Source organism: Ramlibacter agri (genome assembly GCF_012927085.1).
In the GTDB taxonomy this organism is placed as follows: domain Bacteria; phylum Pseudomonadota; class Gammaproteobacteria; order Burkholderiales; family Burkholderiaceae_C; genus Ramlibacter; species Ramlibacter agri.
Genome location: NZ_JABBFX010000001.1, coordinates 1 through 55,132, shown reverse-complemented (window position 1 = coordinate 55,132; position 55,132 = coordinate 1). Strand labels below are relative to the sequence as shown.

The following is a 55,132-nucleotide window of genomic DNA, read 5'->3' as shown; positions in this document are numbered from 1 at the left end:
CCCCGAAGCCAGGTCCATCCTGCAAGTCGTGCCCGGCGCGGACCTGAAGGACGCCACCGAGCAGGACTGGTCCGAGGAATACCTCGCGCCCATCATCAGCGTGAAGGTGGTGGCCGGCGTGGACGAAGCCATCGCCCACATCAACCGCTATTCCTCGCACCACACTGACGCCATCCTGACTCGCGACCACGTGCACGCGCAGCGCTTCCTGCGCGAAGTGGATTCGGCCAGCGTGATGGTGAATGCGAGCACGCGCTTCGCCGACGGCTTCGAGTACGGCCTGGGCGCGGAGATCGGCATCAGCACCGACAAGTTCCATGCGCGCGGCCCGGTGGGCCTCGAGGGCCTCACCTCGCTGAAGTGGATCGTGTTGGGCAACGGAGAAGTCCGCAGCTGAGCTGGACTTGTTCTGACCTTCACCGGCCCCATCTAGAATCCCGCGGGTTGACCCGCGATCGCCAAAAAACTAGAAGGGCCGCATGGTTCCGCATCTCATCACGGCCCTGACGGGCCCGATCAACGAGCTCGAGCAGCGCATCCTCGATTCCATGCCGGCCATCGAGCGCTGGTTCCGGCTGGAGTGGATGGAGCACACGCCGCCGCTGTACAGCTCGGTGGACATCCGCAACGCCGGCTTCAAGCTGGCGCCGGTCGACACCAACCTCTATCCGCACGGCTGGAACAACCTCACGCAGGAAATGCTGCCGCTCGGCGTGCAGGCGGCCATGGCGGCGATCGAGAAGATCTGCCCGGAAGCCAAGAACCTGCTGATCATCCCCGAGAACCAGACGCGCAACACCTTCTACCTGAGCAACATCGCCCAGCTGCAGCGCATCTTCCACGGCGCCGGGCTGAACGTGCGCATCGGGTCCATCGACCCGGCCATCAAGAAGCCGACGCCGGTCGAACTTCCCACGGGCGAGACGGTGACCCTGGAGCCGGTGGTGCGCAGCAAGCGACGCCTGGGGCTGAAGAACTTCGACCCCTGCACGATCCTGCTGAACAACGACCTCTCGGCCGGCGCGCCCGGCATCCTGGAAGACCTGCACGAGCAGTACCTGCTGCCGCCGCTGCACGCGGGCTGGTCGGTGCGGCGCAAGAGCCGCCACTTCCAGAGCTACGAGGAAGTGGCCAAGCGCTTCGGCAAGATGCTGGGCATCGACCCGTGGCTGATCAACCCGATGTTCAACAAGTGCGGCGAGGTCGACTTCCAGTCCGATGAAGGCCTGGAGACGCTGCGCACGAACGTCGACGCCCTGCTGGCCAAGATCCGCAAGAAGTACAAGGAATACGGCATCAACGAGAAGGCCTTCGTGGTGGTCAAGGCCGACGCCTCCTACGGCTTCGGCGTGATGCCGGTGCGCGAGGCCAAGGACCTGGACCATCTGCTCAAGCGCGGCAAGGGCAAGGGCGCGCCGGAAGTCCACGACGTGATCATCCAGGAAGGTGTGCTGACCGCCGAGCGGATGAACGAGGCGGTGGCCGAACCGGTGGTCTACATGATGGACCGCTACGTGGTCGGCGGCTTCTACCGCGTGCACGCCGAGCGTGGCGACGACGAGGCCCTGAACGCCCCGGGCGCCCACTACGTGCCGCTGGCTTTCACGGAAAGCACCCGCATGCCGCAACCGGGCCACAAGCCGGGCGCCAGCGCCCCGAACCGGTTCTACATGTACGGTGTGATCGGCCGCCTGGCCATGCTGGCGGCCAGCTACGAGCTGGAAGCCACCGACCCCGAAGCCGAGGTCTACGCGTAAAGCCTGGGTTGCTGCGCTGCAACAAAATGTCAGCGGCGGCAGCCCGGCGGGCGCACAATAGCGGTCCCAAAGTTCAAGACCCCGCCGGTTGAGTCCATCCGGGACGGGGCTGCTCGTGCAGAACTCGAAATCCTCGCTTCCGGCGCTGACCATAGGCGCCATCGGTGTCGTCTACGGCGACATCGGCACCAGCGTCCTGTACTCCGTGAAGGAAGTGTTCGGATCGGGGCACGTGCCATTCACGCTGGACAACGTCTACGGCGTGCTGTCCATGCTGTTCTGGACGCTCACCGTCATTGTCTCGATCAAGTACGTGGTGCTGGTCCTGCGCGCCGACAACAACGGCGAAGGCGGCCTCATCGCGATGCTGGCGCTGGCCTCGCAGGCCGTGAAGGACAAGCCGCGGCTGCGCCAGGCGCTGCTGGCCGTCGGCATCTTCGGCACCTCGCTGTTCTATGGCGACGGCGTCATCACCCCGGCGATCTCGGTGCTCTCGGCGGTGGAAGGCCTGAAGGTCGTCTCGCCCCACCTCGACGAATACGTGATCCCGCTGACGCTGATCGTGCTGCTGGGCCTGTTCATGGTGCAGAAGCGCGGCACCGGCGGCATCGGCCGCTTCTTCGGGCCGGTCATGCTGGTCTGGTTCGTCAGCATCGCGGCGCTGGGCGTCTCGCACATCCTGACCCATCCCGAGATCCTGAAGGCGCTGTGGCCCGGCTACGCGCTGCGCTTCATGCTGGCGAGCCCGATGATCGCCTTCATCATCCTCGGCGCGGTGGTGCTGTGCGTGACGGGCGCGGAGGCGCTGTACGCGGACCTCGGCCACTTCGGCAAGAAGCCGATCCGGCTGGCCTGGTTCAGCGTGGCGATGCCGGCGCTGACGCTCAACTACTTCGGCCAGGGCGCGCTGCTGCTCGCCAACCCGGCGGCGGTGAAGAACCCCTTCTTCATGATGGCGCCCGATTGGGCGATCGTGCCGCTGGTGGTGCTGGCCACCGCGGCGACCGTCATCGCCTCGCAGGCGCTGATCACCGGCGCCTTCAGCGTCACCAAGCAGGTGGTGCAGCTCGGCTACCTGCCGCGCCTGAACATCCAGCACACCAGCGTGCAGGACACCGGGCAGATCTACCTGCCGGCCGTGAACTGGGGCCTGTTCGTCGCCATCGTCGTTGCTGTCGTCATGTTCCGCTCGTCCAGCAACCTGGCCGCGGCCTACGGCATCGCGGTGACGCTGGACATGCTGATCACCAGCACGCTGACCTTCTTCGTCGTGCGCTACGGCTGGGGCTACCCGCTGTGGCTGTGCCTGCTGGCGACCTCGTGGTTCTTCCTGGTGGACTTCGCCTTCTTCAGCTCCAACCTGCTGAAGCTGGTGGACGGCGGCTGGTTCCCGCTGATGATCGGCGGCTGCATCTTCACGCTGATGATGACGTGGAAGCGCGGGCGCGCCATCCTGTCCGACAAGCTGATCCACGAATCGATCGACCTCAAGAGCTTCCTCGAGTCCGTGTTCGCCGCGCCGCCGCTGCGCGTGCCGGGCACGGCGGTGTTCATGACGGCGGAGCCGGGCACCGTGCCCAACGCGCTGCTGCACAACCTGAAGCACAACAAGGTGCTGCATGACCACAACCTGTTCGTCACGGTGCGCAACCACGAGGTGCCGTGGATCGGGCTCGACAAGCGCGCCGAAATCGAATCGATGGGGCACGACTGCTGGCAGGTGATCCTGCACTACGGCTTCAAGAACGACCCCGACGTGCCGCGCGCGCTGGAGCACGTCAAGACGCGCGGCTGCGACCTGGAGCCGATGACCACCAGCTACTTCCTGTCGCGGGACGTGGTGGTGCCCACCATCGGCAGCGGCATGGCGCAGTGGCGCGAGAAGCTGTTCGCGCAGATGCACCACAACGCCGGTGCGGCGGCGGAGTTCCTGAACCTGCCGAGCAATTCGGTGGTCGAGCTGGGCAGCAAGGTCGAAATCTAATACTCTGGGGGGCATGGCCCCCGAGGAATTCGACGTCATCGTGGTCGGCGCCGGCATTTCCGGCGTCTGCGCGGCGCACTACCTGCGTGAGCGCTGTCCGGGCCAGAGCTTCGCCATCCTCGAAGGCCGCGACGCGATCGGCGGCACCTGGGACCTGTTCCGCTATCCCGGCGTGCGTTCGGACTCCGACATGTTCACCCTGGGCTTCAGCTTCCGGCCCTGGACCAGCGACCGCAGCATCGCCCTCGGTCCGACCATCCGCGACTACGTGCAAGAGACGGCGCATGCCGAGGGCGTCGAGGAGCGCATCCGCTTCGGCCACCGCGTGACGCAGGCCGCCTGGAGCACCACGGATGCGCGCTGGACGGTCACCGCGCAGACCACCGCGGGCGAACAGCGCCTGCGTTGCCGCTTCCTCTGGTTCTGCAGCGGCTACTACGACTATGCGCAGGGCCACGAGCCGGACTGGCCCGGCCGCGCGGACTTCCGCGGCCGCATCGTGCACCCGCAGCACTGGCCCGAGGATCTTGATTTCGCCGGCAAGCGCGTGGTCGTCATCGGCAGCGGCGCGACCGCCGTCACCATCGTGCCGGAGATGGCGCGGCGTGGCGCGCAGGTCACCATGCTGCAGCGCTCGCCCAGCTACATCCTGCCGGTGCCCGCGCGCGACGGCGTCGGCGCGGCGCTGCAACGCTGGCTGCCGGCGGGCCTCGCTTACCGGCTGGTGCGCTGGAAGAACATCCTCGCCGCCTGGGCGCTGTACCAGGCCGCGCGCCGCTGGCCGGAGGGCGTGCGGCGCTGGCTGATGGACATGGCGCGCAAGCAGTTGCCCGGCGTCGACGTCGAGCGCCACTTCGCGCCGCCCTATGCGCCCTGGGACCAGCGCCTGTGCTTCATCCCGGATGCCGACCTGTTCGCGGCGCTGCGCTCCGGCCGCGCCAGCGTGGCCACCGACGACATCGAGACCTTCACGCCGACGGGGCTGCGCCTGCGCTCCGGCGCGACGCTGGACGCGGACATCGTCGTGGCCGCGACCGGCCTCCAGCTGCAGATGCTGGGTGGCACGCGCCTCATGGTCGACGGCGAACCGGTGAACCTTGCGCGGCGAGTGGCCTATCGCGGCTTCATGTTCAACGGCGTTCCCAACCTGGCCATGACCATGGGCTACACCAACGCGTCCTGGACCTTGCGGGCCGAACTGGTGGCGCGCCACCTGTGCCGGCTGCTGCTTCACATGCGCAAGCGCGGCGACGACTTCTGCGTGCCGGTCTACGACGAGCCCGAACCGGCGACGCGGCTCGCGATCGACCTCAGCTCGGGCTATGTGCAGCGCGCCGCGGCGGTGCTGCCGCGCCAGGGCGAGCGCGCTCCCTGGCGCGTGATGCAGAACTACCTGCAGGAGCGCATCGCCCTGCGCTGGTCGCGGCTGGACGACGGCGCGCTGCGCTTCGCGCGAGCCGGCGAGCTGGCCACCTTGCCGGGCAACGCCGAGCCGGTGCCTGCGGCCGAATAAGCCTGCGCCCACGCCGGCCCGTCATTTGTGCGACAGTGGCGGCAGCATGAACATCCTCTTCGTCGCCGATCCGCTGGAAGCCTTCAAGACCTACAAGGACACCACTTTCTCGATGATGCGCGAGGCGCAGCGGCGCGGCCACCGCATCGCGGCCTGCGAGCCGAGCGACCTGAGCTGGCGCTCGGGCGAGGTGGTGCATGCCGAAGTGCGCGAGATCGTGCTGACCGGCGACGAGCACGACTGGTTCCGCGAAGAGCGCGTGGCGCGCCGGCCGCTGCACGGCTTCGACGCCGTCATCATGCGCAAGGACCCGCCCTTCGACAGCGAATACTTCTACGCCACGCACCTGCTGGAACAGGCCGAGCGCGAAGGCGCACGCGTCTTCAACAAGCCGGCGGCGCTGCGCGACCACCCGGAAAAGCTGGCAATCATGGAGTTCCCGCAGTTCGTCAGCCCTACGCTGGTGACGCGGCAGGCCGACGAAGTGCGGCGCTTCCATGCGGAGCACGGCGAGATCATCCTCAAGCCGCTCGATGGCATGGGCGGCATGGGCATCTTCCGGGTCGGCCCGGACGGCCTCAACCTGGGCTCGATCATCGAGACCTTGAACCAGCACGGCGCGACCACGATCATGGTGCAGCGCTTCGTGCCGGAGATCGCCGCCGGCGACAAGCGGGTGCTGGTGATCGGCGGCAAGGCCGTGCCTTTCAGCCTGGCGCGCATCCCGCAGGGCAGCGAAATCCGCGGCAACCTCGCGGCCGGCGGCAAGGGCGTGGCGCAGCCGCTGTCCAGGCGCGACCTGGAAATCGCCGAGACCATCGGCCCCAAGCTCGCTGCGCGCGGGCTGCTGCTGATCGGCCTGGACGTGATCGGCGACTGCCTGACGGAGATCAACGTCACCAGCCCGACGTGCTTCCAGGAGATCACGCAGCAGGCGGGCTTCGACGTGCCGGCGATGTTCGTCGACGCGCTGGAGGCGGCTGCCGCCTAGGCGGCGGAGCCGTCCACGAACACCTTCAGCTCCCCCGGCTGGAACTGCGTCCACTGCTCGTTGACGGTCAACGGCGCGGTCACCACCACCGCCACCTTGTCTTGCGGCGTGGTGTGCTGGGCGAAGTCGATGCTCAGGTCGTCGTCCGTCAGTTGCGCATGCGCGAAGGGGTGCTTGCGCTCCGTGTAGTACAGGTTGGTGGAGCAGTGCGCCCACAGCGCATCGCCGTTGGACAGCAGGAAGTTGAAGCGCCCGTGCTTGGCGATCGACGGCACCAGCTCGCGCAAGGTCAGCGTGAGCTCCTTGACGCTCGGCACGCCGGCGTGCGACTTCCACATCTCCTGCATCAGCCAGCAGAAGGCGCGCTCGCTGTCGGTGCTGCCCACCGGCCGGAAGTTGGCGTGCAGCCGCGGGTGGAAGTCCTGCAGGTCGCCGTTGTGCGCGAACACCCAGTAGCGGCCCCACAACTCGCGCACGAAGGGGTGGCAGTTCTGCAGCGCGATCTCGCCCTGCGTCGCCTTGCGGATGTGCGCGATGACGTTGCGGCTCTTGATGGGGTAGCGGCGGATCAGGTCCGCCACCGGCGACTCGCAGGCCGGCTGGTGGTCGACGAAATGGCGCAGCCCCAGGCCCTCGAAGAAGGCGATGCCCCAGCCGTCACTGTGGTGGTCGGTCCGCCCGCCCCGTTGGGCGAAGCCGGCGAAGCTGAACGTGACGTCCGTCGGCGTATTGCAATTCATCCCCAGCAGCTGGCACATGGGGACGATTATTCTTCAATGGGGTCGCCTTGTGGCGGACCGCGCAGCTGCCAGGCCATGGCCATCGCCACGGCGCAGATGGCGCCCAGCAGCAGGAAGGCATCGCCGAAGGCCGTCATGCGCTCGGGGCTGGTCGGGCCGGACAGCGTGGCGCCGTGTGCCGCCAATCGCCACTCCAGCACGATGGCGCACAGGCTCACGCCCATGGCGCCGCCCAGCATGCGCACGAAGTTGATGATGCTGGCGCCCTGCGGGATCTGGCCCTTGTCCAGCGGGCGCATCGCGCCCAGGTTGAGCGAGGGCAGCACGAAGCCCAGCCCGATGCGGCCCAGGATGGCCCACACCACCAGCACCCATAGGCCCGTGTGCACGCCCACGGTGGCCATCAGCGCGAACGAGGCGGCCAGCAGGAACAGGCCGCCGCTGACCATCAGGTGAGTCGGCAGGCGGCGCGTCAGCCGTCCCGCGATGCCGATCGTGACGGCCAGCACGAAGCCCGAAGGCAGCAGGATGGTGCCGACGTGCGACGCCGGCAATTGCAGCGCCAGCTGCATGAACACCGGCAGCAGGTAAGTCGAGCCATAGAGCGCGATGCCGTAGATGAAGGCCACCAGGCTGCCGACCGTGTAGACGCGATGCGCGAACACGTCCAGCCGCAGCAGGGCCGGGCGGCCGCCGCGCTCGGCATGCCGCAGCCACAGCACCATCGCGCCGAACAGCGCGAAGCCCAGCACCAGCAGGCCACTGGCCACTGCCGCGCCGCCGCCACGGATTTCCAGCAGGCCATTGAGCAGGGCCAGCGTGCCGCCGCCGCCCAGCAGCAGGCCGCGCCAGTCCAGCCGCGCGCCGCCGCGGTCCGCGGCCACGCCGCCGGGCGCGGTGACGGGCACGTAGCGATGCGCCAGCCAGATGGCGGCGGCGCAGAAGGGGACCACCATGAAGAAGATTGAGCGCCAGCCGAACCCGTCCACCAGCACGCCGCCGATGCTGGGGCCGAGCGCCGGCGCTAGCACCACGCCCATGCCGAACATGCCGCTGGCGCGGCCCTGCTCCGAGGGCGGGAAGGCCCGCATCATGATGATGGCGGGAATGGGCTGCACCACGCCGGCCGCCAGGCCTTCGGCCACGCGGGCCGCCATCACCACGGGGAAATGCACGGCCAGGCCGCCGACGATGCCGCCCACGGCCAGCAGCAGCATGGTGCCGTCGTAGGTGCGGCGGTAGCCGTAGCGCGCCAGCAGCCAGGGCGTGGTCAGCATGGAGATGGTCATCGCCACCATGAAGCCGGAGCTGACCCACTGGGCGCGCTCCTGGTTCAGCGCGAAGGCGTGGCTCATGCCGGGGATGGCGACGTTGACCACGGTGGCCGACATCAGCGAGGCCATCGTGCCCACCATCACCGACAGCATCAGCAGCCAGCGATAGCGCGGTCCGTGCCTTTCGGTCAGCGCCGCGATGCTGCCCGCAGCCGCTTCAGCGGCAGCGCTCATTGCGCTGCCGCCTTGCGTGCGCAGGCTTCGCAGATGCAGGCCAGGCGCCGCGCTTCAGGCGGCACGCGGGCCAGCAGGTCCGCGCCGAAATCCACCTGCGTGCACCAGCAGGGCCCTTGCGCCTGGCCGGTGGCACGCGCGATTTCCTCGGCACAGCGGTTGGCTTGGCCGCACAGGGGGCAGGAGCTGGGATCAGGGGCCGGCATGGCCGGATGGTAGCGGCTGCGCCTGCGACTGGGGCTCGTTGGCCACCGCTTCCAGCGCGCGCGGCACCACGGCGTGGCCGGCCACGGGCCGCAGCAAACGGTCACGCAGCAGCCGCTGCAGGCTGCGCCGCGTCATCGAGTGCGGGCGCCCGCCATGGCTGGTGAACATATAGAAGGCGCCATTGCCCGAAGTCCACACCAGCTTGGCGCGGCGCCACTGCTGGCGCGAGAACAGGTCGACGCGGCTGCCCACTTCCAGGTGGGCCAGCAGGCTGTCGGCCTCCATCTCGTCGAGCGGCTCGGCCGGCGCGGCGGCCGCACGCTGGGGCGTCAGCGGCACGGCGCCGGAGTCGGGCGCCTCCTCGAAGCCGGCGGCCTGCAGCTCCGATTCGGCCATCCACAGGTTGTCCGGCGAGCGCTCCTCGCGCTGCGGCTGGGTCTCGGCGACGGCCAGCGCTTCCGCCGGCGGCATCTCGCGGTGCCGCTGGTGCGCGCGCAGCTTCAGCACCGGGCGGTGCAGGCGTTCGAGCGTGCGGAAGAACGGATCGCTGGGTTGCGGGTCCTCGCCCAGCTGGACCAGGCCTTCGCGCAGCTTCAGCAGCACGCGCGGGATCAGCGCGATGGCGCGGGCCGGATCGTGCAGCGCACGGGCGCGGTCCACGCTCCACAGCAGGTCGCTGACGATGGCGATGTAGCCGCCCGGGTCGATGCCGGGGGCCGCGGCGCTCAGGCGCGCCTGCGCGACCACCAGGCTCCAGCGTTCCAGCAGGAAATCGCGCACGGGTTCCGGCGCGCTGGCCAGGTCCTCGCGCTGGGAGAACTCGCTGGCGATCTGGTCGGCTTCGCGCTGGCGGCGCTCGGCGCTCTGCACCTTGTCCAGGACCTTGCGCTCGCCTTCGGCATCCAGCGCGTCCTGCGCCGCCCAGCTCGCTTCCAGCGTGGCCAGGGCCTGGCGGAAGGGCTCGGCGTCCTTGAAGGACTCCTGCGCGTTCAGGCGCTGGAAGGCCTGGTTGACGGGCCGGGCGAAGGCCTGGAATTCGACGCTGAATTCGTCGTTGAAGTGCAGGCTGCGTTCGGCGACGCGCTCGATCAGCTGGCGGCCCGGGTGCGCTTCCTCGCTGAAGAAGCGCGGCGCCACCATCGACAGGCGGGCCAGCGAGGGCTCCAGGCCGACGATGGCTTCGCGCAGGGGCGCCAGCAGCCGCGGGTCCTGCGCCACTTCGTCGACCAGCTTGCGCACCACTTCCAGCGCGTAGACCTGGCCGAGGCGGCGGGCCTGCTTCTTCAGCTGGCCGCGCACCAGCGCGCGTTCGCGCGAGCCGGCCATCTCGCCCCAGGTTTCCTGCGGCAGCGGGCTGTCGGTGGCAATGCGGCGGGCCGGACGGTCCACCGGCGGCATGTGCATGTGCGCACGCGCCTGGGCCGCGTCGTAGGCGATTTCGTCGGCGGTGGCCTCGATGGCGGCGATCTCCGCCTCGATGGCTGCGTAATAGGAAGGCTCGAGCGTCTGCTCCGCCATCGGCGAGCCGCGCAGCACGAAGTCGCGCAGTTGCGTCGGGCGCGAGCCCTCCAGCGCGCCGGAGGTCGACACCCAGGCGGACGACCCGCTCATCGGCGTGAAGGCGGAGCCGCCCGAGCCGCCGCCGAAGCCGGAGCCGCCGGTGGACGGGCCGAGCGGGCCCTGCGCGCTGTTGGGGCCCAGCGACCCGCTCCCGCTTCGGGGACCCAGGGGCACCTGGCCGCTGCCGCCACCCAGCGGCGCGTGCCCGCTGGCGAGCGGCGCCTGCCCGCTGTTCGGCGACAGCGGCATCGGCCGCGAAGGCGCCGAGCGCATGCGATAAGTCGCCGCCTGCACGCGCGCCAGCGTCAGCAGGTGGGCCTGGTCGCGATAGACCTGCTCGAGGCCCTGGGCCAGCGGCTTGGCCATGTAGCGCAGCCACATGCCGGGGAAAGTGGGTTCGGGCGTGTTCTCGCCGGCCAGCTTGCGCAGCGTGCGCGCGTAGATCTCGGGCCGCAGCGGGTTGCGTTCGGGCTGTACGCCGTCCAGGCCCATCGCGGTGCTCATGAGCGCATCGAGCTCGGCGAGCGGGCGCTCCAGCACGGCGACCAGTTGCTGCGCCAGCCGCGCGGACTCGATGCCCTGGGTGATCTCGGTGTCGTCGACCAGCGTCAGCGACGACGGCCGCAGGGTCGGCGCCGCCGCGGCGGGTTCGGCCTTGCCGCTGGCATCGGCAGTGAACGCCGCACGCAATAGCTGCGGATAGCGGCTGCACCAGCGCGGACGCTGCATCTGCAGCGCGCGCCAGGCGGCGGCGATCTCGTTGCGCTGGTCGCTGCGTTCAGCCTGCAGCTCGGCCTGCTGCAGTTCGGCGACCGCATGGTCGATGCACTTTTCCACCAGCCGGTCGGCGGCTTTGGCCGCTTCGCTGATGCTGCGCGTGAGGGAGGCGCTGACTTCGGTCATTTCATCCGCAATGCGCGCCCACGCGCGCGCGTCGCGAGAATTAGACCGAGAGGCCTAAAGTGGGGCAAGGCGGCCGGCCGCCGGAAGGCGGCTGGCACCGGCCAGACGGCGATCTTGATACCTTAGTAGCGCATCGGTTGCAAATGGTTACGTGGAAGCGCTCTTCACCTTGAGCCGCCAGGCGTGCAGCAGGGGCTCGGTGTAGCCGCTCGGTTGCTCCATGCCCTTCAGCACCAGGTCCAGCGCTGCGCGGTAGGCATACGAGGTCTCCCAGTTGCCGGCCATGGGCTGGTAGGCCGGATCGCCGGCGTTCTGCTTGTCCACCACGGCGGCCATGCGCTGGAAAGTCTCGAGCACCTGCTCCCGGGTCACCACGCCGTGGTGCAGCCAGTTGGCGATGTGCTGGCTGGAGATGCGCAGGGTGGCGCGGTCTTCCATCAGGCCGACGTTGTGGATGTCGGGCACCTTGGAGCAACCCACGCCCTGGTCGATCCAGCGCACGACGTAGCCCAGGATGCCCTGCGCGTTGTTATCGAGTTCCTGCTGGCGCTCGGCCGCGCTCCACTTCGCCTCGGCAGCCACGGGCACGGTCAGCAGGCCGGCCAGCAGCTTGTCGCGTTCGGCGTTGGCATCGACCTTTTCCAGTTCCTTCTGCACGGCGGCCACGTCCACCAGGTGGTAGTGCAGCGCGTGCAAGGTGGCGGCGGTGGGCGAGGGCACCCAGGCCGTGTTGGCGCCGGCTTTCGGGTGGGCGATCTTCTGGTCCATCATCGCGGCCATCAGGTCCGGCATGGCCCACATGCCCTTGCCGATCTGGGCGCGGCCGCGCAGGCCGCAGGCCAGGCCGACCAGCACGTTGCTCTTCTCGTAGGCCTGGATCCAGGCGCTGGACTTCATGTCGCCCTTGCGGATCATCGGGCCGGCCAGCATGGCGGTGTGCATCTCGTCGCCGGTGCGATCGAGGAAGCCGGTGTTGATGAAGGCGACGCGGGCGGCGGCTGCGGCGATGCAGGCCTGCAGGTTGACGCTGGTGCGGCGCTCTTCGTCCATGATGCCCAGCTTCACCGTGTTGGCGGGCAGGCCCAGCACCTTTTCGACGCGCTCGAACAGGTCGGAGGCGAAGGCCACTTCGGCCGGGCCGTGCATCTTCGGCTTCACGATGTAGACGGAGCCGGTGCGCGAGTTGCGGACTCCGTTGGCACCATGCCCTTGCAGGTCGTGCAGCGCGATCGCCGTGGTGACGACCGCGTCCATGATGCCTTCCGGGATCTCCTTGCCGCCGTCCCACAGGATGGCGGGGTTGGTCATCAGGTGGCCGACGTTGCGCAGGAACAGCAGCGAGCGGCCATGCAGGCGCACTTCGCCATTGCCCTGGGCCGCCTTGTACACGCGGTCCGGGTTCAGGCCGCGGGTGAAGCTCTTGCCGCCCTTGTTCACCTGCTCGGTGAGCGTGCCCTTGAGGATGCCGAGCCAGTTGCTGTACGCCAGCAGCTTGTCTTCGGCGTCCACCGCGGCGATGGAGTCTTCCAGGTCGAGGATGGTGGACAGCGCTGCTTCGACGATGACGTCGCTGACGCCGGCGGCATCGGTGCGGCCGATGGCGTGACCGCGGTCGACCTGGATGTCCAGGTGGATGCCGTGGTGCTTCAGCAGCACGGACGAAGGTGCGGCGGCGTCGCCCTGGAAGCCGACGAAAGCGGAGGGATCCTTCAGGCCGGACGAAGCGCCGCCCTTCTGCTGCACCACCAGCTGGCCGTCCTTCACCGCATAGAGCGTGGCATCCGCATGCGAGCCCTTTTCCAGCGGCGCGGCCTGGTCCAGCACCTTGCGCGCATAGGCGATCACCTTCTGGCCGCGCACTTCGTTGTAGCCGGGGCCCTTGTCGGCGCCGCCGTCTTCGGGGATCACGTCGGTGCCATAGAGCGCGTCGTACAGCGAGCCCCAGCGCGCGTTGGCGGCGTTCAGCGCATAACGGGCGTTCAGGATCGGCACCACCAGCTGCGGGCCGGCCTGCAGCGCGAGTTCGGCGTCGACGTTGGCCGTCGTCGCCTTCGCACCGGCGGGCTGCGGCACCAGGTAGCCGATCTTTTCCAGGAAGGCGCGATAGGCCTTGGCGTCCTGGATGGGGCCCGGGTTGGCCTTGTGCCAGCCATCCAGCTCGGTCTGCAGGCGGTCACGCTCGGCCAGCAGGGCGGCGTTGCGCGGCGCCATTTCCCTGACGATGGCGTCGAAGCCCGTCCAGAACTTGTCGGCGGCCACGCCCGTGCCGGGCAGCACCTGTTCGTCGATGAAGCGCTTGAGCACGCTGTCCACCTCGAGGCCGTGGATCTGGGTTCGGCTGGTCATGGCAATCTCTCCTGAGGTCATTCAAAAAAAGTGAGCACGTCGCGCAGGTCGCGGCCGATGCGGGTGGGTTGCGTGTCCAGCTCCTCGAAGGGCAGCTGGTAGCGGTTGACCCAGAGCGTGCGATAGCCGAACCAGGTGGCGGCCAGCGCGTCCCAGCCATTGCAGCTGACGAACAGGATGTGCTGTGCCGCCAGGCCGGTGGCCTGCGTGCCGAGGCGGTAGGCCTCGGGGTGTGTCTTGTACTTGCGGATGGCGTCCACGCTCAGCACGTGGTCCAGCAGTCCGGCCAGACCCGCGCTGCGCACGGCCACGCCCAGCATGCCGGGGTCGCCGTTGCTCAGGATGCCGGTGGCGATGCCGCGCTCCTTGAGCGCCTGCAGCACCTCGCGGTTCTCCGGGAAGGCGGACAGGTGCCGGTATTGGTTCATCAGCTGGTCCTCGCGCTCCGGCGTCAAGGCCAGGGCGAGGCGCTTGCATGCATAACGCAGGCCCGCGCGCGTGAGGTCCCAGAACGGCTGGTAGTGCGCGCCGTCGTCGCTGGTGGTGACCAGGCGCGTGTATTCGATCTGCTTGTCGCGCCAGAGCACGGCCAGCGCCTGGCCCTGCCCGGGGAAGCATTGCTCCGCCAGCAGGCCCACGCTGTAGACATCGAACAGCGTGCCGTACGCATCGAACAGCACTGCCCGGGGTTGGTTCATGGGCACTACTGTATTGCGGACTTTGCTCGGCATTAAGCCGGGCAAAGGCTAGCGATCCGGAACTTTTTTGATGGTAATCGCCTAAATTCCTGGCCGATCACGCGGTGCGCAGCGGAGCTGCGCACCCTACAAGTCGCGGTCGAAGACCGGTGGGGTCAAAGACCGAACACGCGCAGCGCGTTCGCGCCGCGCAAGGCGCGCGTCTGCGACGCCGGGAGTGCCGCCGTGTTGGCGAAAGCGCCCTTGGTGTCGTGCACCCAGTGCGGCCAGTCGGTGCCGAACATCACGTGCTCCTCGCCGACCACCGACACCAGGTACTGCAGCGCGCCCAGGTTGTAGGTGATGGTGTCGTAGTAGATGTGGCGCAGGTAGTCGGTGGGCTTGCGCTTCATCTGGCGGCGCTGCGGCAGTTCCACCTCGTCGCCCTTCTCGAACCGGCCCACCAGGTAGGGCAGCGTGCCGCCGCCGTGCGAGGCGATGATCTTCAGGTTCGGGTACTGGTCGAAGAAGCCCTCGAAGATCATGCGCGTGATCGCCAGCGTGGTGTCGAACATGAAGCCGACCGACCAGCTCAGGTCGAACTTGGTCATGTCCATCAGGTCCACGCCCGGCGGGTCGGTGGGGTGCACCAGCACGGGCAGCGAGCGCTTGTCGATCGCCTTCCAGATCGGCGCGAACATCGGATCGGTCAGGCTCTTGCCGGCCACGTTGGCCAGCACCATCACGCCCACCGCGCCCTTGGCCACGCAGCGTTCCAGTTCCTCCACGGCGCGCTGCGGATACTCCCAGGGCAGCGAGGCGAACCAGCGGATGCGGTCCGGGTATTCGCGCTGCGCGTCCGCCACGTTGTCGTTCGCTTCGCGCGCTGCCTGCACGCTCACTTCCTCGCCGCCCCAATAGACGTTGGGGCAGGTGAGGGAGACGACCGAGACGTCGATGCCGGCCTGGTCCATGTGCTGGATGCGCAGCTTCCAGTCGAAGTGGCCCTTCTGCGGCAGCACCACCGGCGTGTTGCCGCGAAAGATCTCGCGCTGGCCGTCGGGCCGCGTCTGGATGTTGTAGGTGCCGCCCTTTTCCTTCAGCAGCTCCAGCCACTTGTGGGTGAACATGTGGGTGTGGACGTCGATCACGGTCATTGCTGTCTCCTGATTTTCCCGGGGTCGCACCCGCGGCCCGGATGGTTAGCATGCTAAATCATTCAAACCGCAGGAGACATCCGATGAAACGCCGACTGCTCGGTGCGCTGGCCCTCGCCGCCGCGCTCGCAAGCCCCCTGGCCCAGGCCCAGGACAAGACCATGCGCATCATGGTCGGCTTCGCCCCCGGGGGCTCGGCGGACGTCATCGCGCGCCTGCTGGCCGACAAGATGCGCGCGTCGCTCGGACAGAACGTGATCGTCGACAACAAGCCGGGCGCCGCCGGCCGCCTGGTGCTGGGCGACCTGAAGCGCGCCGCGCCCGACGGCCAGACGCTGGTGCTGTCCCCCAGCGGCGCGCTGGTGGTCGCGCCCTGGCTCTATTCCAACCTCGGTTACGACCCGAGCAAGGACTTCACCCCCATCTCGCGCATCGTCACCTTCGACTTCGCCATCACCGTGGGCCCGGGCGCGCCGCAGGGCGACCTGAAGACCGTGTTGGCCTGGATGAAGGCCAATCCTGACAAGGCCAACTACGCCACCTCCGGCGCCGGCACCGTGCAGCACTTTGCCGGCCAGCTGTTGGCGCAGGCCACCGGCGTGCCGCTCACGCACGTGCCTTACAAGGGTGGCGCGCCGGCGGCGCAGGACCTGATCGGCGGCCAGGTGCCGCTGATGCTGGACACCGCTTCCGAGACCATCGAGCACCACAAGGCCGGCAAGGTGCGCATCATCGCCGTCACCGGCGAGCAGCGCACGCAGGCGCTGCCGAACGTGCCCACGCTCAAGGAGCAGGGCATCAACATGACGGCCGATGCCTTCTTCGGCCTGTACGGGCCGCCCGGCATGGCCCCCGACGTGGTGGCGAAGATCGACCGCGCCGTCGCCGACGCGCTGAGGGACCCGGTGATCCAGGAGAAGATCGCCGGCTTCGGCCTGGTGCCCTCGCATGCCGGCCCGGCCGACCTGGCCGCCACCCAGGCCGCGCAGCTGAAGCGCTGGGAAGCGCCGATCAAGGCCTCGGGCTTCAAGGCGGAGTAAGGCGCAGGCGCAGCCCAAGCTGCGCCGTTCGGCGGAATCCGCGGCTGAGTGTCGCGGATTCGTAACCTGCGCCCGCATAATCGGCGCTCCATGGACAAGCTCAAGCAGCTGGAATCCTTTGTCTCGGTCGCCACCAAGGGCAGCCTGACGGCCGCCGCGCGCGCCGAGGGCGTGGCGCCGGCCATCATGGGCCGGCGGCTGGACGCGCTGGAAGAACGGCTGGGCGTGAAGCTGCTGGTGCGCACGACGCGCCGGATCACGCTGACGCACGAGGGCAGCGCCTTCCTGGAAGACTGCCAGCGGCTGCTGGCCGACATCAACAATGCGGAAGCCAGCGTCAGCGCCGGCGGCGTCAAGGCCAGCGGCCACCTGCGCATCACGGCGCCGGCCGGCTTCGGCCGCCGCCATGTGGCGCCGCTGGTGCCGCGCTTTCGCGAACTGCACCAGGACGTGACGATCTCGCTCAACCTGAGCGACCGCGTGGTCGACCTGGCGGGCGAGGGCTTCGACTGCGCGGTGCGCGTGGGCGACTTCCCGGATTCCTCGCTGGTCAGCGTGCGGCTGGCCGACAACCGCCGCCTGTGCGTCGCCACGCCCGAGTACCTGAAGCGGCACGGCACGCCGGACCATCCGAACGACCTGCTGAAGTTCGATTGCCTCACCTTGTCCAGCGACGCCTCGCAGACGCGCGGCTGGGCTTTCCTGCTGAAGGAAGGCGACAAGTCCGAGGTGGTGCATTTCAAGCCGGGCGGCCCGCTGGACTGCTCGGACGGCCAGGTGCTGCACGACTGGTGCCTGCAGGGCTTCGGCATCGCCTGGCGCAGCACCTGGGAGGTGGAGCAGGAGATCGCCGCCGGCCGGCTGGCCGAAGTGCTGGCGCCCTTTGCCGCCCCGCCCAACGGGATCTACGCCGTCTTCCCGCAGCGCAAGCACCTGCCCCTGCGGGTGCGGCTGTGGATCGACTTCCTCAAGCACCACTACGCCCAGCCGCAGTTCTGGCGCGGCTCACCCGCATGATCCTCGAAGCCATCCTCGCCTACGTCCACATCACGGCGATCCTGACCCTGGTCGTGTTCCTCTCCAGCGAGGCGGCCCTGTGCCGCGCGGAATGGATGAACGAGACGGTCGTCAAGCGCCTGGCCCTGATCGACCGCATCTACGGCATTGCGGCCGGCGCGGTGCTGGTGACCGGGCTGCTGCGCATCTACCTGGGGGCGAAGGGCTCCGGCTATTACTGGCACAACTGGCTGCTGCACGCGAAGCTGGGCATGTTCATCGTGGTGGGGCTGGTGTCCATCGTGCCGACGATCCGCTTCATCCGCTGGCGCAAGCTGCTGGACGCCACCGGCGCGCTGCCCTCGGCCGAAGAAGTGCGCGCCACCCGCAAGCTGGTGATGGTGCAGGCGCACATCGTGCCGGTCATTCCGCTGGCCGCGGTGTTCCTGGCGCGCGGATTCGGAGCCCACTAGCATGCAGCAGCAACACGAGCGTGTCCCCGAGTTCGCCTATCCGCAGGTCCGCGAGCAGGTCAGCGCCGAGGAATGGCAGGCCCGCGTCGATCTCGCGATGGCCTACCGGCTGGCGGCCTACTACCGCTGGACCGACCAGATCTACAACCACTTCACGGCCAAGATCCCGGGCACCAGCCACTTCCTGATCAACCCCTACGGCGTGCTGTTCGAGGAAGTGACGGCTTCCTGCCTGGTGAAGATCGACCTGGACGGCAACACGATCCTCGATCCCTCCGGCCTGGGCTGCAACGCCGCGGGCTTCCTGATCCACAGCTGCGTGCACCGGGCGCGCCCGGAGCTGACCTGCGTGCTGCACACGCACACCGCTTCGAACATGGCCGTGTCGGCGCAGAAGCGGGGGCTGCTGATGATCACGCAGCACGCCATGCGCTTTCACAAGCGCATCGGTTACCACGACTACGAAGGCGTGGCGCTGGACTTCAGCGAGCAGGACCGGCTGGTGCGCGACCTCGGGCCGCACAAGGTGATGATCCTGCGCAACCACGGCGCGCTGGCGGCCGGTACGACGATCCGCGATGCCTTCGAGCAGCTCTATTACCTGGAGCGCGCCTGCGAGGCGCAGGTCCGCGCGCAGGCGGGCGGCGCGGAGCTGATCGAATGCGACGGCGAGGTCGCGGAAAAAGTGGCGCTGGCGCTGGACCGGCCCGGGCGCACGGCCTACGACACCGACTGGCCGGCGCTGCGCCGGCTGATGGACCGCATCGACCCGTCGTACGCGCAATGAGCGTGCGCCGCCTGCTGGTCTTCGACGAGAACGCGCACTTCTACGCGCAAAGGCTGCAGGCGGAACTGGGCGACGCCTACGAGATTGCGGCCACCAACGACCGCGCCAAAGCGCAGCGGCTGTTGCCGCACCAGCAGGTGCTGGTCGTGCCGGACACCTGGCTGGACGACGGCTTCCTCGCCGCGGGCGCGGGGCTCGCCTGGGTGCATTCGCTGCGCGCCGGCGTCGACCGCCTGCTCGCCTCGCGCACGCTGCCGGCGGACGCCATCGTCACGTCGTCCCGCGGCATCCATGGCCCGCAGATGGCGGAGACGGCGCTGCTGCTGATGATGGCGCTGGCCCGGAACCTGCCGCGCATGCTGCAGAACCAGGAGGAGGCGCGCTGGGAGCCCTGGCCGCAGCCGCTGCTGGAAGGCAAGCACGTGGTCATCGTCGGCGTCGGCAGCATCGCCCAGGTGGTCGCGCCGCGCTGCCAGGCCTTCGGCATGCGCGTCACGGGCGTGGCCTCCACCGCGCGCGAGCTGCCCGGCTTCGACGCGATCCGGCCGCGGGCTGAGCTGCCGCAGGTGCTGGCCACCGCGGACTTCGTGGTCCTGCTGCTGCCGCTGGACGAGCGTTCGCGTGGCCTGTTCGACGCGGACCTGCTGGCCGCGCTGCCGCCGCACGCCATCCTGGTCAACCTGAGCCGGGGCGGCATCGTCGACGAGCAGGCGCTGCGAGCCGCCCTGGACGCCGGCCGGCTGGCCGGCGCCGGGATGGACGTGTTCGCCACCGAGCCGCTGCCGGCCGACTCCGCGCTGTGGCGCACCCCCAACCTGATCGTCACCCCGCACATCGGCGGCTATGCCGACACGTACAAGGACAAGGCTCTCGCGCTGCTGCTCGAAAACGCCCGGGCGTTCGCGCAGGGACACGGCCAGGACTTGCGCAACCGCATGCGCTGACGGCCCGTGGGGTGGCTGGTCCGGCGCCAGGCCGGAGCGCGGCCTCCCCCGTAAAATCGCCAGATGCTCCGCGTGAAACAAGAACTGCTCGGCGCCCTCGCCGCCGGGCTGGAACAGCTGCAACCCGGCACGGCCGACAAGGCCGTGTTCGAGATGCCCAAGGTTGCCGCCCATGGCGATTTCGCCGTCACGGCCGCCATGCAGCTGGCCAAGCCGCTGAAGAAGAACCCGCGCCAGCTGGCAGAAGCCCTGCGCGATGCCTTGCTGGCCACCCCCGCTTTCGGCCAGTGGGTCGAAGCGGTGGAGATCGCCGGTCCCGGCTTCCTGAACGTCCGCCTCAAGCCCGAAGCCAAGCAGCAGGTCGTGCACGAGGTGCTGGAAGAGGCCGGCGCCTTCGGCCGCCAGCCAGGCAGGGGCCAGAAGATGATGGTGGAGTTCGTCTCCGCCAATCCCACCGGCCCGCTGCACGTGGGCCACGGCCGCCAGGGCGCGCTGGGCGACGCGATCTGCAACCTGTACGACTCCCAGGGCTGGGACGTCACCCGCGAGTTCTACTACAACGACGCCGGCGTGCAGATCGCCACGCTGGCCAACAGCGTGCAGCTGCGCGCCCGCGGCCTGAAGCCGGGCGACGCCGGCTGGCCCGAAGCCGCCTACAACGGCGACTACATCCAGGACATCGCCGACGACTTCCTGGCCAAGAAGACGGTGAAGGCCGACGACCGCGAGTTCACGGCCAGCGGCAACGCCGACGACCTCGATGGCATCCGCCAGTTCGCCGTCGCCTACCTGCGCCACGAGCAGGACCTGGACCTGCAGGCCTTCGCGGTGCGCTTCGACAACTACTACCTCGAGTCCAGCCTCTACACGAGCGGCAAGGTCGACGCCGTGGTGAAGCGCCTGCAGGACAACGGCAAGACCTACGAGCAGGACGGCGCGCTGTGGCTGAAGTCCACCGAGTACGGGGACGACAAGGACCGCGTGATGCGCAAGGGCGACGGCACCTACACGTACTTCGTGCCGGACGTCGCGTACCACATCGCCAAGTGGGAGCGCGGCTACGCCAAGGCCGTCAACATCCAGGGCACCGACCACCACGGCACCATCGCCCGCGTGCGCGCCGGCCTGCAGGCGGCCGAAGTCGGCATCCCGCAAGGCTTCCCGGACTACGTGCTGCACACCATGGTGCGCGTCATGCGCGGCGGCCAGGAGGTGAAGATCTCCAAGCGCGCCGGCAGCTACGTCACCCTGCGCGACCTGATCGAGTGGACCAGCAAGGACGCGGTGCGCTTCTTCCTGCTTTCGCGCAAGCCGGACACCGAGTACGTGTTCGACGTCGACCTGGCGTTGGCGCAGAACAACGACAACCCGGTGTACTACGTGCAGTACGCGCACGCCCGCATCTGCTCGGTGCTGGCCGCCTGGGGCGGCGATGTGGCCTCGCTGAAGTCGGCGCCGCTGTCGTCCCTGGTCCACCCCGCTGCGTTGAACCTCATGCTGCAGGTGGCGAAATACCCGGAAATGCTGACGGCGGCGGCGGTGGATTTCGCGCCGCACGACGTCACCTTCTACCTGCGCGAGCTGGCCGCGGCGTATCACTCGTACTACGACAGCGAGCGCATCCTGGTGGACGACGACAACTTGAAACGTGACCGCCTCGCTCTCGTGGCCGCTGTCGCGCAGGTGTTGCACAATGGCCTGGCAGTGCTGGGCGTGAGCGCCCCGCGAAAAATGTGAGCGAGCAGAAAGCGTGAAACACACACAAAGCGGCAACACCTTCGTCGGCATCATCATCGGCGTGGTGCTGGGCCTCGCGGCCGCCCTGGCGGTGGCGGTGTACGTCACCAAGGTTCCTGTCCCCTTCCTGAACAAGGGTCCCAGCCGCTCCGCGGAGCAGGACGCGGCGGAGTCCCAGAAGAACAAGAACTGGGACCCCAACTCGCCCCTGTACGGCAAGAACCCGGCCAAGGCGCTGCCGCCCGCGCCGGGCATGCCGGCCGCCTCGGCGCCGGCGGCCCCTGCCGCGACGGCCAAGGCGCCGGAAGCAGCTCCGGCCGCGCCCGCCGCCGGCAAGCCGGAGTCGCCGGTCGCCAACAATCCGCCCTCGGCTCCGGCCGCACCGGCCGTCACGGGCCGTCCGCCGCCGGCCGACCCGCTGGGCGACCTGGCCTCGGCCAAGGCCAATGCCGGCAACGCCAATGGCAGCGATCCCTTCCTGTACTTCGTGCAGGCTGGCGCCTTCCGCACGCCGGAGGACGCCGAAGCGCAGCGCGCCAAGCTGTCCCTCATGGGCATCGAGGCCAAGGTGACCGAGCGCGAGCAGTCCGGCCGCCAGGTCTACCGGGTGCGCGTAGGCCCGTTCAACACCCGGGACGACGCCGACCGCCAGAAGGAAAAGCTGGACTCCGGCGGCTTCGAAACCGCGCTGGTGCGCGTCCAGCGGTAGCCCCCGGCCGCCAGGCGGCGGAACCTGGAGGCCCGCGTGGGCCTCTAGCAGGACTAGGAGAATTTCAGGAATGAATCGTCGCGATTTCTCGGCCGCAACGGCCATCGTCACCGGCGCCGCGGCGCTGGGGCTGCCGGGCCTGGCTTCGGCGCAGGGCCGCCGCCCGGAAGACGGCAAGGAATACAAGACGCTGGACAAGCGGGTGCCGGTCGATGCGCCGCCGCCCAAGATCGAGGTCGTCGACTTCTTCTGGTACAGCTGCCCCCACTGCAACGCCTTCGAGCCGCAGCTGGTGGAGTGGATCAAGAAGCTGCCGGCGGACGTCGTGGTCCGGCGCGTGCCGGTCGCCTTCCGCGACGATTTCGTGCCGCAGCAGCGCCTGTTCTACACGCTGGAAGCCATGGGCAAGCTGCCCGAGCTGCACCAGAAGGTGTTCGACACCGTCCACAAGGACCACAAGCCGACGGACCGCGAGGAATCGATCCTGCAGTTCGCCCAGGCCAACGGCCTGGACGTGGCCAAGTTCAAGGAGCTGTACAACTCCTTCACGGTCTCGGCGAAGGCGCGCCGCGCCACCCAGACCATGAACGCCTACCAGGTCGAAGGCGTGCCGGCGCTGGGCATCGCCGGCCGCTGGTACACCGACGGCACCCTGGCCGGCGGCATGCCGCGCGCCCTGCAGGTCGCCGACTACCTGATCGCCCAGGCCCGCAAGGCGGCATAAGCGCCAACGCGCACCCCGCAACGGGCGCCCCGGCTTCATCGCCGCGGCGCCCGTTGTGGCTTTTGGCACGTTCCGTCCGTGGCATCCAGGTAACAGTCGGTTGCATCTAGCCCGACCGTATTACAGAATGGCCCGACAGAAGCGCCATCGGAAGCGCGTTGGGGGTTGTGCATGGTCTGCAGCCGTTCTTCGCGGCTGCCGTTGCGCATCGTCGCGGCGGCAGTCATCCAGTTGTTCGCAGTCTCGGCCTACGCGGCGGACGAGGCCAAGCGCATCGAGGAGCTCGAAAAGAAGCTTGCCGCGAGCATGGAGCTGATCGAGAAGCTCTCGGCCCGCGTCAACCAGCTCGAGGCGGGCCGGCCGCCCGCGCCGGCGAGCGCCACCGCCGCAGCGCCCGCGCCCGCGCCCGCATCCGCCAGCGCGGAGCAGGCCGCGCGCATCGACCGGCTGGAGCAAAGCGTGCTCTCGATGTCCGAGAGCACCGCCAAGACCCACGACCTCGGCATCCCGCTGCACGGCTTCGCCGACGTGGGCTACGCGCATTCCAGCCTCCCCGTCGACGGCCGCAAGGGCGGCTTCACGCTGGGCAACCTGGACCTGTACATGACGCCACAGATCAGCGACCGCGTGCGCGCGCTGGTGGAACTGGTGTTCGAGTACGGCCCGCAGGACGTCGGCGTGTCGACGGACCTCGAGCGGCTGCAGTTCGGCTACACCTTCAGCGACAGCTTCACGCTGTGGGCGGGCCGCTACCACACGCCCTACGGCTACTGGAACGCGGCCTTCCACCACGGCCAGCAGATCCAGACCTCGGCCACGCGGCCACGCTTCATCGACTTCGAGGACCGCGGCGGCATCCTGCCGGCGCACGGCGTCGGCCTGCTCGGCTCCGGCAGCGTGCGCAGCGGTGGCGGCCGCCTGCTGTACGACGCCTACGTGGCCAACGGCGATCGCATCATCGACAACACGCTGGACCTCAACGCAGCGGCCGACGACAACGGCAACAAGCTGGTGGGAGGCAACATCCGCTACGCCTTCGGCGGCAACCTCGACGGCCTGATGCTGGGCCTGCATGCCTTCTCGCAGAAGGTGTCCGCCTACGACACCAGCGGCATCGCCACCAGCACCACGCAGGTGAACATGTTCGGCGGCCTGGCCGTGTACGACACCGACCGCTGGGAAATCATCAGCGAGTACTACCGCTTCCGCGACAAGGACCTGTCCGGCGGCACCGGCACCCACGGCAGCTGGGCCGGCTTCGTGCAGGCCGGCTACCACGTGGGACCCTGGACGCCGTACGCGCGCTGGGAGAAGACGGCACTCGACCAGTCGGACAACTACTTCGCCGCGCAGGACAGCGGCCGGTCCTACCTGGGCGGCGTGCTCGGACTGCGCTACAACCTCGATGCGAACTCCGCGATCAAGCTGGAGTTGAACCAGTTCCGCGAGGAACTCGCCAGCGGCCCGCAGCGCAGCCACGGCGGCCGCGTGCAGTTCGCCGTGCGCTTCTAGGAAGGAGGGCCGCGCATGAGACCGATCCGCTTCCTGGCCGTCGCCGCGACGGCCTTCCTGATGGCCGCGCAGTCGCCGGCCGCCGACGTCTACCTGGTCGCGAACCCCTCGCTGGGCCTGGGCGAGGACGACATCCGCGACATCTACCTGGGCGACAAGCAGCTGGCCAACGGCACGCGCATCGTGCCGCTGGACAACGCGGCGCTGCAGAGGGACTTCCTGGAAAAGGCCTTGAAGATGGATGGAGCCAAGTACAGCTCCATCTGGATCAAGAAGGGCTTCCGCGACGGCCTGAACGCGCCCACGGTGAAGACGGGCGACGCCGAGGTGCTGGCGGCCGTCAAATCCAATCCCGGCGCCATCGGCTATGTCTCGGCGCCGCCCAAGGACCTGAAAGTCATCGCGCACTACTGAGCGCGCTGGGGGTGCGGCATGTGGTCACTCGCCCGGTTGAAGATCAAGCAGCGGATGTACGTGCAGTTCTGCGTCGCCGTGACGCCGCTGGTAGGCCTGCTGCTGTTCCAGCTGCTGTCGGTGAGCGACCTGCCGGAGCGCGTGAACCGCGACCTGGGCCGCTACCGCGCCAGCAACCAGGCCATCTCCAGCTACCGCGAGTTCCTCAACGGCGTCACCGATGCCGTCGACTCCGGCAAGCTGTCGCAGCCGGCCCTGAAGGCCCTGGACGCCGCGCGGCAGGAAGCCCAGGCCGTCGACGAAGCGGCGCCCGGCCCACAATTGAAAGCGACGCTGGCGCAGCTGGCGAAGATCAGCAGCGCGCTGCAGCAGCGCAACACGCTGGAAACACTGCTGGCCGCGCGCGCCGACATCAACCAGGCCGACGCCGCCCTGAAGCAGCTGGCCGAGGACAGCGAGCAGCACCTGGCGGGCCTGGTGCGCGAGGACGCCCAGGCCGCCCGCCAGAAGAACCGCATCCTCGGCACCATCGCGGCGCTCACGCTGGTGCTGCTGGGTTTCATGGTGCGGCAGATGGTCGCCCGCATCACGGTGCCGGTCGCCTGGGCCGTGACCACCGCCAAGCGCGTGGCCTCGGGCGACCTGTCGCAGATCGTCGCGCCCGGGCGGCGCTACGACGGCATCGGCGAGCTGCAGGCGGCGCTGCGGGAGATGAACGATTCGCTGATCGCCATCGTCACGCGCGTGCGGGCCGGCTCCGACCTGATCTCGCGGGCTTCCGACCAGATCGCCGACGGCAACGCCGAACTGTCGGCGCGCACCGCCGAACAGGCGAGCTCGCTGGAGGCAACGGCGCTGGCCATGGGCGAGCTCACCCAGACCGTGCTGGCCAACGCCGGCAACGCGCAGCGCGCCAACGCGCTGGCGAAGTCGGCTTCCGACGTCGCGGTGAAAGGCGGCGAGGTCGTGGGGCAGGTGGTGCAGCGCATGAACGCCATCGACCGGTCCTCGCGCAACATCGTGGAAATCATCGCCCTCATCGACGGCATTGCCTTCCAGACCAACATCCTGGCCTTGAATGCCGCGGTGGAGGCGGCCCGCGCCGGCGACCAGGGCCGCGGCTTCGCGGTGGTGGCCAGCGAGGTGCGCAGCCTGGCGCAGCGCAGCGCCAGTTCGGCGCGGCAGATCAAGGCCCTGATCGACGACTCGGTGCAGCAGATCCGCGCCGGCAGCGAGCTGGTGGGCCACGCCGGCCAGACCATGGAGCAGATCCTGGCCAGCGTGCGCGACGTCACGGCCATCATGGCGGACATCGCCGCCACCAGCCAGCAGCAGAACAGCGGGATCGACCAGGTGAACCGCGCCGTGACCGCGCTGAACGCCGTCACCCGCCGCAATGCGGCCCTGGTGGACGACGCCCGCGAGGCCGCCGACGCGCTGCGCGAGCAATCGGCGCGGCTGGTGGAGGCGGTGGGCGCTTTTGCGATGGAGCAACCCGGGGCGGCCCAGGCAGCCTAGGATGCCGCCTGGCGCCGGCTTCCCATGAAATTGTTCCGGGGTGGCGCCATGCCGCGCCGGCCGTAAGCCCGTCATGAGCCGGGGGCATGGCTTGCCGATAGAATGCGGAGCAAGTTTCGTGCCTTTATGAACAAGAACCACGTCCTGCGCGCCCTGCTGATGGCCCTGGCCATCGCGTCGACCCTCGCTGCCGTTCCCGCCCGCGCGGAAAAGGCCGACAGCACCAAGCCCATGAACGTGGAGGCGGATGCGCTGCGTTATGACGACCTGAACCAGACCAGCGTCTTCACCGGCAACGTGGTGGTGACCAAGGGCACCATCATCATTCGCGGGGCCAAGATCAACGTCAAACAGGACCCCGAGGGCTACCAGTTCGGCGTGGTGACCGCCGCGCCGGGCCAGCGGGCCTTCTTCCGCCAGAAGCGCGAAGGCGTCGACGAGTGGATCGAAGGCGAAGGCGAGACCATCGAATACGACGGCAAGGCCGACCGCGTGAAATTCATCGGCCGCGCCGAGATGCGGCGCTACCGCGGCACCGAGCTCAGCGACGAGACCTCCGGCGCCGTCATCACCTACAACAACACCACCGAGCAGTTCAACGTGGACGGCAACCCCGGCGGGGCGACCCCGTCCAACCCGGGTGGCCGCGTGCGCGCGACCATCGGGCCCAAGCCGGGCGCATCCGCGCCGGCCGCGCCCGCCGCCCCGGCCACCAAACTGCGCCAGAGCAGCACCCTGGGAGGGGAGAAGCGTTGATGGGCGACGCCGAACTCGCGTCGCGCGAAGCGCCCGCGCAGGCCGCGACCGAAACCAGCCGCCTGGAGGCGCGCCACCTGCGCAAGTCCTATGGCGGCCGCAAGGTGGTGCAGGACGTGTCGCTGGCCGTCGAAAAAGGCGAGGTCGTGGGCCTGCTGGGCCCCAACGGCGCCGGCAAGACCACCTCGTTCTACATGATCGTCGGCCTGGTGCGGGCCGACGGCGGCGAGATCTCCATCGACGGCCGCCCGGTGGAGGACATGCCGATCCACCGCCGTTCGCGCCTGGGCCTGTCCTACCTGCCGCAGGAAGCGTCGATCTTCCGCAAGCTGAACGTGCAGGACAACGTGCGCGCCGTGCTGGAACTGCAGCGCGGCCCGGACGGCAAGTCGCTGCCCTCGGCCGAGATCGAGCGCCGCCTGACCGACCTGCTGCAGGACCTGCGCGTCGACCACCTGCGCGATTCGCCGGCGCTGGCGCTGTCCGGCGGCGAACGCCGCCGCGTCGAGATCGCCCGCGCGCTGGCCACGCAGCCGCGCTTCATCCTGCTGGACGAACCCTTCGCCGGCATCGACCCGATCGCCGTGATCGAGATCCAGCGCATCATCGGCTTCCTGAAGTCGCGCGGCATCGGCGTGCTCATCACCGACCACAACGTGCGCGAGACGCTGGGCATCTGCGACCACGCCTACATCATCAGCGAGGGCCGCGTGCTGGCGCAGGGCACGCCCGCCGAAATCGTGAACAACGCGGACGTCCGCCGGGTGTACCTCGGCGAGCACTTCCGAATGTGACGGCCGCTTCGAAGCAGTACCCATGAAGCAGGGCCTCTCCCTTCGCGTCTCGCAGCACCTGGCGCTGACGCCCCAGTTGCAACAGTCGATCCGCCTGCTGCAACTGTCCACGCTGGAACTCGGCCAGGAAATCCAGCAGATGCTGGACGACAACCCCTTCCTCGAAGTGAACATCGAGGAAGGGCCGGAGGAGTTCGGCGTCGCCCAGGCCGACACGCGGCCGGCCGCCGACGAACACGAATCCGACCCGGTGGCGCAGGCCGCCAACGGCCACGACAGCAGCAGCTCCGCCTCCGACAGCAGCGCCAGCTCCGCTTCGGACAGTGACGGCGATGCCTCCGACGGCGACAGCAGCGAACCGAACTGGGACGGCGACGGCAGCACCGAAACCGTGCCCGACGACGGCGAATGGGGCGGCGAGGCGCCGGCCCGCAAGTCGCAGGGCGATGACGACGACGTCGACGCCACCGAGCTCGCGCGCGGCAACGAGTCGCTGCAATCCTGGCTGCATCGCCAGGCGCTGGCCTTGCGCCTGGGCGAGGAAGACCGGGCGGCGCTGCGCTACCTGGTCGAGTCGCTGAACGACGATGGCTACCTGGAAGAGCCGCTGGAGGCCCTGGCCGCCAGCCTGGCGCCGCAAGACCTCGAGCAGCAGGAAGAGCTGGTGCACCGCTTCACGGTGGCGCTGCGCCTGCTGCAAAGCCTGGACCCGCCCGGCGTGGGCGCGCGCAACCTGGCCGAATGCCTGATGCTGCAGCTGCGCTCGCTGCAGCAGGACGCGCCGGACGACGAGGTCTACCCGGTCGCGATCCGCGTGTGCAGCCAGCCCATCGACCTGCTGGCGCGGCGCGACGTCAAGCGCCTGGCGCAGCTGACCGGCGAGACCGAGCCCCGGGTCAAGGGCGCCATCGCGCTGATCACGCGGCTGGAGCCCAAGCCGGGGCGCCGCTTCGTCGACGTCGAGCGCAACATCATCGTGCCCGACGTGCTGGTGACGAAGGCCGGCCGCAGTTCGCGCGCCAGCTTCCGCGTGCAGCTGAATCCCGACGTGGTGCCGCGCCTGCGCGTGCACGACGTCTATGCCGGCGCGCTCAAGGCGCACCGCGGCGAAGGCCACCAGGCGCTGCAGCAGCGGCTGCAGGAGGCGCGCTGGTTCATCAAGAACATCCAGCAGCGTTTCGACACCATCCTGCGCGTCTCCAGCGCCATCGTGGAGCGCCAGCACAACTTCTTCGTGCACGGCGAACTCGCCATGCGGCCGCTGGTGCTGCGCGAGATCGCCGATGAACTGGGCCTGCACGAGTCCACCATCTCGCGCGTGACCACGGCCAAGTACATGTCCACGCCCTTCGGCACCTTCGAGCTGAAGTACTTCTTCGGCTCGGCGCTGGGCACCGAGACCGGCGGCAACGCGTCCAGCACCGCGGTGCGCGCGCTGATCAAGCAGTTCGTCGCCGCCGAAAACGCCAAGAAACCGCTGTCCGACAGCCAGATCTCCGAGATGCTCAAGGAGCAGGGGATCGAGTGCGCGCGCCGCACCGTCGCCAAGTATCGCGAGGCGCTGCGCATCGCGCCGGCCAACCTCCGCAAGGAACTGTGAACGCTCTCAATTTATTCCTGCCCTGCGCCAGCGGGGTGGAAGGCTATCTGGCCGAGGAAGTCGCCCGCATCTGCGGCGCGCGCGCGCGCGACCTGCGCACGGCCCGTGGCGGCGTGCAGCTCGTGGCCGGCTGGCCCGAGGTGATGCAGCTCAACCTGCACAGCCGGCTCGCCCAGCGCGTGCTGGTGCAGCTGTGGCACGGGCCCTATCGCGCCGAACAGGACATCTACGAAGCCGCCAGCAACGTCGCCTGGGAAGACTGGTTCACGCCGCGCGAGAGCTTCAAGATCGAGCTGACGTCGCACCAGAGCCCGCTGAAGAGCCTCAATTTCGCCGCGCTGCGCATCAAGGACGCGGTCGCCGACCGCTTCCGCAACCGCGGCGGCGTGCGGCCCGACGTCGACACGCAGCGGCCGGCCGTGCGCGTGTTCGGGCACCTCGCGGCCGAGAGCCTGACGCTGTACATCGACAGCTCCGGCGAGCCGCTGTTCAAGCGCGGCTGGCGCGAGGACAAGGGCGAGGCCCCGCTGAAGGAGACGCTGGCCGCCGCCATGCTGGCCGCGAGCGGCTGGGACGCGACCGTGCCGCTGTACGACCCCTGCTGCGGCAGCGGCACGATCGCGATCGAAGCGGCGCAGATCGCCTGCAACATCGCGCCGGGTTCGCTGCGTCGGTTCGGCTTCGAGCGCCTGCGCCCGCACAAGGCGGCCGACTGGCAGGCCTTGAAGGCCGAAGCCCAGGCCGCGCGCCGCGCGCCGACGGCGCCGGTCTTCGGCAGCGACGTCGCCTTCCGCATGGTCGACTTCGCGCAGCGCAATGCCGAGCGTGCGGGCGTGGCGCAGGCAGTGCAATTGCGCGGCGGCGACGCGCTGCAGCGCATGCCGCCCAGCGACGTGCCGGGCGTCATGCTGCTCAATCCCCCTTATGGCGAGCGCATCGAGGCGGGCGGCATCGCGCGCCCGGGGCGCGAGCTGGCCCAGACCGAGCAGGGTGGCGATTTCTTCACCCAGCTCGCTTCGCACTGGAAGAAGAACTACGCCGGCTGGACCGCCTGGGTGCTGGTGCCGGACGCGAAGCTGCCCACGCGCATGCGGCTGAAGGAATCGCGCCGCGTGCCCATGTGGAACGGCCCGATCGAATGCCGCCTGTTCCGCTTCGACATGGTGGCCGGCTCGGCCAGGAACCGGGACCGGGGTCCCCAGGAAAATGCGTGAGCATTTTTCTGGGGTGGCCTATGCAGCTGGTTCTTGACACCAACATCGTGCTGGACCTGTTCGTGTTCAGCGACGAGCGCGTGAAGCCGCTGGCCGCAGGGCTGGAGCAGGGCGCGTTGCGCTGGCTGGCCACGGCGGCGATGCGCGAAGAGCTGGCGCGGGTGCTGGCCTATCCCAAGCTGGCGCCCAAGGTCGGCGACGCAGATGCCGTGCTGGCGGCCTTCGACCGCCATGCCCAGCTGCACGAGGTGCCGGCCAAGGCGCCGGTGACCTGCGGCGACCCGGACGACCAGAAGTTCATCGACCTGGCGGTCGCACACCGTTGCGCCCTGGTCAGCAAGGACGGGGAAGTCCTGCGGATGAAGAAGCGCCTGGCGAAGCTCGACGTGGTGGCCACACCAATCTGGGGCAGCTGAGGTTACGTTTCATCGCGTGTGTTTCCTACGCGCACCGCAAGCGGGCGCTGACTGTAAACAAGCTCTCCATGCGTAGCTTGGTGGTCTTGCGAGGAAACGACACCATGGACGCCACCGTACAGCAACAGCAACCGTCCTTCACCCCGGCTCATGCGGCGCCGCTGCCCACGGACTGCGACGAATGTCTCGGTTCGGGCGGCTGGTTCCGTTATGACCCGGCCTTTGAGCCGAATCCAGGCCTGCTCTATCTCTCCTGCATGAACTGCAAGGGCAGCGGCCGGATGGCTTTGCCACGGGGCTGAGTACTACCTCCGAGGTAGGCGAACGGCATGCGCTGTCCCGCTTCACTCCGACACGAATGCAACCTGGCACGTGGGATGCTAGGAGCATGTCGATCGAGAACGGAGCGAAGAGTCCCATGTCCCCCGATGAACGCAACGCGCGCCTGGTGCGCAACCTGCTCGCGCTGCGAACCGTGCTCAGCATGGACCAGATGCAGACCGGGCGCTGGGGCGATCGCATCGCCGAGATCGACGAAGAGCTGGCCGCGCTGGGCCACGACATGAAATCCACGGCAGCGTGCGCCGTCGAAGGCCTGCGCCGTTCCTACATGCTGCCGCGCCTGGTCGGCCGCCGCGCGCGCCGGCGCGTGAACATGCCTTGTCCGTAGGCGCGGCGCCCTCCCGGGCTACGGCAAGGGCGGGATCGCCGCGCGCTGAAGATCCGTCGCCAGCTGGCGCAGCAGCAGGCGGGCCGTCGACTCGTTGGTCGCGCAGGGCACGTCATGGACATCGCAGGCGCGCACCAGCGCATTGATGTCGGGCTCGTGCGGCTGCGGCGTCATCGGGTCGCGCAGGAAGATCACGATGTCGATCTCGCCCATGGCGAGCCGCGCGCCGATCTGCAGGTCGCCACCCATCGGGCCGCAGAGAAGGCGCTCGACGTCCAGGCTCGCTTCGGCGGCGATGCGGCCGCCGGTGGTGCCGGTGGCGCACAGGCGGCACTGCGCCAGCAATGGCCGGAACTCCCGCGCCAGGGCGACGATGATGTCCTTGCGGTGGTCGTGCGCGATCAGCGCGATGCGCGGCATGTTCATGCCAGCAGCTCCAGCAGCCGTTGCAGTGCGTGGCGCACCGTGGCGGCGCGGACCGCCGCGCGATCGCCGGGGAATCGCTTCTGCTCGCTGGTCAGCAGGCCATCGACCTGGAAGCCGAACCACACCAGGCCGACCGGTTTGTCCGGCGTGCCACCGGTTGGCCCCGCCACGCCGGTGACGGCGACGCTCACGCGCGCCTGTGAGTGGCGCACCGCGCCGAAGGCCATGGCGCGCGCGACCACCTCGCTGACGGCGCCGTGCTGCGCGACCAGCGCCGCGTCCACGCCCAGCAGCTCGGTCTTGGCCGCGTTCGAGTAGCTGACGAAGCCGCGCTCGAACCAGTTGCTGGACCCGCTCAGGTCCGTGCAGGCGGCGGCGATCAGGCCGCCGGTGCAGCTTTCCGCCGTGGCCAGCATCTCGCCGCGCGCGAGCAGCGCCTGCGCCAGCTGTTCGCACAGCGCCTGCGTATCGATGGCGTTCACCATAGTCGCCTCCACAAAGCGATGACCAGCAGCGTGCAGAAGGCTGCGACCAGGTCGTCGAACATGATGCCGAAGCCGCCGCGCCAGCCCATGCCCTTGAAGGTGCGGTCGGCCCAGCCCACCGGGCCGGGCTTCACGGCGTCGAAGAAGCGGAACAGGCCGAAGGCGACCAGCTGGCCCAGCCAGCCGGCAGGCATCACCAGCCACAGGATCAACCAGAAGGCCGCCACCTCGTCCCACACCACGTGCGAAGGGTCGGCGATGCGCAGGTGCTCCGCGGTCACGCTGCACGCCCACCAGCCGACCAGCATGGCCGCGACGACCACCCAACCCAGCCAGGCTGCGGGCAGCCACGTCGAGAGCACCAGCCAGGCCAGCCAGGCCCAGACGGTGCCGAAGGTACCGGGGGCCCAGGGCGACAGCCCCGAGCCGAAGCCCAGCGCGACGAGATGCGCAGGGTGCGACACCAGGAAGCGGGTCGTGGGGGGCAGGGCTCTCACACGCAACTCCCGTGATGTTGGCGGAAGGCGCGCGGCTCTTCCGCCTTCGGATTGGCCCACAGGCCGCGGTGCGCGCGCCGCGCCTCGTCCTCGAGGCCGCCGTAAGGGCCGCGCCGGTTGTGGAACACGCCGGACCAGGCATAGCCTTCGCGCACCAGCCAGGCGCCGATGTCCTGGTCGCGGTGCTGCAGCTGCGCCAGGCGGCGGCCGTAGTCGTCGAAGCCGCGCGTGCGCACGATGACGGGCTGGTACAGCAGGCGGGCGGCGAGCGCCTTCTTCGCCTGCGGGCCGAAGGCCTGGCAGCTCTCCGGCGCGTCGATGTCGACGATGCGGATCTCCACCGCATCCCCGCCCTGGCCCGCCGGGCGCACCCACAAAGTGTCGCCATCGCTGACGTGGCTGACCGTGCCGCGCCAGGTGGCGGCGTGCGCGCCGGCGGCGAGCACGAGGAGGAAGAGGGCGCGCAGCAGCAGCTTCATGCGAAATGGTCGAAGCCGGGGAAGCGTTGCGCCAGCGGCTGGCCACGCGCGTCCAGCACGCGCAGTCCGGGTTCGGCCTCGATGCGGCCGATGCGCGTCACCGGCGTCGCGCTGGCGCGAGCTGCGGCTTCCACCGCACCACGCAGCCGCGACGGCGCGGTGAAGGCAAGTTCGTAGTCGTCGCCGCCGGCCAGCACCAGCGCATTCACTTGTTCGGGCGGCAAAGCCATCTGCGTGCGCGCGGCGAGCAGCGCGGCGGCCGCCTCGGCGTCCACGCTCGCACCCACGGCCGAACGCTGCAGCACGTGGCCCAGGTCGCCCAGCAGGCCGTCGCTGATGTCGATGGCCGCGCTGGCCACGCCACGCAGCGCGCGACCCAGTGCAACGCGCGGCTGCGGTTCTTCGAGCCGGCGGCGCGCCGCCGCGAACACCGCTTCCGGCAACGAGACCGTGCCGCGCAAAGCCTCCAGCGCGAGCCGCGCATCGCCCAAGGTGCCGCTGACCCACAGGTCGTCGCCCGGCTGCGCGCCGGAGCGCAGCAGCGCGTCGCCGGAAGGCACTTCGCCGAACACCGTGATGTTGATCGCCAGCGGCCCGCGCGTGGTGTCGCCGCCCACCAGCTCGCAGCCATGGGCGTCGGCCAGCGCGAACATTCCTGCGGCGAAGCCGGCCAGCCAGGCTTCATCGACCGCAGGCAGCGCCAGCGCCAGCGTGAAGGCGAGCGGCTCGGCGCCGCAGGCGGCCAGGTCGCTCAGGTTCACGGCGAGCGACTTGTGCCCGAGCCTGCGCGGGTCCACCGTCGACAGGAAGTGCCGGCCTTCGACCAGCAGGTCGGTCGACACGGCCAGTTGCATGCCGGGGCCCGGCTGCAGCAAGGCGCAGTCGTCGCCCACGCCCAGGGCGTTGCGGCGGGCGGGCCGCGTGAAGTAGCGCGCGATGAGGTCGAACTCGCCCATCGCCTCAGGTCCGGCCGCGGAAGCGCTCGGCGGCCTGCCGCACGACCTCGGCAAGCAGGCGCTCGCGCGAATAGTTCTCGCGCAGCCAGCGGGCGTCGTTGGCGCCCATCTCGGCGGACATGCGCAGCGTGTCGATCGAGCCGCCGGCGCCCAGCTCCAGCGCGTGCGGCATGATGCGCGCCAGCGTCTGCTGGATGTGCTCGCGCAGCGGCATGTGCTCGCCCGTCGACGGTTCCACGTACACCGCCTCCAGCCCGAAGCGGCAGGCCTGGAAGCGGTTGTAGGTGTAGACCATGTAGTCGTCTTCCTCCGGCACGAAGGGCTGCTCCTTCAGGAACCAGGCGGCCAGCGACTGCACGAAACCGGACAAGGCGGCGGCGCGCTCCACCGTCAGCGGCGTGTCGAACACGCGGATCTCGATGGTTCCGAATTCGGGCTTCGGCCGGATGTCCCAGTAGAAGTCCTTCATGCTCTTGACCACGCCCGTGCGCGTGCTCTTGGCGAACCACTTCGCGAACTCGTCCCAGCTGAGGGTGAAAGGCGCGCGCCCGCTCATGGGGAAGGCAAACACCGAATTCAGCCGCGCCGAATCGAACTGCGTGTCCTGCCCCTGCACGTAGGGCGAGCTGGCCGACAGCGCGATGAAGTGCGGGATGTAGCGCGACATGCGGTGCAGCATCAGCAGCGCCGCATCCGCGTCCGGGCAGCCGATGTGCACGTGCTGGCCGAAGATGGTGAACTGCTTGGACAGGTAGCCGTACAGCTCGGACAGCTGGCGGAAGCGCGGGCGGTCGTAGATGCGCTGCTCGTGCCACTGCTGGTAAGGGTGCGTGCCGCCGCCGACGCAGGCGATGTTCAGCTTGTCGGCGCAGCGCACCAGCGCCGCGCGGATCTCCGACAGCTGCCCCAGCACCTCGCTGGCCGAATGGCAGATGCCGGTGGAGACCTCGATCATGCTGGAGGTCATCTCCGGCACCACCGAGCCTGGCAACGGGATCTTGCGCATCAGCCGCAGCATTTCGTCCGAGTACGGCGCGAGGTCGTAGTCGTGCGTGTTCACGAGCTGCAGTTCCAGCTCCACGCCCAGCGACAGTGCGGCCGACTGGTGGAAGGGTTCCAGCTCCGGCGGCGGTTCCGGCGGCACCGAGGCTTGCAGAAGGGGTTCGACGCGCTTATCCACGGGCTTCTCCCGCCATGAGTTGCGTGTCCTGCGGACCCCAGGGCTTGAGGCTTTCGCCGGCGCGGTAGATGGCGAAGGTGGCGATCATCGCGCCCAGGATCTCCATCAGCAGGATCGCCGGCAGCGCGATGCTGGCCACGCGTGGGCCCAGCGTCATCGAGGCCGTCACGAACTGCGAGACCAGCAGCAGCGCCACCGAGGACATCGGCGACATCGCGCAGCCGGTCCACAGGGCCTGCTTCCAGCTGGTGCCGCTGCCCCAGTTGGCGAGGGAGATGCCGCAGATCTTGGCGATGCCGCGCGCCAGCACCAATGCCGCGACCAGGCCCGCGACCGCGGGATTCCAGTCGGCCTTGGCCGCGACCACCGACACCAGCACGAACATCAGCATGGTCAGCAGGGAGGCCGCGGTGCCCAGCTGCCGCGGCCAGGCCCAGGGGCGCGGATGCAGCTGTTTCAGCAGCAGGCCGGCCAGCAGCGCGGCCAGCGGCGCCGAGCCGCCGAAGTGCGCGGCCAGCGCGGTGCCGGCGGCGATCAGCGCGATGAAGAGGATGGACGTGTTCTCGCTGGTCGGGCTCATCACCCGCAACGCCGAACGCAGGAACAGCGCGAGGATCGCGCCGACCACGATGGAGATGCCCAGCACCACGCCCACGGGATACAGCGAACGCTGCAGCTCGCCTTCCTGGCCCTTGTGCAGCATGCCGACCATCGCGGCCACCATGGTCAGCGCATAGAAGGTGCTCAGCGTCGACAGCACCATCGCGCGCTCGGTCACCGGCCCCGCGGCGCGGGTGTCGATGATCACGCGGCTCAACACCGCGGGCGAAGCCGCCATCGCAATCAGGGCGACGGCCTGCGCGACGCTCTGCCGCACGTCGAGGTAGCGCAGCACGTAGTACACGGCGATCGCCGTGAGCACCGATTCGAGCACGCTTTGCAGCAGCACCATCGGGTTGTGGCGGAACCAGCGCAGCGGGATGCGCCCGCCCGCTTCGAACAGCACCACCGACACGCCCAGTTCCAGCAGGAACAGGGCCACGCCCTGCAGCGGCCAGACCGCGCCGGAGAAGCCGGCCAGGCCGGCCAGCGTGCCGATGATCGAATAGCCCACCACCTTGGGCAGGCCCGTATAGCGTTGCAGCAGGTGGCCGGCCGCAGCCGCGAGGGCCAGCAGCAGCGACCATTGCACCGTGGGCAGGCCGGCCGAGGGCTTGAGCCACTCGGCCCAGATGGCCATCACTTCATCCATGGGTTCAATCTTTCAATGCAGCACGCGGTGGCTGCCGTCGTCCAGCACGAAGAGCGGGACCTCGACATCGAAGCGCTCGCCGTCCTCGGCCACGCAGAAGTAACTGCCCTGCATGGTGCCGCTGGGTGTGCGCAGGCGGCAGCCGCTGGTGTATTCGAAGGATTCGCCGGGCTTCAGCAAGGGCTGCTGGCCGATAACGCCGAGGCCTTTCACCTCCTCGACCTGCCCCAGCTCGTTGGTGATGAGCCAGTGCCGTGCAATCAGTTGGGCGGGCACCTCGCCGGTATTGGTGACCGTGATGGTGTAGGCGAAGCTGTACAGCCCTTGCGCCGGCGCAGATTGCTCCGGCAGGTATTGGGGCTGGACTTCGACGCGGAACGCATACTTGTCCATGGGTCAATGCTAAACCGAACGGCGGCCCGGCTCTTGCTAGGAGACAATCGGGGCATGAGCCAGCGTCCCACCTATCGCATCGCCCCGTCCATCCTGTCCGCCGATTTCGCCCGCCTGGGCGAAGAGGTCCGCAACGTGATCGCAGCGGGTGCGGACTGGATCCACTTCGACGTGATGGACAACCACTACGTGCCGAACCTCACCTTCGGCCCGATGGTGTGCGGCGCGCTGAAGCCGCATGCGAAGACGCCCGATGGCCAGGCCGTGCCGATCGACGTGCACCTGATGGTGCAGCCGGTCGATGCGCTGGCGCAGGCGTTCGCGGAGGCCGGGGCCGACTACATCAGCTTCCACCCGGACGCGTCGGCGCACGTGCACCGCAGCGTGCAGGCGATCAAGTCCAAGGGCGTGAAGGCCGGCCTCACCTTCAACCCGGCGCAGCCGCTCGACGTTCTGGATTGGGTGATCGAGGACATCGACCTGATCCTGATCATGAGCGTCAACCCGGGCTTCGGCGGCCAGAGCTTCATCGACTCGGCGCTGCGCAAGATCGAGCAGGCCCGCAAGCGCATCGACGCGAGCGGCCGCGACATCCGCCTCGAAGTGGATGGCGGCATCAAGGGCGACAACATCGCGCGCGTCGCGGCCGCGGGCGCGGACACCTTCGTGGCCGGCAGCGCGATCTTCGGCAAGCCCGATTACAAGGCCGTCATCGACGGCATGCGCGCTGCATTGAAATAAGGCCGGCAGTTCATTTCTGCCTCTGGTAAGCCGAGTCCAGCACCGGCCCTTTGTCGGTGTCCTTGCTGCCACTCTCCACGTCCTTGCGCGCGATGTCGCCCACGCGGTGGTTCGCTTCGGTTTCCGAGGCCTGGCTGTCGGCTGACTCGTCGTGCTCGTTCGGCGTGCGGGCCTTCGGCGCCTGCGTCTCGCCCTGAGCGCTGACGGTGTCGCCGCGCGCGGGTTGCGCGCCGTCCTTCTGTCTGTCTTCCTGTCTCATGGCGCCCATGGTGCTGCGCAGCCGCGCGGCGCGCGGTAGGACGCCGGCGCAGCGCCGTCCGCCAAGGAGCCGAGCCACTGTCGGACACCTCCTACGAAGCATGGCGGCGGCGCCCCACAAACGCGCCCGCTGAAGGGCTACGGCTTGCGTGGCTGAGGCGCGGTGCAATGCAGGATGAAAGCATCGCCCGCTAGGCGAAGGAGAACCGGATGGAGCTCGCACCCGTGATACCGGAATGGCTGACGTGGCTGGCCGCCGGCGGCGCCGGCGTCCTGGCATTGGCCGCGCTTGCGCGCGGGCTGGACGCCATCTTCGACCTCGCCTGACCCTTTCCTTCGCAAACGCACCCGCGCCCACCGGCGCCCGGATCCGAACCCATCCCGGAGAGATAACCCATGGCCTCGTCCCGCACGGACGGCTCGCGCAAAACCAAGGCTGGCGATGCCGTCGCCAGCCGCCAAAAGCAGCTGGAAGCCTCCTCGCAGGGCCCCGAGAACCTGCTCACGACCAACCAGGGCGTCGTCCTGCCCGACAACCACAATTCCCTCAAGGCGGGGCTGCGCGGCCCCAGCCTGCTGGAAGACTTCATCCTGCGGGAGAAGATCACCCACTTCGACCACGAGCGCATCCCCGAGCGGGTGGTGCACGCGCGTGGCGCGGCCGCGCACGGCTACTTCGAGCTGACCCGGCCGCTGGTGGAATACACGAAGGCTGATTTCCTGCAGGAAGTGGGCAGCCGGACGCCGGTGTTCGTGCGCTTCTCCACCGTGGTGGGTTCGCGCGGCAGCGCCGACACCGTGCGCGACGTGCGCGGCTTCGCCGTCAAGTTCTACACGCGCGAAGGCAACTACGACCTGGTGGGCAACAACATCCCGGTGTTCTTCATCCAGGACGCGATGAAGTTCCCGGACCTCGTGCACGCCATCAAGGCGGAGCCGCACAACGAGATGCCGCAGGCAGCCAGTGCGCACGACACCTTCTGGGACTTCGTGTCGCTGATGCCCGAGAGCGCGCACATGCTGATGTGGGTGATGAGCGACCGTGCCCTCCCGCGCAGCTACCGCATGATGGAAGGCTTCGGGGTCCACACCTTCCGCCTCGTCAACGCGCGCGGCGTGTCGCACTTCGTCAAGTTCCACTGGCGGCCCAAGCTGGGGAAGCACGGCCTGGCCTGGGACGAGGCGCAGAAGATCGCCGGCAAGGACCCGGACTTCCACCGCCGCGACCTGTGGGACGCCATCGAGCGCGGTGATTTCCCCGAATGGGAACTGGGCCTGCAGCTGATCGACGAGGACCGCGCGGGTCGCCTGGGCTTCGACCTGCTGGACCCGACCAAGCTGGTGCCGGAGGAAGTGGTGCCCATCACCACCGTCGGCCGGCTGGTGCTCAATCGCAACCCGGACAACTTCTTCGCGGAAACGGAGCAGGTGGCCTTCCACCCCGGGCACGTGGTGCCGGGCATCGACTTCACCGCCGACCCGCTGCTGCAGGGCCGCCTGTTCTCGTACACCGACACGCAGCTGTCGCGCCTGGGTGGCGCCAACTTCCACGAGTTGCCGATCAACCGCGGCGTCTGCCCCTTCCACAACTTCCAGCGCGATGGCATGCACCGCATGCTGATCAACAAGGGACGCGTGGCCTACGAGCCCAACACGCTGGGCAACGGCTCGGAGTTCCGGGTCGACGGCGGCGAGCAGGGTTTCCAGAGCTACCCCGAGGCGCTGGAGTCGCCCAAGATCCGGCGCCGCAGCCCCAGCTTCGACGACCACTTCTCGCAGGCCACGCTGTTCTGGAACAGCCAGAGCGCGGCGGAGAAGGAACACATCATCGCGGGCTACCAGTTCGAGCTGTCCAAGGTGGAAACGCCGGCGATCCGCCAGCGCGTGGTGGACAACCTGGCGCACGTGGACATGCGGCTGGCGCGCAAGGTGGCCGAGCCGCTGGGCATCGCCGTGCCGGACCCCAAGGCGGCGGCGGGCCGTTCGGGCTTCCGCGAGGCGCCCGCCACCAAGGCGCTGGTGGAGTCCGCGCCTTCGCTCAGCATGGAAGGCAACGGCAACACGATCCAGACGCGCAAGGTCGCGATCCTGCTGGCGCCTGGCGCGGAGCTGGGCGCGATGAAGGTGATCCAGCAGGCGCTGCTGGATGCGGGCGCCACGACCAAGGTGGTGGCGGCGCAGCTGGGGCCGGTCTCTTCGTCTTCGGGCCAGCAAGTGCCTGCGGACCACACCTTCCAGAACATGCCCTCGGTGATGTTCGACGCGGTGCTGGTGCCGGGCGGCGCGGCCGCCGCCGAAGCGCTGGCCAAGGACGGCAACGCGGTGCACTTCGTGCTGGAGGCGTACAAGCACTGCAAGGCGCTGTGCCTCATCGGCGAGTCGGTGCAACTGCTGCGGCTGGCCGGCGTGGTCGCCGACGACGTGCCGGCGCCCGCGGGCGTGGTGTTCGGCAGCAACGAACCGACCGCGCGCCTGCAGATGGCGCAGGACTTCATCGCCGCGATCGCCAAGCACCGGCATTGGACGCGCGCGCTCGTCGAGCAGGTGCCCGCGTAGGCGCAGGCGCAACCCGGCGGCAGGAGAGTCCTACAAGGTATTTTCCGCGCCACCTACTGCTTGCCAGCTCTGCCGGCTGCTCAATGGTTGCCAGAAGAAATCATTCAGGAGCTATCCATGGCATCCAGCACCCCTCCCGGCGGCGGCCCGCCGGCCCGCAGCTTCGGCCGCGGCTTCGCCTCGATGGACCCCGAGCGCCAGCGCGAGATCGCCAGCCAGGGCGGACGCGCGGCGCATGAGCGCGGCACCGCCCACGAGTTCACCTCCGAGGAAGCGCGCGAGGCCGGCAGCAAGGGCGGCAAGGCGGCGCACGAGCGCGGCACCGCCCACGAATTCGACTCCGAGGAAGCGCGCGCGGCCGGCCGCAAGGGCGGCGAAGCGTCCGGCGCGCACCGCGGCGCGCAGGCCGCGGCGGCGGCAGCCAGCAGCAGCGCGGGCAGCGATCCGGGCGGCAGCCAGGGCGGCGCGACCGGCGCCTAGCGGCGCGGCGCGCGCCGTTATGCTCGGCGCATGCTGCAAGCCGCGATCATCGACCTCGACGGAACGCTCGTCGACACCCTGGGCGATTTCAGTGCCGCGCTAGCCGGCACCCTGGCCGAGCTCGGCTGGCCCGCGGTTCCCAAGGAAACCATCGAAGGCTTCATCGGCAAGGGCACCGAACACCTGCTGCGCACGACGCTGGCGCACGTCGGCGCGCCAGCGTCGCTGTACGAGCCCGCCTGGGACGCCTACCACCGCATCTATCCCACCATCAACGGTCGGCATTCGCAGGTCTATCCCGGCGTGGCCGAGGGCGTAGCGCAATTGCGCGCGGCCGGCCTGCGGCTGGCATGCCTCACCAACAAGCCGACCGAATTCGCGCGCGAGCTGCTGCGGGCCAAGGGGCTGGCCGGCGCTTTCGAACTGGTGTTCGGCGGTGACGCCTTCGAGCGCAAGAAGCCGGACCCGCTGCCGCTGCTGAAAACCTGCGCCGCGTTGGGCACCTTGCCGGCGCAGACCTTGATGGTGGGCGACTCGAGCAACGACGCCGCGGCGGCGCGCGCCGCCGGTTGCCCCGTGGTCCTGGTGACCTACGGGTACAACCACGGGCGGCCGGTGCGCGAAGTCGACGCGAACGGCTACGTCGACTCGCTGGTGGACGTGCTGAAGGTGCTTTGAATCAAGCCGGCTTGCCGAGCAGGCTGTCCTTCAGCTTCCAGTCCGCCGGCACCGGGCCCAGCCAGATGCGCAGCAGCGCGTTGAAGAACTCCGGCTCCTTGAAGGGCTCGCCCTGGGCCACGCCGCGCACCGCGACGATCGTGCCGGTGCCCGGCACCCAGTCCACCGTGAAGCTCTCGCCGGTGTTCAGGTGCTTGTGGTCGCTGAAGATCTGGCTCATGCGCATGAGGCCGGGGATCAGCCGCGCCATCTGCGCCTTCTCCATGTTGTCCTCGACGCCGCGCACGAACAGCTTGCCCAGCTCGCTGGCGTCGATGTCGCGCAGCATGGTCACCGTGATGCGCTTGGGCCCGGGCGAGGCGTAGATTTCTTCGGGGGTGCCAGCCTTCTTGCCGATGTAGAGGGCGGCCGTGTAGACCTTGAACGGGCCCTTGTAGCGGATGCCCGCTCCATTGAGCTGCAGCTTGCTGCCTCGCACCTCGGTGGCGTCTTCGTACTTCACGCCGGACAGGGTGACTTCGGCCCGCGCCGCCCAGGGCAGCATGCAGCCTGCGAGCAGGGCGCAGGCGAGCAGTCGGTTGAGTCGCATGTGTGTCTCCGTCGTAGGAAATCGAACGGTCGTTCACTTAACCGTTACGGATTGTCACGCGTGGTCCCGCCGAGTACCAGAGGGTTTTTGCGGTCCTGTTGTGTCTTTCCTGCGATTGACGGCCGCCGGCGAATGCGTTTGCTACACTGTCCGTTCGTATGTTCATCCACCGCACGACGATCACAGGTTGCAGCGACCGGGGGGCCTGGCCCTGGCGCAAGCCTGTTCAAGTGCGCACCTGATCGCACGGGACAGCCCGTGCCCCCGCGTCCCGGCCTTCGCCGCGACATCACCGGATCCCGCGGCCGCTGAAAGCGTCTAGGCCGCCGAGCTTGTGGAGGCTCACCCTTGATCACCGAACTCGAATTCAAGAGCCTTGCGTTGCAAGGCTACAACCGCATTCCCCTCATTGCCGAGGCCTTCGCGGACCTCGAAACCCCGCTCTCGCTTTACCTGAAGCTGGCGCACGCCCGTGGCGGCGGCAAGCTCAGCTTCCTGCTGGAGTCCGTCGTCGGCGGCGAGCGCTTCGGGCGCTACAGCTTCATCGGCCTGCCGGCGCGCACCTTCCTGCGCGCGAGCGGTTTCGGCGCCGAGGCCAAGACCGAGGTCGTCACCGACGGCCAGGTCGTCGAGACGGCCGCCGGCAATCCGCTGGATTTCATCGAGGCCTACCAGAAGCGCTTCAAGGTAGCCCTGCGGCCGGGGCTGCCGCGCTTCTGCGGTGGCCTGGCCGGCTACTTCGGCTACGACACGGTGCGCTACATCGAGAAGAAGCTCGAAGCGAGCTGCCCGCAGGACACGCTGCATTGCCCGGACATCCTGCTGCTGCAATGCGAGGAGCTGGCGGTCATCGACAACCTCTCGGGCAAGCTGTACCTGATCGTCTATGCCGACCCTGGCAAGGCGGAGGCGTACAGCAACGGCAAGAAGCGCCTGCGCGAACTGAAGGAGCAGCTGAAGTACTCGGTGAGCGCCCCGGTGGTGAAGCAGACCGAAAGCTTCCCGGCCGAACGCGAATTCGCGAAGGCCGACTACCTGAAGGCCGTGGACCGGGCCAAGGAGCTGATCGCCGCCGGCGACTTCATGCAGGTGCAGGTGGGCCAGCGCATCAAGAAGCGCTACACCGAGTCGCCGCTGTCGCTGTACCGGGCGCTGCGTTCGCTGAACCCCAGCCCCTACATGTACTACTACAACCTCACCGGCACGCTGGCCAGCGGCGGCGGCGACTTCCATGTGGTGGGAGCCTCGCCGGAGATCCTGGTGCGGCACGAGTACACGGACGCCGGCGAGAAGGTGACCATCCGGCCGCTGGCCGGCACGCGCCCGCGCGGTGCGACGCCTGAGGTCGACGAGGCTGTGCAGAAGGAGCTGGTGGCCGACCAGAAGGAGCGGGCCGAGCACGTGATGCTGATCGACCTGGCGCGCAACGACATCGGCCGCATCGCCAAGACCGGCACGGTGAAGGTGACCGAGGCGTTCGCGGTGGAGCGTTACAGCCACGTGATGCACATCGTGAGCAACGTCGAAGGCATCCTCAAGGACGGCATGAGCAACATGGACGTCCTGCGCGCCACCTTCCCGGCCGGCACGCTGACCGGCGCGCCGAAGGTGCACGCGATGGAACTGATCGACCAGCTGGAACCGAACAAGCGCGGTCTGTACGGCGGCGCCTGCGGCTACCTCAGCTACGCGGGCGACATGGACGTGGCGATCGCGATCCGGACCGGCATCATCAAGGATTCCACCCTTTATGTGCAGGCGGCTGCAGGCGTGGTGGCCGACTCCGTTCCAGAGATGGAGTGGAAGGAAACCGAAGCCAAGGCGCGGGCCTTGCTGCGCGCGTCCGAGTTGGTCGAGGAGGGGTTGGAATGAAGACCGACATCCAACTTCCGGACGCAAAGGGCGCAAAGGGCGAAAAGGTTACGCAAAGGACGCAAAAGGAACAGCCTGAAATGGAGGGGGACTGTTCCCACGACATCATCGGGGCGGCGGTCGAGGTGCAGAGAGTGCTCGGAGTCGGACTCCTGGAGAGTGCTTACGCGGCGGCGTTCGCCATCGAGCTTACGGAGCGCGGACTCCGGTGCGCCAGAGAGTTGCCAATTTCGGGCCACTACAAAGGTCGCGACATCGGCGTCTTGTACCGTGCTGACTTTCTTGTCGAAGATTCAGTGCTCGTCGAGCTCAAGGCCTTGGACGGAGTGTTGGACGTACACCGAGCGCAATTGCTGTCCTACCTCCGGCTTTCGGGACACAAGATCGGGCTCCTGATCAACTTTCATTCGTTCCCTGTCGTCAAGGGAATCCACAGGGTCGTCAACAAGCTATGAAGTCCTCACTGATTCCCTTTTGCGTTCTTTGCGTGACCTTTGCGGCTTTTGCGTCCGGAAGTCCGTTTTCCTGTGGGAGCGCCCGATGAAACTCCTGATGGTCGACAACTACGACAGCTTCACCTACAACCTGGTCCAGTACTTCGGGGAACTGGGTGCGGAGGTGGAGGTGTTTCGCAATGATGAAATCACTGTCGAAGGCATCGCCGCGCGCGCGCCCGATCGCCTGGTGATTTCGCCTGGTCCCTGCTCGCCTGCCGAAGCGGGAATATCGGTTGAAGCCATTCGCCACTTCGCCGGCAAGCTCCCTATCCTGGGCGTCTGCCTGGGGCACCAGTCCATCGGCGCCGCGCTCGGTGGCAAGATCATTCGCGCGCAGCAGCTGATGCACGGCAAGGTCAGCGAGATCACCACCACGCGTGAAGGCGTGTTCGCGGGCCTGCCCGAGAAGTTCACGGTCAATCGTTATCACTCGCTGGCCATCGAGCGCGAAAGCTGCCCGCGCGAGCTGAAGGTGACGGCCTGGACCGATGATGGCGAGATCATGGGCGTGCGCCACGCGGAGATCCCGCTCGAAGGCGTGCAGTTCCACCCCGAGTCCATCCTCACCGAGCATGGGCACGCGATGCTGAAGAACTTCCTGGAGCAGAAAAGATGACGAAGCCGGTCGACCTGCGCAGCGATACCGTCACCCAGCCCACCGAGGGCATGCGCGCCGCCATGCTGGCCGCGCCGCTGGGCGACGACGTCTTCGGCGACGATCCCAGCGTCAACGCGCTGCAGGACCAGATCGCCGGACTCCTCGGCTTCGAGGCGGCCCTGTTCGTCCCCACCGGCACGCAAAGCAACCTGTGCGGCGTGCTCGCGCATTGCCAGCGCGGCGAGGAATACATCGTGGGCCAGATGCAGCACTGCTACCGCTGGGAGGGCGGCGGCGCCGCTGTCTTCGGCAGCGTGCAGCCGCAGCCGCTGGACCACCAGCCGGATGGCACGCTGGCGCTCGCGGACATCGAAGCGGCCATCAAGCCGGACGACCCGCACTTCGCGCGCACCCGGCTGCTGGCGCTGGAGAACACGCTGGGCGGCAAGGTGATGCCCATGGCGTACCTCGAGCAGGCGACCGCGCTGGCGCGTTCCAAGGGCCTGTCCACGCACCTCGATGGCGCCCGCCTGTTCAACGCCGCGGTGGCGCAGGCGGCGCAGACGGGCAGCGATGCCCGGGCGGAGGCGCGCCGCATCGCCCGGCATTTCGACAGCGTCTCGGTCTGCTTCAGCAAGGGCCTCGGCGCGCCGGTCGGCTCCGCGCTGTGCGGGTCCAGGGACCTGATCGCCCGCGCCCGCCGCATCCGCAAGATGGCCGGTGGCGCGATGCGGCAATCCGGCCTGCTGGCCGCTGCCGCCAGCTATGCCCTGGACCACCAGATCGACCGGCTGGCGCAGGACCACGCACTGGCGAAGCGGCTGGCCGACGGGCTGGCCGGCATCGAAGGCCTGCAGGTGGAAGCGCCGGAGACCAACATCCTGTTCGTGGATCTCGTCGGTCCCGCGCGCGAGCGTTCGGGCGGGCTGCTGCCGCACCTGCAGCGCAACGGCGTGCTGGCCACGGGCCTGTACCGGCTGCGCTTCGCGACGCACCTCGACGTCGATGCCGCCGGCGTCGATCGCGCGGTGGCGGCGATCCGCTCCTTCTTCAAGGCCTGAGGCATGCCGGATCTGCAACACCTCCTGCTGTTCATCGCTGCCGGCCTGCTGCTGAACCTCACGCCCGGGCCCGACGTGCTGTACATCGTCAGCAACTCGCTGCGGAGCGGCGCGAAAGCGGGTGTGGTCGCGGGGCTCGGGATCACCGCCGGTTGCTTCGTGCACGTGTTCGCCGCGGCGATCGGCGTGAGCGCGCTGCTTGCGGCTTCGTCGGCGGCGTTCAATGTCCTGAAATGGGCGGGCGCGGCTTACCTGTTGTGGGTTGGCGTGAAGTTGCTGGTGAGCCGCGGTTCGCCTGCGAGCTCACCGATGGCCTGCGAGGGCACGCCCAAAACCTTGAAACAGGTTTTCCGCGGCGGCTTCCTCACCAATGTGCTGAACCCCAAGGTCGCGATCTTCTTCCTGGCCTTCGTGCCGCAGTTCATCGCGCCCGTCGTCGAGCACAAGGCGCTGGCCTTCGTCGCGCTGGGCACGCTGTTCAACGTCAACAGCGTCGCCGTCAACAGCGGCTGGGCGCTGGCCGCCGCCTGGATGGCCCGCAGCGGCGCCGTACGGCGCGGCATGCAGTGGCTGGACCGGGCCGCCGGCGCCATGTTCATCGCTTTCGGCCTGCGCCTCGCGCTGGCCGAGAGCCCGTCCCGATAACGCATCCCCGAGGAGACAGCTCATGTCCATCACGCCCCAGGAAGCGCTCCAGCGCACCATCGAGCACCGCGAGATCTTCCACGACGAGATGCTCAAGATCATGCGCCTCATCATGAGCGGCGAACTGTCGCCCGTGATGACCGCGGCCATCATCACCGGCCTGCGCGTGAAGAAGGAAACCATCGGCGAGATCACCGCCGCCGCCACGGTGATGCGCGAGTTCGCCACCAAGGTCAACGTGGTCGACAAGACCCACCTGGTTGACATCGTCGGCACCGGCGGGGACGGTTCGCACACCTTCAACATCTCCACCACCAGCATGTTCGTGGCGGCCGCCGCCGGCGCCAAGGTCAGCAAGCACGGCAACCGCGGCGTCTCCAGCAAGAGCGGCAGTGCCGACGTGGTGGAAGCGCTGGGCGTCGCGCTGAACCTGTCGCCGGAAGCCATCGCCAGGTGCATCGCCGAGGCCGGCATCGGCTTCATGTTCGCGCCCAACCACCACCCGGCCATGAAGAACGTGGCGCCCGTGCGCAAGGAAATGGGCGTGCGCACCATCTTCAACATCCTCGGTCCGCTGACCAACCCGGCCGGTGCGCCCAACATCCTGATGGGCGTGTTCCACGCGGACCTGGTGGGCATCCAGGTGCGCGCGCTGCAGCGCCTCGGCGCCGACCACGCGCTCGTCGTCTACGGCCGCGACGGCATGGACGAAGTGAGCCTGGGCGCGGCCACGATGGTGGGCGAGCTGAGGAACGGCGAGATCACCGAGTACGAGATCCACCCGGAAGACTTCGGCCTGCCGATGGCGAGCAACCGCACCTTCAAGGTGGAGTCGCCGCAGGAGTCGGTGACGCTGATGCGCCAGGTGCTGGACAACCAGGCCGGGCCCGCGCGCGACATCGTGGTGTTCAATGCAGGCGTCGCGCTGTATGCCGCGAACGTCGCCAAGGACATCCCCGAGGGCATCGCGAAGGCGCGTGCTGCGATTGAAACGGGTGCCGCCCGCGCCAAGCTCGAGCAGCTGGTGCGCGTGAGCAAGAGCCTGGCGGGTTGAACCATGGCTGACATCCTGGAAAAGATCGTTGCCGTCAAGCGCGAGGAAGTCGCGGCGGCCAGGAAGAAGAGATCGCTGGAGGCGGTGCGCGAGGACGCTTTCAGCCGCGTGCTGACGCGCGACTTCGCCGGCGCCTTGCGCGCCAAGATCGCGGCGGGCAAGGCCGCCGTGATCGCCGAGGTCAAGAAGGCGAGTCCCAGCAAGGGCGTGATCCGCGAGGACTTCATCCCCGCCGACATCGCGCAGAGCTATGCCGAGCACGGCGCGGCCTGCCTGTCGGTGCTGACGGATCGCCAGTTCTTCCAGGGCGAGCCGGACTTCCTGAAGCAGGCACGCGCGTCCTGCGACCTGCCGGTGCTGCGCAAGGATTTCCTGGTCGACCCCTACCAGGTGTACGAGTCGCGCGTCATGGGCGCGGACTGCATCCTGCTGATTGCCGCCTGCCTCAGCGACGCGCAGATGGCGGAGCTGGAAGCGATCGCCCGCAGCCTCGACATGGCGGTGCTGGTGGAGGTGCACGACGGCGAAGAGCTGCAGCGCGCGCTGAAGCTCAAGACGCCGCTGCTGGGCATCAACAACCGCAACCTGCGCACCTTCGAGGTGAGCCTGGACACCACGCTGGGCCTGCTGCCGCAGGTGCCGGCGGACCGCGTGCTGGTCACCGAGTCGGGCATCCTGGCTCCGGCCGACGTGCAGAAGATGCGCGCCGCCGGCGTCCACGCCTTCCTGGTCGGCGAAGCGTTCATGCGCGCCGACGAGCCGGGCGAGGCGCTGGAAAACCTGTTCGGCGCCTGATGGACCGGCTGACGCACTGGGCGCCCGCGGAGTGGCCGCTCGCGTCCAGCTGGCGCGAGGCGGTCGACGGCTTCCTCGCCAGCGTCGAAGGGCAGCGCCTGGCAGCCTTCCTGCGCGAGCGCATCGAGGCAGGCGCCACCATCTACCCGCCGCATCCGCTGCGTGCGCTGGAGCTGACGCCGCTGGAAGGCGTGCATGCCGTGGTGCTGGGCCAGGACCCGTATCACGGGCATGGCCAGGCGGAGGGGCTGGCGTTTTCCGTGGCGGAAGGCGTGAGGCTGCCGCCTTCGCTGCGGAACATCTTCAAGGAGATGGGCTGCAGCCCGAAAAGCGGCTCGCTGGTGGAATGGGCGCGCCATGGAGTGCTGCTGCTGAACGCCTGCCTCACCGTGGAAGAAGGCCAGCCGGCCAGCCATGCGGAGAAGGGCTGGGAGGCGCTCACGGACCGCCTCGTGCAACTGGTGGCCGCGAGCGCCACGCCCTGCGTCTACCTGCTGTGGGGCGCGCATGCGCAGGCCAAGGCGCTGCTGATCGAGGCGACGGCGCGGCAGCATGGGCGGGACATCCTCATCCTGCAGGCGAATCATCCCTCGCCGCTATCGGCGCGGCGGCTGCCTGTGCCTTTCCTGGGCTGCGGGCATTTCACGCAGGCGCGCGAGTGGCTCGCCGACCGGGGCGTGCAGGGCGTCTTTTAGGCCAGTGCGCGCAACTGCGCCCGCAAGGCGGTGAGCGCGGGCGGGTCGGCCTCGCCGGTGGTGAGCAGCCCGATCCCTTCGAGGCCGGCCTGCGGCAGCACGGGCAGGGCTACGTCGAGCACAGCCACCACGCCCCATTCCACCAGCTGGCCCACCATGCTGCGAGGCAGCAGTGTGACGGCGCCGGTCGTGCGCATGGCCTCCAGCACCACCGGCAGCGCGGTAGTCACCAGCGGATAGACCGGCGGCGGGTTGGCATGGGCCGCCCACAGTTCCTCGTGGTAGTCGCGCACGCCCATGCCGCGCGGCGGCAGGATCCAGGCCTGCATGGCCAGCGCAGCCAGCGGCACCTTGGGCTGGCGGGCGAGCGGATGTTCAGGCGCGGCGATGACCACGGGTTCGTCGCGCAGCAGCAGCTCGAAGCGCCAGTCCGGCGGCAGCGAACGCTGCTTGCGGCACAGCACCGCGTCGAGCCGGCCGGCCGCCAGTTCGGGGATCAGGTGGTCGGTGTTGTGCTCGGACAGTTCGACCCGCAGCCCCGGCTGGGCGGCCACCAGCCGCGGCAGCGCCCGGCACAGCAGGCTGGAAGCGGCCGCGGGGATGCAGCCCAGGCGCAGCAGCGCCTGCGCCCCGGCACGCAGCGCCGCCACGGCCTCGGTGGACGAACGCAAGGCCTGCAGCACGTTGCGCGCGACCGGCACGACCGCCTCGCCGAAGCTCGTCAAGCGCACGCCGCGCGCATGCCGCTCGAACAGCGCCGCGTCGAACAGCTCCTCGAGGTCCACCAGGGCCTGCGTCGCGGCGGGCTGGCTCATGCCGACGACGGCTGCCGCGCGCTGCACGCTGCCGGCATCGGCCAGCGCCACCAGCAGGTGCAGGTGGCGCAGCCGGCCGCGGGCCAGCAGCCGGTTGAACAGGACGGCAGGGTCGGACATATACGCGGTGCTTATGGATTCATCGTAAAGCCGATTGGAAATGCCAATAGCGGCTTCCGATAATCCAGGCGTTTCGTACGAGGACCTGCAAATGAGAATTTCTGGGAAGCGCCGCTCCTTCGCGGCGATCGCGCTGGCCGGCTCGCTGGCCGCCTTCGGCCTGCAAACCGCGGTGGCGCAGGACGGCTACCCGGACAAGCCGGTGAAGCTGATCGTGCCCTTCGCGCCCGGCGGCTCGACCGACATCGTGGCCCGGCTGGTGGCCGACCGCATGCAGAAGGCCCTGGGCCAGCCGGTGGTGGTGGACAACCGCGCGGGCGCCGGCGGCGCGATCGGCGCCGAGGCCGTGGCCCGTGCTGCGCCGGACGGCTACACGATCGGCGTCGGCACCGTGAGCACGCTGGCCGTGAACCCGGTGCTGCTGAAGGCCTCGCGCACCGACCCGATCAAGGACTTCGCGCCGATCACCGCGCTGGCCTCCATTCCGTCGGTGTTCTCGACCAACCCGAGCCTGAACGTCCACGACTTCAAGGAGTTCGTGACGCTGGTGCAGTCCAGGCCGGGCCAGTTCACTTCGGGCTCGCCGGGCGTCGGCTCGATCGGCCACCTGATCATCGAAGCGATGAACGACGAGCTCAAGCTGCAGCTGCGGCACGTCCCCTACCGCGGCATGGGCCTCGTGATCAACGGCGCGCTCGCGGGCGAGACCCAGGTGCTGTCGGACCAGTACCCGTCGTCCGCGCCCTTCATCAAGGCCGGCAAGCTGGTGCCTTTCGCGGTTGCTGCGGACAAGCGCCTGCCGGCGCTGCCCAACGTGCCCACGTTCAAGGAGCTGGGCCACCCGGAGCTGAACGAGCTGGCGATCACCTGGTTCGGCCTGGTCGCGCCCGCGAAGACGCCGGCGCCCATCGTCGCGCGCCTGCAGGCCGCGGCCGTCGAGGCCTTGAAGGACCCGGTGGTGCAGGCCCGCATGAAGGAGCTGGGCGCGGACCCGATCGGCAATTCGCCGGAGCAGTTCGGCAAGATGATCGCCACCACACTGGAGCGCGTGCGCAAGGTGGTCCAGGTCCGCAAGATCGAAGTGGAGTGAACATGGCCCTCAACGAAGCCTTTGCGCGCGACCTCGCCGGCCTGGCGCGCACGCAGCACCCGCAGGTGGTCGACTGGCGCCGCCACATGCACCGCCATGCCGAACTGTCCTTCAAGGAGTTCGACACCGCCGATTTCATCGAAGGCGAACTGCGCAAGATCCCGGGCCTGAGCCTGGAGCGGCCGACGGCGACCAGCATCGTCGCGCGCCTGCAGGGTGCGCAGCCCGGCAAGGTGCTGGCGATCCGCGCCGACATCGACGCCCTGCCGCTGCAGGACGCGAAGACCTGCAACTACGCCTCGCTGCGCCCCGGGGCCATGCATGCCTGCGGCCACGATGGCCACGCGGCGATGCTGCTGGGCGCGGCACGCCTGCTGGCCGGCCTGCGCGAGCAGCTGCCGGGCGAGGTGCGCTTCTTCTTCCAGCACGCCGAGGAGCAGCACCCCGGTGGCGCGCAGCAGATGGTGGATGCGGGCGTCATGGAAGGCGTGGACCAGATCATCGCGGCGCACGTGATGTCCACCGTGGACACCGGCCGCATCGTGGTGCTCGATGGCCCGACCCTGGCCAGTTCCGACCGCTTCGTGCTGCGCGTGCAGGGCAAGGGCGGCCACGCGGCCAACCCGGACCGCTGCATCGACCCGATCTGGATCGGTTCGCAGATCGTCGCCAACCTGCAGGCGATCGTCGCGCGCAACACCGATGCCCACGATGCGCTGATCGTCTCGGTGACGCGCTTCCATGCGGGCACGGCTTTCAACGTGATCCCCGACCATGCGGAGCTTTCGGGTTCGGTGCGCTGCTATTCACCGGCCGTGCGCGACGCGGTGCCGGGGCGCATCGAGCGCATCGCCCGCGGCGTGGCCGACGCGCACGGCGCCACCATCGAGCTGGAATACGTGCGCGGCTACCGGCCGGTGGTCAACGACGCCACCACCGCCGCGGCGCTGCGCGAGGCGGTGCAGGGCGCCTTGCCCGAGATCCCGCTGCACACGATGAACCCGCTGCCCAATAGCGAGGACTTCAGCGCCTTCACGGTGAACACGCCCGGAGCCTATGCGCTGATCGGCGCGCGCAGCGAGGCCAAGGGCATCCGCCACCCGCACCACCACCCGCACTTCGACTTCGACGAAGACGCGCTGGAGCACGGCGTGCGCATGTTCGCTGCCGCGCCTTTCGTGCTGAACCAGCGCTAGCCGCGCTGCAGGCGCAGCCAGCGCGCCAGCCACGGCCGGAAGCCCCGGCCGATGGACACGGCCAGCGACGACGGATGGGGCAGCTCCAGCTGTGTGTCGTCCAGGTAGTCCCGGCCGATGTCCACCGTGCCGCGCTCGCCCAGCGCGGCGAACTGCAGGTCCAGCCACTCCTTGCCCGCGGCGCGGCCGGCGTCGAACAGCCGGCTGATCATCACGCCGTCCGCCGAGGTCTTGCTGGAGGGCGGGTAGGCCTCCAGCGCCGGACCGCCTTCGATGCGGTGCAGCCGCACGCTCTTGCAGCGCTCGTGCGAAATCGCGCCTTCGGCCAGCAGCCGGTTGACGAAATCGATGGCGCGCATCTGCGTCAGCAGGCTGGCGTTGAAGGTCAGCTCGTTGATGCGGTCCAGGATCTCGGCCGAGGTCTTGGGCGTCTTGGACCGCTCGAGCGGGTTGATCTGCACCAGCATGACGTCGGACGAGCGGCACTCGCGGATCAGCGGTGACAGGGCCGGGTTCACGGAATAGCCGCCGTCCCAGTACGGCTCGCCGTCGATCTGCACCGCCTGGAACAGCAAGGGGAGGCAGGCCGAGGCCAGCACGGCACGCGCGTCGAGCCGGCTGCCGCTGAACACAACGGCCTTGCCGGTGGTCACGTGCGTTGCCGAAACGAACACTTTGAGCGTTGCGTGCGCCGCAATTGCCTGGAAGTCGATCTCTTCTTCAAGCATCCCGCGCAGCGGGTTGATGTCCAGTGGATTGGCCTGGTAGGGCGACAGCAGGCCGCGCCAGGCATTGCCGATGAAGGCGCCCGGCGACAGCTCCGGCGGCAGCCCGCCCCAGAGCATGCGGGTGAACTGCTGCTGCAGCGTCCCCAGGCTGCCCATCGCACTGACCCGGTGCCAGATGCCCGCCAGCTTCTCGCGGGCGCCTTCACGCGGGTCGCGGCCGGCGGCTTCGGCCTTGGCCCAGCCGCTGGCCAGCGCCACGGCATTGACGGCGCCGGCACTGGTGCCGCTGATTCCTTCGGGGACGATCCGGCCGTCCTCGAGCAGGGCGTCCAGCACGCCCCAGGTAAAGGCCCCGTGGGAGCCGCCGCCCTGGAGGGCCAGGTTGAGCATTCGCATGGAAGCAGGTTAGCAATGCGCGAGCCAGATTTCGTGACGGATCGCAGCTCGCTGCGCGACCTGGGCCGCGAATGGTGTTATAGTCATGGGCTCGCCGGAGGGGTGCCCGAGTGGCTAAAGGGGGCAGACTGTAAATCTGTTGGCTTACGCCTACGCTGGTTCGAATCCAGCCTCCTCCACCAGCGAAATGTTCCGATTTGATGAGTTGCAAAAGAGCAGGCTTGCCGCTTAGGAGCCGTTGAACTCCCGAATGCGGGAGTAGTTCAATGGTAGAACCTTAGCCTTCCAAGCTAATGACGCGGGTTCGATTCCCGTCTCCCGCTCCACGACTCTTCGAAATTGGACTAGAAAGCTAGGCGACAGGATTTTTGCCCATGTGGCTCAGTGGTAGAGCACTCCCTTGGTAAGGGAGAGGTCGCGGGTCCGATTCCCGCCATGGGCACCACGAATTGGTTGTGATCTTTTTTCGGAGTCGAAAAAATGGCAAAAGGTAAGTTCGAGCGGACCAAGCCGCACGTCAACGTCGGCACGATCGGCCACGTGGACCACGGCAAGACGACCCTGACGGCGGCGATCACGACCGTGCTGTCGACCAAGTTCGGCGGCGAAGCCAAGGCCTACGACCAGATCGACGCGGCGCCCGAAGAAAAGGCCCGCGGCATCACGATCAACACCGCGCACGTCGAGTACGAGACGCAGAACCGTCACTACGCGCACGTGGACTGCCCCGGCCACGCCGACTACGTGAAGAACATGATCACCGGTGCCGCCCAGATGGACGGCGCCATCCTGGTGGTGTCGGCCGCTGACGGCCCGATGCCCCAGACGCGCGAGCACATCCTGCTGGCGCGCCAGGTGGGCGTGCCCTACATCATCGTGTTCATGAACAAGTGCGACATGGTGGACGACGCGGAACTGCTGGAACTGGTCGAAATGGAAGTGCGCGAACTGCT

Annotated in this window: 57 protein-coding genes and 3 tRNA genes (1 of these 60 cut by a window edge); 41 read left to right on the top strand and 19 right to left on the bottom strand. The window is 68.7% G+C overall.

Features of this window, described 5'->3' with window-relative positions; all coding sequences use genetic code 11:
• From HHL11_RS00300 to gshB, 5 genes are all read left to right on the top strand, one after another.
• On the top strand, positions 1–397 hold the final stretch of the coding sequence (locus HHL11_RS00300) for a glutamate-5-semialdehyde dehydrogenase (protein WP_169416392.1). 884 nt of this gene lie to the left of the window's left edge; the window shows 397 of its 1,281 coding nt (coding positions 885–1,281); the start codon falls outside the window, past its left edge; its stop codon occupies positions 395–397.
• Between the two features lie 82 nt (positions 398–479).
• Positions 480–1,757: a glutamate--cysteine ligase gene (gshA, locus tag HHL11_RS00295; protein ID WP_169416391.1), complete on the top strand. Its 1,278-nt coding sequence runs from the start codon at positions 480–482 to the stop codon at positions 1,755–1,757.
• A 115-nt stretch (positions 1,758–1,872) separates the two neighbouring features.
• Positions 1,873–3,741 carry a KUP/HAK/KT family potassium transporter gene (locus tag HHL11_RS00290; RefSeq protein ID WP_169416390.1) on the top strand — a complete coding sequence of 623 codons (1,869 nt, stop codon included), beginning with the start codon at positions 1,873–1,875 and terminating at the stop codon, positions 3,739–3,741.
• 13 nt (positions 3,742–3,754) lie between these two features.
• Complete coding sequence (locus tag HHL11_RS00285; RefSeq protein WP_169416389.1) at positions 3,755–5,254, top strand: flavin-containing monooxygenase; 1,500 nt, start codon at positions 3,755–3,757, stop codon at positions 5,252–5,254.
• Positions 5,255–5,300: 46 nt separating this feature from the next.
• Entirely contained in the window at positions 5,301–6,245 is a 945-nt protein-coding gene (gshB, locus tag HHL11_RS00280; RefSeq protein WP_169416388.1) for a glutathione synthase, read from the top strand.
• On the opposite strand, the gene HHL11_RS00275 is transcribed toward gshB, so the two are convergent.
• From HHL11_RS00275 to HHL11_RS00245, 7 genes are all read right to left on the bottom strand, one after another.
• Complete coding sequence (locus tag HHL11_RS00275; protein WP_169416387.1) at positions 6,242–7,003, bottom strand: class II glutamine amidotransferase; 762 nt, start codon at positions 7,001–7,003, stop codon at positions 6,242–6,244. The two genes, gshB and HHL11_RS00275, sit on opposite strands and share 4 nt — an antisense overlap.
• An 8-nt stretch (positions 7,004–7,011) precedes the next feature.
• Entirely contained in the window at positions 7,012–8,493 is a 1,482-nt protein-coding gene (locus HHL11_RS00270; RefSeq protein WP_169416386.1) for an MFS transporter, read from the bottom strand.
• On the bottom strand, positions 8,490–8,699 hold the full coding sequence (locus HHL11_RS00265) for a cysteine-rich CWC family protein (protein ID WP_169416385.1): 210 nt from the start codon (positions 8,697–8,699) through the stop codon (positions 8,490–8,492). Before HHL11_RS00265 ends, HHL11_RS00270 begins: the two co-directional genes overlap by 4 nt.
• Positions 8,686–11,163: a DUF1631 family protein gene (locus HHL11_RS00260; RefSeq protein WP_169416384.1), complete on the bottom strand. Its 2,478-nt coding sequence runs from the start codon at positions 11,161–11,163 to the stop codon at positions 8,686–8,688. Before HHL11_RS00260 ends, HHL11_RS00265 begins: the two co-directional genes overlap by 14 nt.
• 147 nt (positions 11,164–11,310) lie before the next feature.
• Positions 11,311–13,509, bottom strand: coding sequence for a malate synthase G (locus HHL11_RS00255; protein ID WP_169416383.1), 2,199 nt, complete (start codon positions 13,507–13,509; stop codon positions 11,311–11,313).
• Positions 13,510–13,526: 17 nt separating this feature from the next.
• Complete coding sequence (locus tag HHL11_RS00250; RefSeq protein ID WP_169416382.1) at positions 13,527–14,207, bottom strand: haloacid dehalogenase type II; 681 nt, start codon at positions 14,205–14,207, stop codon at positions 13,527–13,529.
• Positions 14,208–14,362: 155 nt separating this feature from the next.
• A complete protein-coding gene (locus HHL11_RS00245; RefSeq protein WP_169416381.1) occupies positions 14,363–15,343 on the bottom strand; it encodes an amidohydrolase family protein in 981 nt (326 codons plus the stop codon).
• 83 nt (positions 15,344–15,426) lie between these two features.
• On the opposite strand from HHL11_RS00245, the gene HHL11_RS00240 reads away from it, so the two are divergent.
• From HHL11_RS00240 to HHL11_RS00155, 18 genes are all read left to right on the top strand, one after another.
• A complete protein-coding gene (locus HHL11_RS00240; protein ID WP_169416380.1) occupies positions 15,427–16,383 on the top strand; it encodes a Bug family tripartite tricarboxylate transporter substrate binding protein in 957 nt (318 codons plus the stop codon).
• A gap of 90 nt (positions 16,384–16,473) precedes the next feature.
• On the top strand, positions 16,474–17,400 hold the full coding sequence (locus HHL11_RS00235) for a LysR family transcriptional regulator (RefSeq protein ID WP_169416379.1): 927 nt from the start codon (positions 16,474–16,476) through the stop codon (positions 17,398–17,400).
• On the top strand, positions 17,397–17,852 hold the full coding sequence (locus HHL11_RS00230) for a DUF2214 family protein (protein ID WP_169416378.1): 456 nt from the start codon (positions 17,397–17,399) through the stop codon (positions 17,850–17,852). The genes HHL11_RS00235 and HHL11_RS00230 overlap by 4 nt, the downstream gene beginning before the upstream one ends.
• Position 17,853: 1 nt before the next feature.
• Complete coding sequence (locus HHL11_RS00225; protein ID WP_169416377.1) at positions 17,854–18,639, top strand: class II aldolase/adducin family protein; 786 nt, start codon at positions 17,854–17,856, stop codon at positions 18,637–18,639.
• Entirely contained in the window at positions 18,636–19,583 is a 948-nt protein-coding gene (locus HHL11_RS00220) for a D-2-hydroxyacid dehydrogenase (protein WP_169416376.1), read from the top strand. The genes HHL11_RS00225 and HHL11_RS00220 overlap by 4 nt, the downstream gene beginning before the upstream one ends.
• 63 nt (positions 19,584–19,646) lie before the next feature.
• Positions 19,647–21,320, top strand: a complete 1,674-nt coding sequence (gene argS / locus HHL11_RS00215; protein ID WP_169416375.1) for an arginine--tRNA ligase — start codon at positions 19,647–19,649, stop codon at positions 21,318–21,320.
• Positions 21,321–21,333: 13 nt separating this feature from the next.
• Positions 21,334–22,029, top strand: coding sequence for an SPOR domain-containing protein (locus HHL11_RS00210; protein WP_169416374.1), 696 nt, complete (start codon positions 21,334–21,336; stop codon positions 22,027–22,029).
• Between the two features lie 70 nt (positions 22,030–22,099).
• Positions 22,100–22,753, top strand: a complete 654-nt coding sequence (locus HHL11_RS00205) for a thiol:disulfide interchange protein DsbA/DsbL (protein ID WP_169416373.1) — start codon at positions 22,100–22,102, stop codon at positions 22,751–22,753.
• 171 nt (positions 22,754–22,924) lie between these two features.
• Entirely contained in the window at positions 22,925–24,265 is a 1,341-nt protein-coding gene (locus tag HHL11_RS00200) for a hypothetical protein (protein ID WP_169416372.1), read from the top strand.
• A gap of 15 nt (positions 24,266–24,280) precedes the next feature.
• On the top strand, positions 24,281–24,679 hold the full coding sequence (locus HHL11_RS00195) for a type 2 periplasmic-binding domain-containing protein (RefSeq protein ID WP_169416371.1): 399 nt from the start codon (positions 24,281–24,283) through the stop codon (positions 24,677–24,679).
• An 18-nt stretch (positions 24,680–24,697) separates the two neighbouring features.
• Positions 24,698–26,197 (top strand): methyl-accepting chemotaxis protein, encoded by a 1,500-nt coding sequence (locus HHL11_RS00190; RefSeq protein ID WP_169416370.1) that lies wholly within the window; start codon positions 24,698–24,700, stop codon positions 26,195–26,197.
• 126 nt (positions 26,198–26,323) lie between these two features.
• Positions 26,324–26,953 (top strand): lipopolysaccharide transport periplasmic protein LptA, encoded by a 630-nt coding sequence (gene lptA / locus HHL11_RS00185; protein ID WP_205964186.1) that lies wholly within the window; start codon positions 26,324–26,326, stop codon positions 26,951–26,953.
• The gene (gene lptB / locus HHL11_RS00180) at positions 26,953–27,747 is read left to right on the top strand and encodes an LPS export ABC transporter ATP-binding protein (RefSeq protein ID WP_169416369.1); all 795 of its coding nucleotides are present in this window, start codon (positions 26,953–26,955) and stop codon (positions 27,745–27,747) included. The genes lptA and lptB overlap by 1 nt, the downstream gene beginning before the upstream one ends.
• A 22-nt stretch (positions 27,748–27,769) precedes the next feature.
• Entirely contained in the window at positions 27,770–29,347 is a 1,578-nt protein-coding gene (locus tag HHL11_RS00175; protein ID WP_169416368.1) for an RNA polymerase factor sigma-54, read from the top strand.
• Entirely contained in the window at positions 29,344–30,561 is a 1,218-nt protein-coding gene (locus tag HHL11_RS00170) for a THUMP domain-containing protein (protein ID WP_169416367.1), read from the top strand. The genes HHL11_RS00175 and HHL11_RS00170 overlap by 4 nt, the downstream gene beginning before the upstream one ends.
• 20 nt (positions 30,562–30,581) lie before the next feature.
• Entirely contained in the window at positions 30,582–30,977 is a 396-nt protein-coding gene (locus HHL11_RS00165) for a PIN domain-containing protein (protein WP_169416366.1), read from the top strand.
• Positions 30,978–31,081: 104 nt separating this feature from the next.
• A complete protein-coding gene (locus tag HHL11_RS00160) occupies positions 31,082–31,279 on the top strand; it encodes a hypothetical protein (RefSeq protein WP_169416365.1) in 198 nt (65 codons plus the stop codon).
• A 116-nt stretch (positions 31,280–31,395) separates the two neighbouring features.
• Complete coding sequence (locus tag HHL11_RS00155; protein WP_169416364.1) at positions 31,396–31,647, top strand: hypothetical protein; 252 nt, start codon at positions 31,396–31,398, stop codon at positions 31,645–31,647.
• Positions 31,648–31,665: 18 nt separating this feature from the next.
• Here HHL11_RS00155 and HHL11_RS00150 read toward each other — a convergent pair whose 3' ends face one another.
• From HHL11_RS00150 to apaG, 8 genes are read right to left on the bottom strand one after another with little or no spacing between them, the layout of a single operon-like run.
• Complete coding sequence (locus HHL11_RS00150) at positions 31,666–32,073, bottom strand: methylglyoxal synthase (RefSeq protein ID WP_169416363.1); 408 nt, start codon at positions 32,071–32,073, stop codon at positions 31,666–31,668.
• Positions 32,070–32,546, bottom strand: coding sequence for a CinA family protein (locus HHL11_RS00145; RefSeq protein WP_425355201.1), 477 nt, complete (start codon positions 32,544–32,546; stop codon positions 32,070–32,072). Before HHL11_RS00145 ends, HHL11_RS00150 begins: the two co-directional genes overlap by 4 nt.
• 5 nt (positions 32,547–32,551) lie before the next feature.
• Complete coding sequence (locus HHL11_RS00140) at positions 32,552–33,055, bottom strand: phosphatidylglycerophosphatase A family protein (RefSeq protein ID WP_342593148.1); 504 nt, start codon at positions 33,053–33,055, stop codon at positions 32,552–32,554.
• Positions 33,052–33,534: a thermonuclease family protein gene (locus HHL11_RS00135; protein ID WP_169416361.1), complete on the bottom strand. Its 483-nt coding sequence runs from the start codon at positions 33,532–33,534 to the stop codon at positions 33,052–33,054. The genes HHL11_RS00140 and HHL11_RS00135 overlap by 4 nt, the downstream gene beginning before the upstream one ends.
• A complete protein-coding gene (thiL, locus tag HHL11_RS00130; RefSeq protein ID WP_169416360.1) occupies positions 33,531–34,490 on the bottom strand; it encodes a thiamine-phosphate kinase in 960 nt (319 codons plus the stop codon). The genes HHL11_RS00135 and thiL overlap by 4 nt, the downstream gene beginning before the upstream one ends.
• Positions 34,491–34,494: 4 nt before the next feature.
• Positions 34,495–35,670, bottom strand: coding sequence for a YbdK family carboxylate-amine ligase (locus HHL11_RS00125; protein WP_425355176.1), 1,176 nt, complete (start codon positions 35,668–35,670; stop codon positions 34,495–34,497).
• On the bottom strand, positions 35,663–36,922 hold the full coding sequence (locus tag HHL11_RS00120; protein WP_169416359.1) for a cation:proton antiporter: 1,260 nt from the start codon (positions 36,920–36,922) through the stop codon (positions 35,663–35,665). The genes HHL11_RS00125 and HHL11_RS00120 overlap by 8 nt, the downstream gene beginning before the upstream one ends.
• Positions 36,923–36,934: 12 nt before the next feature.
• Positions 36,935–37,315, bottom strand: coding sequence for a Co2+/Mg2+ efflux protein ApaG (gene apaG, locus HHL11_RS00115; protein ID WP_169416358.1), 381 nt, complete (start codon positions 37,313–37,315; stop codon positions 36,935–36,937).
• Positions 37,316–37,369: 54 nt separating this feature from the next.
• On the opposite strand from apaG, the gene rpe reads away from it, so the two are divergent.
• A complete protein-coding gene (gene rpe / locus HHL11_RS00110) occupies positions 37,370–38,056 on the top strand; it encodes a ribulose-phosphate 3-epimerase (RefSeq protein WP_169416357.1) in 687 nt (228 codons plus the stop codon).
• A 10-nt stretch (positions 38,057–38,066) separates the two neighbouring features.
• Here the strand turns inward: rpe and HHL11_RS00105 are convergent, their stop codons facing one another.
• Positions 38,067–38,315, bottom strand: a complete 249-nt coding sequence (locus tag HHL11_RS00105; RefSeq protein ID WP_169416356.1) for a hypothetical protein — start codon at positions 38,313–38,315, stop codon at positions 38,067–38,069.
• A 395-nt stretch (positions 38,316–38,710) separates the two neighbouring features.
• Here HHL11_RS00105 and HHL11_RS00100 point away from each other — a divergent pair, with 395 nt between their 5' ends.
• The 3 genes from HHL11_RS00100 to gph all read left to right on the top strand — a co-directional run bounded on the left by HHL11_RS00100 (position 38,711) and on the right by gph (position 42,028).
• A complete protein-coding gene (locus HHL11_RS00100; RefSeq protein WP_169416355.1) occupies positions 38,711–40,870 on the top strand; it encodes a catalase in 2,160 nt (719 codons plus the stop codon).
• A 117-nt stretch (positions 40,871–40,987) separates the two neighbouring features.
• On the top strand, positions 40,988–41,350 hold the full coding sequence (locus HHL11_RS00095) for a KGG domain-containing protein (protein WP_169416354.1): 363 nt from the start codon (positions 40,988–40,990) through the stop codon (positions 41,348–41,350).
• Positions 41,351–41,380: 30 nt separating this feature from the next.
• Positions 41,381–42,028 (top strand): phosphoglycolate phosphatase, encoded by a 648-nt coding sequence (gene gph / locus HHL11_RS00090; RefSeq protein ID WP_169416353.1) that lies wholly within the window; start codon positions 41,381–41,383, stop codon positions 42,026–42,028.
• 1 nt (position 42,029) lies between these two features.
• Here the strand turns inward: gph and HHL11_RS00085 are convergent, their stop codons facing one another.
• Positions 42,030–42,617, bottom strand: coding sequence for a chalcone isomerase family protein (locus HHL11_RS00085; RefSeq protein WP_169416352.1), 588 nt, complete (start codon positions 42,615–42,617; stop codon positions 42,030–42,032).
• Positions 42,618–42,965: 348 nt separating this feature from the next.
• Here HHL11_RS00085 and trpE point away from each other — a divergent pair, with 348 nt between their 5' ends.
• From trpE to HHL11_RS00045, 8 genes are all read left to right on the top strand, one after another.
• Complete coding sequence (trpE, locus tag HHL11_RS00080) at positions 42,966–44,489, top strand: anthranilate synthase component I (protein WP_169416351.1); 1,524 nt, start codon at positions 42,966–42,968, stop codon at positions 44,487–44,489.
• Positions 44,486–44,944 (top strand): GxxExxY protein, encoded by a 459-nt coding sequence (locus HHL11_RS00075; protein WP_205964185.1) that lies wholly within the window; start codon positions 44,486–44,488, stop codon positions 44,942–44,944. Before trpE ends, HHL11_RS00075 begins: the two co-directional genes overlap by 4 nt.
• Before the next feature lie 85 nt (positions 44,945–45,029).
• The gene (locus HHL11_RS00070; protein ID WP_169416350.1) at positions 45,030–45,602 is read left to right on the top strand and encodes an aminodeoxychorismate/anthranilate synthase component II; all 573 of its coding nucleotides are present in this window, start codon (positions 45,030–45,032) and stop codon (positions 45,600–45,602) included.
• Entirely contained in the window at positions 45,599–46,645 is a 1,047-nt protein-coding gene (gene ltaE, locus HHL11_RS00065) for a low-specificity L-threonine aldolase (RefSeq protein ID WP_169416349.1), read from the top strand. Before HHL11_RS00070 ends, ltaE begins: the two co-directional genes overlap by 4 nt.
• Before the next feature lie 3 nt (positions 46,646–46,648).
• Positions 46,649–47,290: a LysE family translocator gene (locus tag HHL11_RS00060; protein ID WP_169416348.1), complete on the top strand. Its 642-nt coding sequence runs from the start codon at positions 46,649–46,651 to the stop codon at positions 47,288–47,290.
• Between the two features lie 22 nt (positions 47,291–47,312).
• Complete coding sequence (trpD, locus tag HHL11_RS00055) at positions 47,313–48,344, top strand: anthranilate phosphoribosyltransferase (RefSeq protein WP_169416347.1); 1,032 nt, start codon at positions 47,313–47,315, stop codon at positions 48,342–48,344.
• 3 nt (positions 48,345–48,347) lie between these two features.
• Complete coding sequence (gene trpC / locus HHL11_RS00050; RefSeq protein WP_169416346.1) at positions 48,348–49,139, top strand: indole-3-glycerol phosphate synthase TrpC; 792 nt, start codon at positions 48,348–48,350, stop codon at positions 49,137–49,139.
• Positions 49,139–49,834 (top strand): uracil-DNA glycosylase, encoded by a 696-nt coding sequence (locus tag HHL11_RS00045; protein WP_169416345.1) that lies wholly within the window; start codon positions 49,139–49,141, stop codon positions 49,832–49,834. The genes trpC and HHL11_RS00045 overlap by 1 nt, the downstream gene beginning before the upstream one ends.
• Here the strand turns inward: HHL11_RS00045 and HHL11_RS00040 are convergent.
• On the bottom strand, positions 49,831–50,769 hold the full coding sequence (locus tag HHL11_RS00040) for a LysR family transcriptional regulator (protein ID WP_169416344.1): 939 nt from the start codon (positions 50,767–50,769) through the stop codon (positions 49,831–49,833). The genes HHL11_RS00045 and HHL11_RS00040 overlap by 4 nt on opposite strands.
• Before the next feature lie 91 nt (positions 50,770–50,860).
• On the opposite strand from HHL11_RS00040, the gene HHL11_RS00035 reads away from it, so the two are divergent.
• Both HHL11_RS00035 and HHL11_RS00030 read left to right on the top strand, forming a co-directional pair.
• Positions 50,861–51,859, top strand: coding sequence for a Bug family tripartite tricarboxylate transporter substrate binding protein (locus HHL11_RS00035; protein ID WP_169416343.1), 999 nt, complete (start codon positions 50,861–50,863; stop codon positions 51,857–51,859).
• Between the two features lie 2 nt (positions 51,860–51,861).
• Positions 51,862–53,055 (top strand): amidohydrolase, encoded by a 1,194-nt coding sequence (locus HHL11_RS00030; protein WP_169416342.1) that lies wholly within the window; start codon positions 51,862–51,864, stop codon positions 53,053–53,055.
• On the opposite strand, the gene HHL11_RS00025 is transcribed toward HHL11_RS00030, so the two are convergent.
• Positions 53,052–54,179, bottom strand: a complete 1,128-nt coding sequence (locus HHL11_RS00025) for a patatin-like phospholipase family protein (RefSeq protein WP_169416341.1) — start codon at positions 54,177–54,179, stop codon at positions 53,052–53,054. The two genes, HHL11_RS00030 and HHL11_RS00025, sit on opposite strands and share 4 nt — an antisense overlap.
• A 96-nt stretch (positions 54,180–54,275) precedes the next feature.
• Between HHL11_RS00025 and HHL11_RS00020 the strand changes: the two genes are divergently transcribed.
• The 4 genes from HHL11_RS00020 to HHL11_RS00005 all read left to right on the top strand — a co-directional run.
• Positions 54,276–54,361, top strand: a tRNA-Tyr gene (locus tag HHL11_RS00020).
• A 70-nt stretch (positions 54,362–54,431) separates the two neighbouring features.
• Positions 54,432–54,505: transfer RNA gene (locus tag HHL11_RS00015), tRNA-Gly, on the top strand.
• A gap of 44 nt (positions 54,506–54,549) precedes the next feature.
• Positions 54,550–54,624, top strand: a tRNA-Thr gene (locus HHL11_RS00010).
• 35 nt (positions 54,625–54,659) lie between these two features.
• The coding region (locus HHL11_RS00005) for a GTP-binding protein (protein WP_169416340.1) at positions 54,660–55,132 on the top strand (473 nt) is incomplete at its 3' end.

Bases quoted from the DNA above. Each gene is read 5' to 3' on its own strand.
- HHL11_RS00120 (WP_169416359.1), bottom strand. From the start codon at position 36,922: ATGGATGAAGTGATGGCCATCTGGGCCGAGTGGCTCAAGCCCTCGGCC.
- argS (WP_169416375.1), top strand. From the start codon at position 19,647: ATGCTCCGCGTGAAACAAGAACTGCTCGGCGCCCTCGCCGCCGGGCTG.
- HHL11_RS00225 (WP_169416377.1), top strand. From the start codon at position 17,854: ATGCAGCAGCAACACGAGCGTGTCCCCGAGTTCGCCTATCCGCAGGTC.
- HHL11_RS00085 (WP_169416352.1), bottom strand. From the start codon at position 42,617: ATGCGACTCAACCGACTGCTCGCCTGCGCCCTGCTCGCAGGCTGCATG.
- HHL11_RS00245 (WP_169416381.1), bottom strand. From the start codon at position 15,343: ATGACCGTGATCGACGTCCACACCCACATGTTCACCCACAAGTGGCTG.
- HHL11_RS00260 (WP_169416384.1), bottom strand. From the start codon at position 11,163: ATGACCGAAGTCAGCGCCTCCCTCACGCGCAGCATCAGCGAAGCGGCC.
- HHL11_RS00175 (WP_169416368.1), top strand. From the start codon at position 27,770: ATGAAGCAGGGCCTCTCCCTTCGCGTCTCGCAGCACCTGGCGCTGACG.
- HHL11_RS00240 (WP_169416380.1), top strand. From the start codon at position 15,427: ATGAAACGCCGACTGCTCGGTGCGCTGGCCCTCGCCGCCGCGCTCGCA.
- HHL11_RS00285 (WP_169416389.1), top strand. From the start codon at position 3,755: ATGGCCCCCGAGGAATTCGACGTCATCGTGGTCGGCGCCGGCATTTCC.
- rpe (WP_169416357.1), top strand. From the start codon at position 37,370: ATGAGCCAGCGTCCCACCTATCGCATCGCCCCGTCCATCCTGTCCGCC.
- thiL (WP_169416360.1), bottom strand. From the start codon at position 34,490: ATGGGCGAGTTCGACCTCATCGCGCGCTACTTCACGCGGCCCGCCCGC.
- HHL11_RS00075 (WP_205964185.1), top strand. From the start codon at position 44,486: ATGAAGACCGACATCCAACTTCCGGACGCAAAGGGCGCAAAGGGCGAA.
- HHL11_RS00255 (WP_169416383.1), bottom strand. From the start codon at position 13,509: ATGACCAGCCGAACCCAGATCCACGGCCTCGAGGTGGACAGCGTGCTC.
- gshB (WP_169416388.1), top strand. From the start codon at position 5,301: ATGAACATCCTCTTCGTCGCCGATCCGCTGGAAGCCTTCAAGACCTAC.
- HHL11_RS00155 (WP_169416364.1), top strand. From the start codon at position 31,396: ATGTCCCCCGATGAACGCAACGCGCGCCTGGTGCGCAACCTGCTCGCG.
- HHL11_RS00190 (WP_169416370.1), top strand. From the start codon at position 24,698: ATGTGGTCACTCGCCCGGTTGAAGATCAAGCAGCGGATGTACGTGCAG.
- HHL11_RS00135 (WP_169416361.1), bottom strand. From the start codon at position 33,534: ATGAAGCTGCTGCTGCGCGCCCTCTTCCTCCTCGTGCTCGCCGCCGGC.
- trpC (WP_169416346.1), top strand. From the start codon at position 48,348: ATGGCTGACATCCTGGAAAAGATCGTTGCCGTCAAGCGCGAGGAAGTC.
- HHL11_RS00150 (WP_169416363.1), bottom strand. From the start codon at position 32,073: ATGAACATGCCGCGCATCGCGCTGATCGCGCACGACCACCGCAAGGAC.
- lptB (WP_169416369.1), top strand. From the start codon at position 26,953: ATGGGCGACGCCGAACTCGCGTCGCGCGAAGCGCCCGCGCAGGCCGCG.
- HHL11_RS00070 (WP_169416350.1), top strand. From the start codon at position 45,030: ATGAAACTCCTGATGGTCGACAACTACGACAGCTTCACCTACAACCTG.
- HHL11_RS00025 (WP_169416341.1), bottom strand. From the start codon at position 54,179: ATGCGAATGCTCAACCTGGCCCTCCAGGGCGGCGGCTCCCACGGGGCC.
- HHL11_RS00235 (WP_169416379.1), top strand. From the start codon at position 16,474: ATGGACAAGCTCAAGCAGCTGGAATCCTTTGTCTCGGTCGCCACCAAG.
- gph (WP_169416353.1), top strand. From the start codon at position 41,381: ATGCTGCAAGCCGCGATCATCGACCTCGACGGAACGCTCGTCGACACC.
- lptA (WP_205964186.1), top strand. From the start codon at position 26,324: ATGAACAAGAACCACGTCCTGCGCGCCCTGCTGATGGCCCTGGCCATC.
- HHL11_RS00275 (WP_169416387.1), bottom strand. From the start codon at position 7,003: ATGTGCCAGCTGCTGGGGATGAATTGCAATACGCCGACGGACGTCACG.
- HHL11_RS00095 (WP_169416354.1), top strand. From the start codon at position 40,988: ATGGCATCCAGCACCCCTCCCGGCGGCGGCCCGCCGGCCCGCAGCTTC.
- HHL11_RS00040 (WP_169416344.1), bottom strand. From the start codon at position 50,769: ATGTCCGACCCTGCCGTCCTGTTCAACCGGCTGCTGGCCCGCGGCCGG.
- HHL11_RS00265 (WP_169416385.1), bottom strand. From the start codon at position 8,699: ATGCCGGCCCCTGATCCCAGCTCCTGCCCCCTGTGCGGCCAAGCCAAC.
- HHL11_RS00105 (WP_169416356.1), bottom strand. From the start codon at position 38,315: ATGAGACAGGAAGACAGACAGAAGGACGGCGCGCAACCCGCGCGCGGC.
- HHL11_RS00030 (WP_169416342.1), top strand. From the start codon at position 51,862: ATGGCCCTCAACGAAGCCTTTGCGCGCGACCTCGCCGGCCTGGCGCGC.
- HHL11_RS00250 (WP_169416382.1), bottom strand. From the start codon at position 14,207: ATGAACCAACCCCGGGCAGTGCTGTTCGATGCGTACGGCACGCTGTTC.
- HHL11_RS00220 (WP_169416376.1), top strand. From the start codon at position 18,636: ATGAGCGTGCGCCGCCTGCTGGTCTTCGACGAGAACGCGCACTTCTAC.
- HHL11_RS00200 (WP_169416372.1), top strand. From the start codon at position 22,925: ATGGTCTGCAGCCGTTCTTCGCGGCTGCCGTTGCGCATCGTCGCGGCG.
- HHL11_RS00035 (WP_169416343.1), top strand. From the start codon at position 50,861: ATGAGAATTTCTGGGAAGCGCCGCTCCTTCGCGGCGATCGCGCTGGCC.
- HHL11_RS00270 (WP_169416386.1), bottom strand. From the start codon at position 8,493: ATGAGCGCTGCCGCTGAAGCGGCTGCGGGCAGCATCGCGGCGCTGACC.
- HHL11_RS00230 (WP_169416378.1), top strand. From the start codon at position 17,397: ATGATCCTCGAAGCCATCCTCGCCTACGTCCACATCACGGCGATCCTG.
- HHL11_RS00100 (WP_169416355.1), top strand. From the start codon at position 38,711: ATGGCCTCGTCCCGCACGGACGGCTCGCGCAAAACCAAGGCTGGCGAT.
- HHL11_RS00195 (WP_169416371.1), top strand. From the start codon at position 24,281: ATGAGACCGATCCGCTTCCTGGCCGTCGCCGCGACGGCCTTCCTGATG.
- HHL11_RS00045 (WP_169416345.1), top strand. From the start codon at position 49,139: ATGGACCGGCTGACGCACTGGGCGCCCGCGGAGTGGCCGCTCGCGTCC.
- HHL11_RS00060 (WP_169416348.1), top strand. From the start codon at position 46,649: ATGCCGGATCTGCAACACCTCCTGCTGTTCATCGCTGCCGGCCTGCTG.
- HHL11_RS00205 (WP_169416373.1), top strand. From the start codon at position 22,100: ATGAATCGTCGCGATTTCTCGGCCGCAACGGCCATCGTCACCGGCGCC.
- ltaE (WP_169416349.1), top strand. From the start codon at position 45,599: ATGACGAAGCCGGTCGACCTGCGCAGCGATACCGTCACCCAGCCCACC.
- gshA (WP_169416391.1), top strand. From the start codon at position 480: ATGGTTCCGCATCTCATCACGGCCCTGACGGGCCCGATCAACGAGCTC.
- trpD (WP_169416347.1), top strand. From the start codon at position 47,313: ATGTCCATCACGCCCCAGGAAGCGCTCCAGCGCACCATCGAGCACCGC.
- apaG (WP_169416358.1), bottom strand. From the start codon at position 37,315: ATGGACAAGTATGCGTTCCGCGTCGAAGTCCAGCCCCAATACCTGCCG.
- HHL11_RS00160 (WP_169416365.1), top strand. From the start codon at position 31,082: ATGGACGCCACCGTACAGCAACAGCAACCGTCCTTCACCCCGGCTCAT.
- HHL11_RS00165 (WP_169416366.1), top strand. From the start codon at position 30,582: ATGCAGCTGGTTCTTGACACCAACATCGTGCTGGACCTGTTCGTGTTC.